At 56.4% G+C, this 57,671-nt stretch carries 55 protein-coding genes (2 of these 55 cut by a window edge); 32 read left to right on the top strand and 23 right to left on the bottom strand.

The features are described from left to right. The 18 genes from ABDK75_RS13855 to ABDK75_RS13770 form a co-directional block, all read left to right on the top strand. Positions 1–302, top strand: the 3' portion of a protein-coding gene (locus tag ABDK75_RS13855; protein ID WP_339408081.1) for a hypothetical protein. It extends 187 nt beyond the left edge of the window; 302 of the gene's 489 nt are visible here — the last part of the coding sequence; its start codon lies beyond the left edge, outside the window; the stop codon is at positions 300–302. 76 nt (positions 303–378) lie between these two features. Then, positions 379–1,758, top strand: coding sequence for a DUF4043 domain-containing protein (locus tag ABDK75_RS13850; RefSeq protein WP_211499122.1), 1,380 nt, complete (start codon positions 379–381; stop codon positions 1,756–1,758). A 55-nt stretch (positions 1,759–1,813) separates the two neighbouring features. Next, on the top strand, positions 1,814–2,215 hold the full coding sequence (locus ABDK75_RS13845) for a hypothetical protein (RefSeq protein ID WP_064274306.1): 402 nt from the start codon (positions 1,814–1,816) through the stop codon (positions 2,213–2,215). Positions 2,216–2,420: 205 nt separating this feature from the next. After that, positions 2,421–2,825: a hypothetical protein gene (locus ABDK75_RS13840; RefSeq protein WP_346006165.1), complete on the top strand. Its 405-nt coding sequence runs from the start codon at positions 2,421–2,423 to the stop codon at positions 2,823–2,825. 10 nt (positions 2,826–2,835) lie between these two features. Further along, positions 2,836–3,813 (top strand): hypothetical protein, encoded by a 978-nt coding sequence (locus ABDK75_RS13835; protein ID WP_346006164.1) that lies wholly within the window; start codon positions 2,836–2,838, stop codon positions 3,811–3,813. An 80-nt stretch (positions 3,814–3,893) separates the two neighbouring features. Next, on the top strand, positions 3,894–5,378 hold the full coding sequence (locus ABDK75_RS13830; protein ID WP_346006163.1) for a phage tail protein: 1,485 nt from the start codon (positions 3,894–3,896) through the stop codon (positions 5,376–5,378). A gap of 2 nt (positions 5,379–5,380) precedes the next feature. After that, positions 5,381–5,806 carry a hypothetical protein gene (locus ABDK75_RS13825; RefSeq protein ID WP_046900291.1) on the top strand — a complete coding sequence of 142 codons (426 nt, stop codon included), beginning with the start codon at positions 5,381–5,383 and terminating at the stop codon, positions 5,804–5,806. After that, on the top strand, positions 5,803–6,123 hold the full coding sequence (locus ABDK75_RS13820; RefSeq protein WP_211499119.1) for a hypothetical protein: 321 nt from the start codon (positions 5,803–5,805) through the stop codon (positions 6,121–6,123). The genes ABDK75_RS13825 and ABDK75_RS13820 overlap by 4 nt, the downstream gene beginning before the upstream one ends. A 166-nt stretch (positions 6,124–6,289) precedes the next feature. Beyond that, positions 6,290–7,165 carry a hypothetical protein gene (locus ABDK75_RS13815; RefSeq protein ID WP_346006162.1) on the top strand — a complete coding sequence of 292 codons (876 nt, stop codon included), beginning with the start codon at positions 6,290–6,292 and terminating at the stop codon, positions 7,163–7,165. An 18-nt stretch (positions 7,166–7,183) separates the two neighbouring features. Next, complete coding sequence (locus ABDK75_RS13810; protein ID WP_346006161.1) at positions 7,184–8,101, top strand: hypothetical protein; 918 nt, start codon at positions 7,184–7,186, stop codon at positions 8,099–8,101. A gap of 6 nt (positions 8,102–8,107) precedes the next feature. Beyond that, positions 8,108–8,317 (top strand): hypothetical protein, encoded by a 210-nt coding sequence (locus ABDK75_RS13805; RefSeq protein WP_346006160.1) that lies wholly within the window; start codon positions 8,108–8,110, stop codon positions 8,315–8,317. Continuing rightward, positions 8,314–9,375, top strand: coding sequence for a hypothetical protein (locus ABDK75_RS13800; RefSeq protein ID WP_346006159.1), 1,062 nt, complete (start codon positions 8,314–8,316; stop codon positions 9,373–9,375). Before ABDK75_RS13805 ends, ABDK75_RS13800 begins: the two co-directional genes overlap by 4 nt. Beyond that, positions 9,372–9,995, top strand: coding sequence for a baseplate assembly protein (locus ABDK75_RS13795; RefSeq protein WP_346006158.1), 624 nt, complete (start codon positions 9,372–9,374; stop codon positions 9,993–9,995). Before ABDK75_RS13800 ends, ABDK75_RS13795 begins: the two co-directional genes overlap by 4 nt. Then, the gene (locus ABDK75_RS13790) at positions 9,992–10,351 is read left to right on the top strand and encodes a phage tail protein (protein ID WP_346006157.1); all 360 of its coding nucleotides are present in this window, start codon (positions 9,992–9,994) and stop codon (positions 10,349–10,351) included. Before ABDK75_RS13795 ends, ABDK75_RS13790 begins: the two co-directional genes overlap by 4 nt. A gap of 42 nt (positions 10,352–10,393) precedes the next feature. Then, complete coding sequence (locus ABDK75_RS13785; protein WP_046900284.1) at positions 10,394–11,533, top strand: baseplate J/gp47 family protein; 1,140 nt, start codon at positions 10,394–10,396, stop codon at positions 11,531–11,533. 44 nt (positions 11,534–11,577) lie between these two features. Beyond that, positions 11,578–12,816 carry a hypothetical protein gene (locus ABDK75_RS13780; RefSeq protein ID WP_339408056.1) on the top strand — a complete coding sequence of 413 codons (1,239 nt, stop codon included), beginning with the start codon at positions 11,578–11,580 and terminating at the stop codon, positions 12,814–12,816. 3 nt (positions 12,817–12,819) lie between these two features. Continuing rightward, positions 12,820–13,506, top strand: coding sequence for a hypothetical protein (locus tag ABDK75_RS13775; RefSeq protein WP_211516526.1), 687 nt, complete (start codon positions 12,820–12,822; stop codon positions 13,504–13,506). A 35-nt stretch (positions 13,507–13,541) separates the two neighbouring features. Further along, complete coding sequence (locus ABDK75_RS13770) at positions 13,542–14,762, top strand: hypothetical protein (protein ID WP_346006156.1); 1,221 nt, start codon at positions 13,542–13,544, stop codon at positions 14,760–14,762. Positions 14,763–14,808: 46 nt separating this feature from the next. Here the strand turns inward: ABDK75_RS13770 and ABDK75_RS13765 are convergent, their stop codons facing one another. The 9 genes from ABDK75_RS13765 to ABDK75_RS13725 form a co-directional block, all read right to left on the bottom strand. Continuing rightward, a complete protein-coding gene (locus ABDK75_RS13765) occupies positions 14,809–16,125 on the bottom strand; it encodes a cytochrome c (RefSeq protein WP_346006155.1) in 1,317 nt (438 codons plus the stop codon). Continuing rightward, on the bottom strand, positions 16,122–17,900 hold the full coding sequence (locus ABDK75_RS13760; protein ID WP_086633091.1) for a GMC family oxidoreductase: 1,779 nt from the start codon (positions 17,898–17,900) through the stop codon (positions 16,122–16,124). The genes ABDK75_RS13765 and ABDK75_RS13760 overlap by 4 nt, the downstream gene beginning before the upstream one ends. Before the next feature lie 12 nt (positions 17,901–17,912). Further along, entirely contained in the window at positions 17,913–18,638 is a 726-nt protein-coding gene (locus ABDK75_RS13755; protein WP_339408046.1) for a gluconate 2-dehydrogenase subunit 3 family protein, read from the bottom strand. 122 nt (positions 18,639–18,760) lie between these two features. Beyond that, on the bottom strand, positions 18,761–19,588 hold the full coding sequence (locus tag ABDK75_RS13750; protein WP_339408044.1) for a hypothetical protein: 828 nt from the start codon (positions 19,586–19,588) through the stop codon (positions 18,761–18,763). A 19-nt stretch (positions 19,589–19,607) separates the two neighbouring features. After that, on the bottom strand, positions 19,608–20,660 hold the full coding sequence (locus tag ABDK75_RS13745) for a hypothetical protein (RefSeq protein WP_346006154.1): 1,053 nt from the start codon (positions 20,658–20,660) through the stop codon (positions 19,608–19,610). Continuing rightward, a complete protein-coding gene (locus tag ABDK75_RS13740; RefSeq protein ID WP_211497217.1) occupies positions 20,657–21,538 on the bottom strand; it encodes an Hsp33 family molecular chaperone HslO in 882 nt (293 codons plus the stop codon). Before ABDK75_RS13740 ends, ABDK75_RS13745 begins: the two co-directional genes overlap by 4 nt. Before the next feature lie 47 nt (positions 21,539–21,585). Then, positions 21,586–22,515 carry an ornithine carbamoyltransferase gene (gene argF, locus ABDK75_RS13735; protein ID WP_346006192.1) on the bottom strand — a complete coding sequence of 310 codons (930 nt, stop codon included), beginning with the start codon at positions 22,513–22,515 and terminating at the stop codon, positions 21,586–21,588. Positions 22,516–22,556: 41 nt separating this feature from the next. Continuing rightward, a complete protein-coding gene (locus ABDK75_RS13730; protein WP_346006153.1) occupies positions 22,557–23,759 on the bottom strand; it encodes an aspartate aminotransferase family protein in 1,203 nt (400 codons plus the stop codon). Between the two features lie 151 nt (positions 23,760–23,910). Further along, entirely contained in the window at positions 23,911–25,476 is a 1,566-nt protein-coding gene (locus tag ABDK75_RS13725; RefSeq protein ID WP_346006152.1) for a D-aminopeptidase, read from the bottom strand. Between the two features lie 64 nt (positions 25,477–25,540). Between ABDK75_RS13725 and ABDK75_RS13720 the strand changes: the two genes are divergently transcribed. The 8 genes from ABDK75_RS13720 to ABDK75_RS13685 all read left to right on the top strand — a co-directional run bounded on the left by ABDK75_RS13720 (position 25,541) and on the right by ABDK75_RS13685 (position 32,350). After that, complete coding sequence (locus ABDK75_RS13720; protein ID WP_086633148.1) at positions 25,541–26,149, top strand: regulatory protein RecX; 609 nt, start codon at positions 25,541–25,543, stop codon at positions 26,147–26,149. Then, a complete protein-coding gene (locus tag ABDK75_RS13715) occupies positions 26,146–26,619 on the top strand; it encodes a CHAP domain-containing protein (protein WP_211511977.1) in 474 nt (157 codons plus the stop codon). Before ABDK75_RS13720 ends, ABDK75_RS13715 begins: the two co-directional genes overlap by 4 nt. Positions 26,620–26,690: 71 nt before the next feature. Continuing rightward, a complete protein-coding gene (locus tag ABDK75_RS13710) occupies positions 26,691–26,948 on the top strand; it encodes a twin-arginine translocase TatA/TatE family subunit (RefSeq protein WP_046900273.1) in 258 nt (85 codons plus the stop codon). Further along, positions 26,948–27,574, top strand: coding sequence for a methylthioribulose 1-phosphate dehydratase (locus ABDK75_RS13705; protein ID WP_064274250.1), 627 nt, complete (start codon positions 26,948–26,950; stop codon positions 27,572–27,574). Before ABDK75_RS13710 ends, ABDK75_RS13705 begins: the two co-directional genes overlap by 1 nt. A 3-nt stretch (positions 27,575–27,577) precedes the next feature. Then, a complete protein-coding gene (locus ABDK75_RS13700; RefSeq protein ID WP_346006151.1) occupies positions 27,578–28,132 on the top strand; it encodes a cupin domain-containing protein in 555 nt (184 codons plus the stop codon). A 9-nt stretch (positions 28,133–28,141) separates the two neighbouring features. Next, on the top strand, positions 28,142–28,822 hold the full coding sequence (mtnC, locus tag ABDK75_RS13695) for an acireductone synthase (protein ID WP_346006150.1): 681 nt from the start codon (positions 28,142–28,144) through the stop codon (positions 28,820–28,822). Next, positions 28,819–29,742 (top strand): bifunctional riboflavin kinase/FAD synthetase, encoded by a 924-nt coding sequence (locus tag ABDK75_RS13690; protein ID WP_346006149.1) that lies wholly within the window; start codon positions 28,819–28,821, stop codon positions 29,740–29,742. Before mtnC ends, ABDK75_RS13690 begins: the two co-directional genes overlap by 4 nt. Before the next feature lie 220 nt (positions 29,743–29,962). Continuing rightward, positions 29,963–32,350 carry a TonB-dependent receptor domain-containing protein gene (locus tag ABDK75_RS13685; RefSeq protein ID WP_346006148.1) on the top strand — a complete coding sequence of 796 codons (2,388 nt, stop codon included), beginning with the start codon at positions 29,963–29,965 and terminating at the stop codon, positions 32,348–32,350. On the opposite strand, the gene ABDK75_RS13680 is transcribed toward ABDK75_RS13685, so the two are convergent. Both ABDK75_RS13680 and ABDK75_RS13675 read right to left on the bottom strand, forming a co-directional pair. Next, positions 32,344–33,147 carry a tetratricopeptide repeat protein gene (locus ABDK75_RS13680; RefSeq protein ID WP_346006147.1) on the bottom strand — a complete coding sequence of 268 codons (804 nt, stop codon included), beginning with the start codon at positions 33,145–33,147 and terminating at the stop codon, positions 32,344–32,346. The genes ABDK75_RS13685 and ABDK75_RS13680 overlap by 7 nt on opposite strands. A gap of 89 nt (positions 33,148–33,236) precedes the next feature. Beyond that, on the bottom strand, positions 33,237–34,202 hold the full coding sequence (locus tag ABDK75_RS13675; protein WP_346006146.1) for a TraB/GumN family protein: 966 nt from the start codon (positions 34,200–34,202) through the stop codon (positions 33,237–33,239). A 219-nt stretch (positions 34,203–34,421) separates the two neighbouring features. On the opposite strand from ABDK75_RS13675, the gene ileS reads away from it, so the two are divergent. From ileS to dld, 5 genes are all read left to right on the top strand, one after another. After that, positions 34,422–37,268: an isoleucine--tRNA ligase gene (gene ileS, locus ABDK75_RS13670; protein WP_346006145.1), complete on the top strand. Its 2,847-nt coding sequence runs from the start codon at positions 34,422–34,424 to the stop codon at positions 37,266–37,268. After that, entirely contained in the window at positions 37,268–37,777 is a 510-nt protein-coding gene (gene lspA / locus ABDK75_RS13665; RefSeq protein WP_346006144.1) for a signal peptidase II, read from the top strand. Before ileS ends, lspA begins: the two co-directional genes overlap by 1 nt. Before the next feature lie 52 nt (positions 37,778–37,829). Beyond that, positions 37,830–38,405 carry a DUF3035 domain-containing protein gene (locus tag ABDK75_RS13660; protein ID WP_064274244.1) on the top strand — a complete coding sequence of 192 codons (576 nt, stop codon included), beginning with the start codon at positions 37,830–37,832 and terminating at the stop codon, positions 38,403–38,405. A 39-nt stretch (positions 38,406–38,444) separates the two neighbouring features. Further along, positions 38,445–40,307 (top strand): DNA mismatch repair endonuclease MutL, encoded by a 1,863-nt coding sequence (gene mutL / locus ABDK75_RS13655; RefSeq protein ID WP_346006191.1) that lies wholly within the window; start codon positions 38,445–38,447, stop codon positions 40,305–40,307. A 165-nt stretch (positions 40,308–40,472) separates the two neighbouring features. Beyond that, positions 40,473–42,188: a D-lactate dehydrogenase gene (dld, locus tag ABDK75_RS13650; RefSeq protein WP_346006143.1), complete on the top strand. Its 1,716-nt coding sequence runs from the start codon at positions 40,473–40,475 to the stop codon at positions 42,186–42,188. A 19-nt stretch (positions 42,189–42,207) separates the two neighbouring features. Here the strand turns inward: dld and ABDK75_RS13645 are convergent, their stop codons facing one another. From ABDK75_RS13645 to ABDK75_RS13635, 3 genes are all read right to left on the bottom strand, one after another. Next, positions 42,208–43,104, bottom strand: a complete 897-nt coding sequence (locus tag ABDK75_RS13645) for a DMT family transporter (RefSeq protein WP_046900260.1) — start codon at positions 43,102–43,104, stop codon at positions 42,208–42,210. Positions 43,105–43,106: 2 nt separating this feature from the next. Further along, the gene (gene parE, locus ABDK75_RS13640; protein WP_346006142.1) at positions 43,107–45,122 is read right to left on the bottom strand and encodes a DNA topoisomerase IV subunit B; all 2,016 of its coding nucleotides are present in this window, start codon (positions 45,120–45,122) and stop codon (positions 43,107–43,109) included. Positions 45,123–45,203: 81 nt separating this feature from the next. Then, positions 45,204–45,764 carry a hypothetical protein gene (locus tag ABDK75_RS13635; protein WP_249203008.1) on the bottom strand — a complete coding sequence of 187 codons (561 nt, stop codon included), beginning with the start codon at positions 45,762–45,764 and terminating at the stop codon, positions 45,204–45,206. Positions 45,765–46,080: 316 nt separating this feature from the next. Between ABDK75_RS13635 and ABDK75_RS13630 the strand changes: the two genes are divergently transcribed. After that, on the top strand, positions 46,081–46,632 hold the full coding sequence (locus tag ABDK75_RS13630) for a hypothetical protein (protein ID WP_046900929.1): 552 nt from the start codon (positions 46,081–46,083) through the stop codon (positions 46,630–46,632). A 140-nt stretch (positions 46,633–46,772) separates the two neighbouring features. Here the strand turns inward: ABDK75_RS13630 and ABDK75_RS13625 are convergent, their stop codons facing one another. The 9 genes from ABDK75_RS13625 to gltX all read right to left on the bottom strand — a co-directional run. Further along, positions 46,773–47,921, bottom strand: a complete 1,149-nt coding sequence (locus ABDK75_RS13625) for an OmpA family protein (protein WP_346006141.1) — start codon at positions 47,919–47,921, stop codon at positions 46,773–46,775. A 142-nt stretch (positions 47,922–48,063) separates the two neighbouring features. After that, the gene (locus ABDK75_RS13620; RefSeq protein WP_046900928.1) at positions 48,064–48,405 is read right to left on the bottom strand and encodes a DUF1491 family protein; all 342 of its coding nucleotides are present in this window, start codon (positions 48,403–48,405) and stop codon (positions 48,064–48,066) included. A 26-nt stretch (positions 48,406–48,431) separates the two neighbouring features. Continuing rightward, on the bottom strand, positions 48,432–50,126 hold the full coding sequence (locus ABDK75_RS13615; protein ID WP_408874439.1) for a S41 family peptidase: 1,695 nt from the start codon (positions 50,124–50,126) through the stop codon (positions 48,432–48,434). Positions 50,127–50,295: 169 nt separating this feature from the next. Further along, complete coding sequence (topA, locus tag ABDK75_RS13610; RefSeq protein ID WP_346006139.1) at positions 50,296–53,001, bottom strand: type I DNA topoisomerase; 2,706 nt, start codon at positions 52,999–53,001, stop codon at positions 50,296–50,298. A gap of 20 nt (positions 53,002–53,021) precedes the next feature. Then, complete coding sequence (dprA, locus tag ABDK75_RS13605; protein ID WP_346006138.1) at positions 53,022–54,209, bottom strand: DNA-processing protein DprA; 1,188 nt, start codon at positions 54,207–54,209, stop codon at positions 53,022–53,024. A 41-nt stretch (positions 54,210–54,250) separates the two neighbouring features. Beyond that, positions 54,251–54,880, bottom strand: coding sequence for a glycerol-3-phosphate 1-O-acyltransferase PlsY (gene plsY, locus ABDK75_RS13600; protein ID WP_099213308.1), 630 nt, complete (start codon positions 54,878–54,880; stop codon positions 54,251–54,253). Continuing rightward, the gene (locus tag ABDK75_RS13595) at positions 54,877–56,151 is read right to left on the bottom strand and encodes a dihydroorotase (RefSeq protein WP_346006137.1); all 1,275 of its coding nucleotides are present in this window, start codon (positions 56,149–56,151) and stop codon (positions 54,877–54,879) included. The genes plsY and ABDK75_RS13595 overlap by 4 nt, the downstream gene beginning before the upstream one ends. Next, positions 56,148–57,089, bottom strand: coding sequence for an aspartate carbamoyltransferase catalytic subunit (locus ABDK75_RS13590; protein ID WP_046900251.1), 942 nt, complete (start codon positions 57,087–57,089; stop codon positions 56,148–56,150). Before ABDK75_RS13590 ends, ABDK75_RS13595 begins: the two co-directional genes overlap by 4 nt. Further along, positions 57,082–57,671: the 3' end of a glutamate--tRNA ligase gene (gene gltX, locus ABDK75_RS13585; RefSeq protein WP_346006136.1), read on the bottom strand. It continues 814 nt past the right edge of the window; the window shows 590 of its 1,404 coding nt (coding positions 815–1,404); the start codon falls outside the window, past its right edge; its stop codon occupies positions 57,082–57,084. The genes ABDK75_RS13590 and gltX overlap by 8 nt, the downstream gene beginning before the upstream one ends.

Below are 57,671 nucleotides of genomic sequence, written 5' to 3'. Positions count from 1 at the left end.
CTCTGCGGTCAGAGGCTGTTCGTTTGGGCGCGTATAATCCTGAAGATGTTGTTCGTCTGATTGATATGGGCGGTGTTACCCGCACTGAGGATGGCGCGGTTGTGGGAGTGATTGAGGCTTTGGAACAGGCGCGGCAGGAGCGTGCATATCTGTTCGGAGAAATTGTGCGGCCCGGATATTCGAGTGGCACAACGGTTGGGTACCCGGCACCGAAGCCTGGCGGCATTGAACCTTTTGATGCGCGCGCAGCTACTGAAGCTGATTACGAAGCGCGCAAGTGGCAGTTTCTGGCTCGGGCTTGATAGCGCGACAGTGAATTAAATATTTGACCGGCCAAGTATGCCGGAATTTTTCATAAATATTTACGGAATGACATTCATGAGCATCGAAAATTTTCCAGTTCAGCTTCAGGCCGCTATTCAGCAGGGTTTTCTGGCACGGGAGTTTGAAAACGGCCTCAAATCTCGGCTGGGATTTCGACAGGTTGCTGATCGCGAGATTTTCCCCAACGCTATTGGTGAAACTCTTACAAAGACGCGTAAGAGTCTGAAGGCTCCTGTTACGACACCGCTGAATCCAACGGGCAATACCAACTTCGATAATGGAATGAGCCCTGCTGGCTGGTCTGTTGAGCAATACACTCTTTCGATCAATCAGTATGGCGACACGATTGATCTGAATATGGTGACGAGTGGTGTCGGGATTGCATCGCAGTTTCTTGCAAATGCCAACACCAATGGTGTTCAGGCCATGCAGTCTCTGGATCGGCTGGCGCGCAATACGCTGTTTGGTGGAGCTCAGAATGGAGTAGGTGGTTATCTGGGTGGCAATACGCGCGTTAGTGTTGCACTTGATGCTGAAGGCGACACCATTCAGGTTGATGACATTCGGGGATTTCAGTCCGTTATTGTTAATGGTCAGGTTACGCTGATTGGATCCAGCAATGGCATGACTGTGACTGTTGGTTCGGATGTGTACACGCTTGTGCGCGTGGTAGCTGACGCGACCAATGTTTCTACGGCGCCGGGCGGAATTTCCGGGCAGATGACATTCTCCGCCAGCGTGTCTGTTGCGGATGGTGCCGTTGGGCAGCCGGTGGTTGCGGCAACGGCACCGAAGGTGATCCGTCCGAATGGCCGTCTGACGACGGCAGCTCTACAGACGGCGAGTGCAAGCGGTCTCGCGGATACGCTGGGTATCCAGCAGGTTCTGGCTGGTGTTGCGACGCTTCGCCGTAACAACGTTCCTATGATCAATGGGGCATATCATTGTTATCTGGATGATATTCAGCTTCTATCGCTGTTCCGTGACGATGATTTCAAGCATCTTTATCGGGGAGCATATGGTTCGGAAGAATATCGTTCCGGACAGGTGATTGAGCTGCTGGGCGTTCGGTTTATTCCGACGACAGAAGCCCCTCAGCAGCTTTCTCTTGGTGCCGGTCCTATTCATCGTGCTCTGCTGTTGGGCCAGGGAGCTCTGATCGAGGGTGACTGTGCGCTGACCGGCCATTCGGACATTCCAGACGCTGATCGCGCACTGATTGAGATGGTGGATGGGGTTGCAATGGTGACGCGTGAGCCACTGGATCGACTGCGTCAGATTATCGCTCAGTCCTGGTACTGGATTGGGGGTTTCGCGCTACCGACGGATGTGACGGCAGATACAAACGTTATTCCCACGGCGACGAACAGCTATCTCAAGCGTGGCGTTATCATTGAGAGCCTGGGCACGGATGCACTTGGCATGACCTTCTAAGCTGATTTCGAACCCCCATGATTCCATGGGGGTTCTTCTGGTGGAGGAGGATTATATGTCTGGGACTGCAAGCCTTTCCTCGGGCCCATTGACGGACGGGGAAAAGGTCGATGTTCGGCGATTTTGCGGGTATCCGGCAATTGGATCGCGGGAGACAGGGCAGGAATCCTGGCGCTTCTTTCAGGTTGAGGGAGCGTTGGAATGGCGGATTAACAGCTTGTCTGGCGCAGAACTGCAGCAGGTGCGTTTGTACCTTTCACAGCTTTACCCGTTGGAAACGGCTCTTTTGGGGGCGTCTGAAAATCTGGATACGGCACAGGCGGCGAGTTGGTATCACAACGGTCATGAAGTGCGTGATCGTGTGATGCTTCTGACGTTATGGCGTCGGCGTTTATGCGCGTTTCTTGGGGTGACAGGCGGTTTGGAATTGCAGGATGGCCGATTGGTCATCATCTGAAGGGGGCATGATGCGGGCGGAACAGATCGCGTCCAGACTTTGTCGAGGGTATGCAAAAGCGGCAGGGATTTTAGGTCACTCCGGAGAGCAATACCGGCCGGATAATCCGTTGTCTCCCATGCAAAATATTTATGCACACCCGATGCTCGCTTTTGATTCGAGTGCTGACTTTACATTCTCCCGATCCCCCAATTGGGGTGGGGTTATGGAATATGTGCTTACGGATTGCCGTGAAGATACTGTGGTCGGAGATATTCTGACTTGCGGGGGGAATACGTTTTTTGTTGCGGCCGTGGATGACCTTCGACCTCCGCTATGTATGGCATGTAATCGGACTGTGGAGGTCAGTGGCGTTTCTGGAACGCAAGGGAACATCGTTGAGGAATGTCCTGCTGCGATTGTTTTGCGGTCTAAAGGAGAGGGATCTGGGAGTGGTATTCCAGGGTCAGCCAAGCCCGGGCAGTTCGTCATGTATTTACCGCGGCTGCCGGGCATCGTGTTGCAACCCTATATGACGGTCACGACGGACCTGGATACGACGTACACGATTAACGCTGCCGAGATGTCGGACTGGGGTTTGCGTTGCACCATGTCTCTGCAACAGGTCTGAGGAGAGAAAAATGGCGGATGCTTCTCAGGTCGGATTGGCTCTGGCTTATGTGTGTGCGGGAATTTTATATCCAGAGGGGCTCGAAAAGTCGTCTGTAACGGGGCGGCAGACGATTGTTCGTCGCGGGTGGCTTTTGCCGAGTGATATATTTGCAGCTCAAAATATTCGGAATAATACGGATTTCCTGACGGTCACACTGGCACCTCAGAAAGGTATTGTTGTGCCTGAGCCTTTGGGGCGCCCCTGGCAGGTTCAGGCGCGTGTTCTGCCCACGGTGTCGGTGAAGCAGAGTGCGCAAGCTGTTTGCATTGCTTTTCCGTCTGATGGGGCGCCTTCAGGTGTTGTCGGTGTTTGGTACGAGGCGGGGAAAACTCAGATTTCAGCCGCCTATGCCGTGACTGAGCAGGACACTCCTGAAACTGTGGCTTTGGCTTTAGCCGGACAACTCCCAAAAGGTCTTGCAGACGGAAATTCTGTTCAGGTTCCGGGGCATAACTTAGTCGGAAGCGTTGTTGGGTATGGCCAGTCCGTAAGGGTGAACCGCCGACAGAATCAGCGATATAGGGTTTCGCTCTGGACGGCTGATTCTGGTGTTCGTGATACGCTTGGACAGTTTCTGGATACGGAACTGGCTGAGAAGAGCTGGATTTCCACGTTGGATGGTCGGCAGGCGCAGCTTAGGTTCGTAAGTGTTGAGGACGTTGATACGATGCAAAATCAGGCATTGTATCGACGGGATTATTTGTACGATCTGGTTTTTGACACCCTTCAGGTTCAGTGGTCGTCTGACATGATGTTTGGGGCCGGTGCTGTTTCTGCTGGTGATCAAACTAGCAGTTTCGGCGTAATCGAGCCTGCTTTTGATAATGGTGTGGTTCTGCATGCTCTTGAGGCCATGCAGGCTGTACAAACTTCTCAGGCAGCTCAGAATTCATATCCAGGGATGATGGTCAACCAGTTTGGTACTGTCGTCTGTCAGCCCAATTAAAATAAAATCAATTCAATAAAAAAAGTAATTTGTTCCTTATTCGGAATAATATACTTTTCTCTGGAAGGAAATATCGCCGGATGTCTCTGGTTTATCAGGCGGGTACGCTGAATACGACTGCGCTTACGGTTCCTAACCTTTATGTACAGATTGCGCAGCCACAGTCGCTGGGACTGACGGGTGCCTCGTCATCGAAACTGGGTATCGTTGGAACGGCAGGATGGGGCCCGGTAGGGCTTCCGGTGCCAGTGGGTGGCATGAGTGATTATCTCTCTGCGTTTGGGAGTAAGCAGAACAAAGCGACGGATGCAGGGCTGGCTGTGAATATTGCGGCTCTGCAAGGGGCGTCATCGTTTGTTGTCGTGCGTGTAACAGATGGAACGGATGCAAACGCAACGGCCTCTTTGGGGGGCGTTATACTCAGTGCTGTTCATACCGGAACTGCTGGTAATGCTATCGTTGTGACCCTGACCGCAACGGGGGCGGGTTATGGGCTGGCAGTTTCGCATCCGGTTCTTGGAGCGGCAAGTTATTCAGGTGCGACATGGAACATCCTGGAAGCCGCTGTCGCGCAGGATCTGTCAGCTCTGGTGACGATCCATTTGCCAGATGCAGTTCCTGATCCAGTTTCTGGAAGCGTTACGTTGTCTGGCGGACTGGATGGTGGGGCGCCCGATACGGCAGCTTTTCTTGGGAAAGACGATATTGTTCGGACGGGTATGTATGCTCTGAGGGGTCAGGGATGTGCCGTTGCCACCCTTCATGGTGTAACAGATAGCGCGTCCTATTCTTCGCAGGCGGCGTTTGGCCTCGGTGAAGGGGTCTATATGGTGGCGGCAAGCCCCGCATATGACAGTGTAAGCAATGCAGTGTCCGTCAAAGCTGCCAGTGGTCTGGACTCTTCAGCCGTAAAGTTGATGTTTGGTGACTGGATCTGGTGGAACGATGACGTCAATGGCATGATGCTTGTCAGCCCTCAGGCATTTGCTGCAGGCATTCTTTCTGCACTTTCACCTGAACAGTCGAGCCTAAACAAAGCACTTTCGGGTATTGTCGGAAGCCAAAAGGCTGGATTAGGGGGAAGCAGCGCAACCTATTCCACGGCCGAACTGTCTACACTGTTTACGGCTGGGATCGATGTTATCTGCAATCCGGCGCCGGGCGGGACTTACTGGGCAGTACGGTGTGGGCACAATACGTCAAGTAAAGCGACGGTAAATGGAGATAATTATACCCGCCTGACCAATTATATTGCGTCATCGCTTGCTGGTGGCATGGGAGCGTATGTCGGAAAGGTGGTGAATGATACGCTCTTTTCCGACATTCGTTCGACCCTGCTGGGCTTCCTGTCATCTCTGTTGTCTCAGGGCATTCTAGGCGTTCAGAATGCTGAACTGCCCTACCGCGTGGTGTGTGACAGTTCGAATAATCCTCAGTCGCGGACTGCGTTGGGATATGTGCAGGCTGACGTGGCTGTGCGGTACCAGGGCATCAATGAAAAATTTGTGGTGAATTTGCAGGGCGGCACCTCCGTGACGGTGACGACTGCGGGCGGGAGCGTCTGAGCATGGCAAATCCTTACAGTATTGGTCGTGACTGCCGGATTACAGTTCTCTGGAATGGCCAGCGGGTTGATCTGCGTGATGTCACGTCTTTCGGGGCATCACAGGAGACGCATGCTCTGCGAGCGAGTCCGCTTAATGGAATGCCGGTCGAGTTCAATGTTCCGAATGGCTGGCGTGGTTCGTTTCAGATCGCGCGTGCGAGCGCGGCGCTGGACAATCTGGTCGCTGCTATTGAAGCTGCTTACTGGAATGCTGGAACGGTTGGGAGCGGTACAATTTACCAGTACGTGACAGAGCCTGATGGTACGACAAGTACGTGGGAATACACGAACGTGTCCATCAAGTTGAAAAATGATGCCTGGCAGTCGGATCAGATGGTTCATCAAACGGTGCAGTTCTTTGCATCGACGAGGGCAAAGATTTCATGAATATCCTTCCGAAAGAAGTTCGTCTTGCTGATGGACGGTGTCTTTCTCTGAAAGAGATCGATCCTGCGGATATGCTGGATCTGATTGAGGCGGCAGGCTCTGCTGTGACTGGTGCTTCGGCTGCTGCATGGTTGGGCTATGCGGAAATGATCTGTTCAGTTACGGCTATCGACGGTGTTCCAGTGCAGATGCCGGGTACGAAAGAAGAAATTCGTGATCTGGCGCGCCGTATCGGTAAAGGTGGAATTGCAGTGCTTTATCCATGTTTTCATCAGGATACTGATGAAGAGATGGTGGTCGCTACAGCAAAAAACTGAGTAGGCACTCTGCGTTTCAGGAGATGCTTTACCTTCTGGATCATGGGGTGCCATGGAATTTGTTGAAGTCGTGGTCTCGCGCAAGGCGGATGGCTGCGTGTGTTGTGACGGCAGAGCGTGCAGGTCATGTCTTTGACTGGGACCAAAGACAGTACCGAGAATAGGCATGCATACGGATAAATTGTGGAAAGGCGTTCTTTCGTCAGGAATGTTATTTTCCCGGAATGTGTTGCGACGATCTTTGCTAGAGGGAAGGACGGCTGTCATTCCCACAGTGAGTTTTGTTAAGAGCCGCGAGAAAGGAAATTTGGATTTCCCGAGATTATCGATGGCTTCTTTAATACCTCGCGTGACGTCAGCCGGGAGCTTTTCCTTCTCGAAAAGTGGTCCAGAGACACATGTCGAAGGCACATTGGAAAATGCTCCAAAGCTTGTAAGAAATAAAAGAAGCATTTTTAAAATGGAGCCCAAGCAAGAAAGTCTCGTGCATATTGTGCAGGCTAAATTGAAGAAGTCTGGCCACGCTGTATCGCAAAAAATTCGCGATGATAAGCAGTTGGGCGGCACGAAAAATTTTTTTATTAAGCCGGGAAGATTAAGCGCAGCCTCACCGGCGAAGACTTTTTTTTCTGCAAGAAGCCCAGGGCAGTACTGCCGCGTGGCGCCTCATGTTTTTTTCCATAATACGCCAGATTTAGCGGGTTCTCGCCCTGAAATTCGGAAGTCAGCAATCAATACCAAGTCTGTCTCTGTTCTAAAGTCTGGTGTGCGAGACCTGGAAGGTTGTTCAGCAGTTTCATCACAGTTCCTTCCAACATCGTTGGGAAAATTGGGGCGGATACGGCAGCCTGAATGTGAAGAAAATACCTTATCCCCCACATTTCACTCCTCCCGGTCAGGAATGCCCCCTTTGGGTGAAGAGCAGCGCAAAGACATAAGCGGTTTTGGAAAAATGAGTCGTCTTGCTGCGCGACGTGCAACGGGAGGCGTCGATGAAATTCAATTTCCCCAATATCCAGGTTGTAGCATTGGAATTGGATGAGGTTAGAGGAGAGCTGCAATGAGTGTAACGCTCTCTGCCATTGAAAACGTGATCGGTTCCATCGGTCGTTTAGGGACGTCTGCGCCGGTTACCCTTGGCTCACTTGTACTGAGCGGTATTGAAGTTCCTGACCGACTTGAGGTTGGTGGCCATCAAATGATGGTCGTGCATAAGCTTCCCGGAGGCGAGCGTGTTGTTGATACGCTTGGAAACGACCCTGGCCGACTGGAATTGCGAGGGCGTTTTTTAGGGCCGAACGCACAGGTCCGAGCGCAAGCCGTGGAGCGGATGCGCATTTCGGGCCAGCCTGTCGCGTTTTCTGCGGCAGGTATGGCAAGTGATGTTTGGATTGCTCGCTTTGTTTATTCATATGAAGCGAAGGGGGCTGTCTGCTCCTATGAACTGACGTTGGAACGGCCAGCAGAAGCTACTGATTTTGGGACAGACCAAAATTCACTCACAGGCATTCTAGGAAATGATACTGAGAGTGGGCTCAAGACTGTTTCAGATATGGTAGCGCGTATTTCGGAAGGCGTTTTTACAGGCACTGGGCAAGTTAATTCCATCGTAGGCCAGCTTATGCCATTGGCCACTTTAGTAGGGGCGGGGGGAGCTGTGGCCAAGGTTGTTGATGCTCTGGGTATGGCAAATACCTTGAGCCAGAGTGGTTCTAATCTTGCGGCTACTCCGTCCGGTATGGCCGCGATATCCCATCAGCTTACGACCGCGGGAAATGAGTTGATGTCCATCATGGAGAGCACGGGAAGCAATCTGGAGAGTGTCGCGATTGCGGATACATCGTCTCTGGCCGCAGTTGCTGGGAGTGCCGGTTTGCTTAGTGCAGCATCAGATACTGGCGGTCTGGTTAATCATTCTCTGGCGTATGTCCGTGGTTCTCAAGGTGCTTCCGGGCAATTGCCGATAGTGCACGCGTGAGGAATTATGAAAAATATTGTTGTAACGGCAGCTGATATTTCGCTGTTTCATGTTGCGGCGCGTGAACTGGGAGATGCTTGCCAGTGGTGGAGAATTGCTCAGACCAATGGCCTATCAGATCCAGATTTAAGCAAAGTTGAAACAGTCCAACCTCTGAAAATTCCGATGAAAGACCTTACGCTTTCATCAGGGCTTCCCAATGAGGAGGGAGAATGACAGCACGCCAGATCGAAGTTCGAATTTTATGGGATGGAATAGAAAATCCGGATCTTGCGCTTAAAAGTTTCGAACTGGATTCCAATAGATATGAGTCTTGCGATACGGCAGTTTTGACTTTCGTAATAAAGAGGAAAAGGGCCAGAAAGGCATCGTTTTGGTTTGAACAAGATATACCTTCAAGCCCGTGGATTTCTGTTGAAATCAGGGACAATAAAATTTCTTCAGGATGGACCGTTCTATTTCAAGGGCGTGCAGATCATGTCCGGAATGTTGACGAGCATTCTCTTGTCGAAATGGAGTGTCGGGACGCTCTGGCAGCACTTATAGACCTGCGCGTTCAGGATTCCTGGCTTAACCATACGGGATCTGATCTGCTGCAGGATATTGCCAGAAGCGCGGCACTTGCGACCCGGATTTCTCTTCCTGACGATGGCTCTGACCATATGATGGGTCAGTTTTGGCAAGTAGAGCATAAGAGAGGTGCCCTTCTGTCGCAGCATCGCTTTCAGACCGCGGCAGATCTGGCCTTTGCCGTTGCGAGGGATGCGTTATGTGATCTTTATGCGGATGGGAAAACGCTTGTCTGTCAGCCGTCTTACGTAAATGACGACACCGCTGAAATTATTGATATTCGAAATGCCGTATTCGAGACAGATGTTTCTCGAGATCTTCAATTGCTCACGGGTATTGTGGTGCATATGGCATCTTGGGATTCTCGACAGAGAAGCAGTACGCATATTTATTATGATGGAAAAACATTTTCCCAGGATGCACCATCAGGCGTGACTGTACTCCACAGCTTTCGTGTGCCGGGCCGTCGTTTGGAAGATCTGCGTCGGCTGGCTCGTGGTAAGTATGAGCGTATTTCTGCACATGCAATGTCAGTCCGTATTTCAATGCCTGGTATTATAAGGCTGCGCCCGCGGCAATTTATAAAGATTTCACTGGGGACAACGGATCAGACGCTGGGTGTGGATCAGGTTGTTTCCCGATTTTCTGTGAATGATGGATTTATTCAGCATGTGGTTTTGCGTAGCCGGAGAAGTGGGGCATGAGTGATACGCGAATGCTAGCTGCCGCCCTTGCAAACCGGAGCGCGCATGCTGTCCTTGGAATTGTGTCCGCAGTTGATCCTTCGAACCATGCCATCAAGGTTCGTATTCAGCCTGACAATGTGGAAACCGGTTGGATACCTGACGTGGGGGGCGTACAGGCCGGAAATCTGCGTGTTTCTTGTCCATCTGAACCAGGGACCCACGTTGCCTTGTTACCCCTTGAAGGGGATGGTGAGCATCTGATTGCTATCGGGGCTGTTTTTGACACGGTTGTGACTGCGCCCGTCTCTCCCTCTGATGGGCAGGCTATTCAGCCAGGGACCATGCTGATCAGGGCAGGATGCGGCGCACCTCCAACAGAAACAAACGGCAAGGTTGGTGATGTAAATCCTCAGGCTGGTTGGTGTCAGATTGGCTCTAAAGGGGTTATCCTAGGGGCAGGCAATGCGCGCCTACATATTGCAGAGAGCGGTATTTCACTGACGATAGGCGACGTAACGGCTGTGTTTTCTGCAAATGGTCTGAAGGTCTCTGGTGGCGATATTCAAACAGATCAGCACTCGTTGACGCAACACGTACATCTGATGGGTAGCCAGACGACAGGGGGACCTGTTGGATGAGTTCCATCAGTCATTTGTGTGGCGGTGATCTGCTGCTGGAGAACGGTGGCTTACAGGTTATTTCCGGGGCTGACGAAACACGTCAGAGGCTTTTAAGGCGCTTGTTAACCAATCCTGGTGATTACATCTGGCAGCCGGAATACGGGGTAGGTTTGCAAAGCATGGTTGGGGAAGTTGTTGTTCCAGCCGTCATGCAAGCTGCCATTCGGGTGCAGGTTCTCAAGGACCCTGGAGTTGATTCCAGTCATTCTGTTGATGTGACTGTGAGTGCTGCCGATAACGGGCTTTGCCTTTGCCATATCTCCTATGTCGATGCTGACACGGGGCAGCAGAAAACACTGGATTTTTCCGCCTAAACAAGAAGCGCAGAGCTATGTTCTGCGCTTCCGGAGGACGTAATGTCTCTTTCTCTTCGCTCGTTTGCTACGACGGTTTCCACCGCCGTGGCGACGGCGCAGTCTTCCTGTGCGCAGCTTTTGGATGGCTCTGTTGGATCGCCCGTGCGGGCACTGATGGAAGGTGTCGGTGGCATAGGATTATGGCTGCAATATCTTGTTTTACAAACCTTGCTCCGCACACGTCTGGCAACATCCTCTGCTGAGGATTGCGACAGTTTTGTCGAAGATTTCGGGATGATGCGTTTACCTGGAACAGCATCGACCGGGATGGTGACGATGATGTCATTTTCGCCATCCCAGCAATCGGCAGTGATTGTGCCAGGAGCCATTGTCCGCACTGTTTCCGGCCTGTCATTCGCAGTGATCAAAGATAGCAATCTGCCTGTCTGGTCCGACGTTGCAGGCGGGTATGTTCGGCAGACGGACATGCAGAGCATATCGGTTCCAGTTCAATGTCAGGTTGCGGGATCAAATGGTAACGTATCTGTTGGTGCGCTCTGTCTGATGGGTACAGCTATTTCCGGCATTGACACTGTTACAAATCCAGCGGCTTTTCTTAACGGTGCCGACCAGGAGACGGATGCGCAGCTGCGTGCGCGTTTTCCTCTGTGGCTTGCTGCAAAAGCATCTGGGTGCAGAGCAGCCGTTGGGAATGCTGTTGCGGGTGTTCAGACAGGATTATCGAGTTCGCTTCGAGATGGTGTTGCTGCTGATGGAACTGCGCAGACCGGGTATTTTACGGTCGTCGTGAATGACGGAAGTGGCTCGCCATCGGATGCGCTGCTGACACAGGTTTATGAGGCTGTTGACGCTGTTCGGGCCTTGGGAGTCGGCTTTGCCGTCAGACCTCCCCAGACGCTTGCGGTGAATGTGTCCATGACAGTCGTCGTGCCAATGTCGGTTGTGGTTCAGCAGGCTGCAACAGCGATTGAGAATGCCCTTAGCTTGGACATTGCAGGCGCAGTAGTTGGTGCAGGTTATGCCTATAGCCGTCTGTCATATCTAGCGTATGTCGGGGCCGGTGTGACGGTTACCTCCGTTCTGGATGTCCGCCTGAATGGCGGGCAAGCCGATATTGCTGCGAATGGCGAGCAGGCACTGACAGTCGGCACAATTCAGATCAACGTTCTTCAGAACTGACCAAACAGGCCCCCTGCTAACTGTATCGGGGCAGAAGGAAGGCTATGCCTGTTTTCAATACATACCCGCGGCTTGATACGTTGACGGGCGATGAAGTTCTGGTGCTGGCAGATTCCAGCGGTCATCAAACCGTTACTGCAACGGCTTCCCAGATTGCAGGTGCTCCAGCAGTTTCCCAGCCGAGTGGGGCATTCTATCAGGATAAAGGAGCAAAAATCAGCCGTTTTGCTGATCGTGTTCTGATCGGGGATGCTGCCGCTAATCCGGGACTGAGCGATCGGGATGCAGCATCTAAAAACGATTGGCTGTCCCAGACAATGGGAGCCACCTCGATTGGGCCCTGGGCCTTGCAGGACGCGCAATGTGCCTCGGTAGCCCAGTTTGGCAATAGTGCTTTTGTAGCAGCGTCCCGGACATCTGATGCAAAAACGGCACCAGATACTTTGGGGTTTCAACCAAGTACGATCGGCATTGCGTCATGGGGTGTCGCTGATGACATTTCTGCACCTACGACCACGACAGCCTACGCTTATTATGGAGAAGCGTGGCGCCTGGCTGGTGTGAATTATCAACCGACTTTCGTCATGGAACTTGAAGCGGTCAATTTTGGTGGCTTGGCGATTGGTCAGTCTACGCCTTATGCCCCCAATGTCGGCGGTGGTGTTTATGGCATTCAGCTCGGTGCGGGTGGTGGTCAGACTTCGGGTACTTCCGATGCTGCTGCGGGGGTCGTTTTTGTTTCAAACCCTGACGCCTGGCAGGTCGGTATTGTTTTCGGCGCGACGGCTTTAAGCGGCACAAACGGGACAGATAATGGATATGCCTCCGCCCTGTCTCTTGCGCGTAATCATGCTCTGGAGTGGCATACGCCGGAAGTTGTTAGTGGGGTCTCTGGTGGTAATGTTGGAGCATTTGTCCGCTCTACCGTGACAGAGCGCTCCAAGGGCGTACGACAGGATTTTGTCGATAATGGAATTCTGTTCAGCAATATTGAAGGACAGACACTCTTTTCAGTCGCAAGTGCTGTGGCACCCAACAACACGTTGCAGGTCCAGCCCGGGGCAGGCACTCAGGCCGCTGGTCTGTATGTGCAAAGTGGCGAAAATGGATCGTCAAACCTTGGTTTGTTTCCGGAGGAGGGAGGACAGTTGCAAATCTCTTCCCCGGTAACGAATGTGGCAGGCACACTTCCCGCCACAGTGGGGGGCGGCTTTTTGCATATCAGTGTCAATGGAACGGATTATCGTATCCCGATGATGACTCCAGAGCAGGCTGGAGGTTGAAGCATGGCCAGATTGTACGACCGTCAGAAAGTGGTCCTTCAGGCGACTGATGGGAAAATTCTTTTGGATACGGGGGTGGTTCCCGGATCAGTCGATGATTTTGCGTCGAGGTTGAGAAGCCTTCTGCCTGTCGGCTGGTTCCCAGCAGCGCCTCAGGATCTGGAGGAGGAAACTGCACCAGTTCTTGTCGCTGTTCTGAGGGGGTTTTCAGCCGTTCTGGCTGGAATATGGACATTACTTGATGAATGTCAGCAGCAGACACGCCTCATAACGATGAGCGGCCCATTCCTGGATATGTTGGCGGCTGATTATTTTGGACCGGCTGGTTTAACGCGTCGCACTTCGGAGCTGGACAGGGACTATCGCACCCGTATCGTGTCCTCTCTGGTGGCGCAAAAGAATACGCGTGAGTCTGTTTTCAACGCGCTCCTGTCAATCACAGGTGTCGCGCCCACTATTCTCGAACCTCTGAATGCAGCGGATTGCCATGCATTGGCATCACTTGCCGCTCCTGCCGGTGGTGGAGGTTATGGATATGGGAGCGCAGGGTTGCGATACGGCAGCCGGCATGGTGGCCAGTTCTTCGTGGAGACAGCGCTGGGGCACGCAGCTGATGCCCACGTAATTTACCAAACAATTGAAAAAACGGCAGCCAGCGGCATAACCGGCTGGGTCAAGGTGAGCAAATAATGGATCGGGCAATTGTATACGCAGGATCAATTCCAATGGATACGGATCTGCTGCGAATAGGGCGATATGGCAAGGCGGCGCTCGGTCATCTGTCTGATATGCTTTATGGCCGGGATGTGACAGCTGCTTCGGGTCTGATTTGTACGCCTTCTCCCTACGGTCTGTCTGTTACTATCGGGGCCGGGTCCATCACAGCATCAGGGACTATGGATGCTGCATTTCTGGGGGGCGCCGGTGGGGGATATGGAGCGGATGCAACCCCTACAACTTGCCAGTATTCAAGTGATGAGGATGTAACGGTTTCTGTTCCTGGAACTGGCGCGACATATACGGTTTTTGCTCTTTGCACCGAACAGGATGTCGATCAGACTGTCCTCCCGTTTTTCAATGCCTCAAACCCCTCCCAGACGCAGGCGGGCATGAATAACGACGGAAATGCCTTGCCAACGCGGAGACAGGCAGGTCTCTCTTTTGTTGTTTCGACAGATACACCAGCTGTGCCGCCCGGTGGCGCAATTGTTGGGCTATATACTCTGAATGTGCCTCAGGGAGTCACGTCTCTTTCTGGCGTACAGCCGCAGGCAGGGAAGGTTTTTTGGCCAACAATTCCTGAATTGGCAACGCAGATTTTGCTGCGTGCCGCTATGCAGCCTCTACAGCTTGTCACAACCAATGCATCAGTTTCCATTCCAGTGTGGGCGTCCCGTGTGGAATTGCGTGTTGTGGGCGGCGGCGGCGGCGGCGCATCGTCTAATTCCATGACACTGAACGGATCATTTTCAGGCGGCGGCGGCGGCAGTGGGGGAGATGCCTCAGGGATTTATGACGTCAGCCTCGCAACTGGTAGCGCACTGAATGTGACAGTCGGCGCAGGTGGCGGATCGGAGCAAACGGGCGGCACCTCCCTTGTCAGTTACAATGGGCAAACATTGCTACAGGCTGGTGGAGGGCAGGGTGGCTATTTTTATAGCGCCATGGGCTCTGCAGGTGGTGAAGGTGGCGTAGCGTCAGGCGGCACCGTCTGGAATCAGACTGGGACTTCGGGAGGAGACGGTCAAACGAATTCCAGTACCTTTGCAGGTTATGGCGGTAGCGGCCCATGGGGCGGCGGCGGTCGGTGCGGAAACGAAGGAGGGCGCAATGGCACCCATTTTGGTGCCGGCGGCGGGGGCTCTTATTCTACACCTGCAGATGGAACGCACTCGCCGGGCGGCGCTGGTTATTCCGGGTGTGTTATGTACCGTTTTCTGCCGTAAGGCAGGTGAGGGGACCTCAAATGGGGGTTCCCCTCGTTACGTAGACTCAGTTCAATGAAATTTCGCCGTCCACCATATTGCGCGGCGGCATGTCTTTTTTCAGATTCACAACGTCCTCTCGGCTGACAGTAGGTGCGTTGTTGCCCCATGCATCACGGATGAATGTTGTGACATCTGCAATCTGCTGATCGCTAAGGCGATGCATGAAATCCGGCATCGTAAAGGCAGAAGGGGCTGTCTCGGTCTTGGGTAATGTTGCCCCACTCTGAATGATATGAACGAGTGACGCCGGATTTTCACCCATGACAACAGGGTTGCCCGCAAGCGGTGGAAAGACGGCAGGATATCCCTTGCCGTCTGTTCTGTGGCAGGCTGCACAATTATCGATATAGACTTTGGCCCCTCGCGCGGAAACATCCGCTCTACGCAGAGCATTGGTGGATGCGGGGTCATAGACCCAGTTTTTCTGCGTTTTGTCGTAAGGCTGGAGAGTGCGCAGATATTTGGCCATCGCAAGAAGATCTGCGGCAGAAAGATGCTGCGTGCCATGAACAATGGCAGACGTCATGGCACCAAAACTCTCTCCCTGCATGTTTCGTCCGGTTTTGAGGAATGCGACGATGTCCTCTTCGCTCCATCGACCTAAGCCAGTTCGGTTTTCCTGACGAAGCGAGGTTGGGACCCATCCATCGACGGCTACTCCGCCTGACAGAAAGGCCTCGCTATCGGCCGCTGTAAGAGCTTTTTCCTGCATTGCAAGGCCACGTGGCGAGTGACAGGCTCCACAATGTGCTGGACCTTCCACCAGATAAGCTCCGCGGGCTATCTGTGGATCTGTAAATGTCTGAAGCGTCTTGGCTTGAGCCTTGACTGGGGCAGGAGAGAACATCCAGCGCCAGAATGTCAGCGGCCAACGCATGGAAAGCGGCCAGCGAATACCATTGTCCGGTGTTGCGACGGATGATGCTTCAACACCGTCGTGGAAATAAGTGTAGAGCGCGTGAACGTCATGATCTGTCAGACGGGCATAGGATGGATAGGGCATTGCGGGATAAAGCGTTGCACCATCTCGGCGGATGCCTTCTCGCAGGGCTTTTCCAAATTCGGCTTCTGAATATTTGCCGATCCCGTGCTCCATATCGGGGGTAATGTTCGTGGAATGAACTGTACCGATCGGAAGAGAAAACGATATTCCTCCAGAATATTCCGGTTTCCCATGAATTGAATGGCAGGCTGCGCAATCAGACGCGGCGGCAAGATAACGGCCTTCTTCGATCAGGGTAGATTTCTCATCATTGGCTGAGGCATCATAACTGAAGAACAGGACGCTGCTGGTGAAGGCCAGAAAAGGAAAAAATTTCATGCCTTCACCAATGGACCAGGAGATTTCAGATAGGTTGTACGGATGTGGTAGGCCGCCCAATATGCCAGGGCCGCAACTGTGCCTGTAGGGTTATATCCCATCCCTTGCGGAAAAGCATTGGAGCCGATCACAAACACGTTCGAAACATCCCAGCTTTGAAGATAGCGGTTGAGCGCGCTTGTTTTGGGATCGGTTCCCATAACTGCGCCACCGCCGAGATGAGTGGTTTGATAGTGGCGCGTGTCAAAGGGTTGGCCAGCGTTGAGATGAACGAGATTGGTCTTCGTGGCGCCCATGGCTTTTGCCAGTGGTTCGATCTTGCTGACAACGTACTGGTTCATGCGGATATCGTTATCTTTCCACGTGAAGGTCATGCGAAGCAAGGGCAGGCCGTAAGCATCTTTCCATGTCGGGTCCAGGTCTAGATAAACATCTCGATAGGCCATGTTGCTGCCATGTGCATCCACCCCGATAGAGTGCTTATAACTGTCGATGAGAGCGCCTTTATACGCTGAGCCCCATCGTGGTGTGCCCCCGCCGCCTGTCCCGATGGCGGCGGCAATGGGTTTCGTTCCGGCCTGATTGACCCACACCGGAGACCCCCCGATGAAGCCAAGCGGGCCATGATCAAAATTCATGCTGTTGAAGTCATCAAATGCGACACCAACACCGCCTGCACCAATGAACTGGTTGGTATATTTGGACGGTGGAAGCCAGATGCGCGACGAAGTAATTGTCTGGTAAACAAAGTTCCGCCCAACGGTACCTGTGTTCTGAACAGGATCATACGGCTTTCCGATGCCCGAGAGGAGCATCAGATGGACGTTATGAAACTGAAACGCACTCAGAATGACGAGGTCAGCGGAGAGGGAAACTTCTTTCTGCGTTTTCGTCTCCAGATACGTGACACCGGTTGCTTTGCTCTTGGTGCTGTCCAAGTCGACACGAAGAACGTGTGCATCGGAAATAAGAGTGAACCGAGGGTCCTGCCGGAGAGCAGGCAGAACATTCACGTTCGGAGACGCTTTTGAGTAGAGGTAGCAGTCATATCCGCTGCAATACCCGCAAAAATTGCAGGGCCCCATCTGGCAGCCATACGGGTTCGTATATTGGCGGGATGCATTGGCTGCGGGCAGGGAATAGGGATGATAGCCCACCTGGGATGCCGCATCCCGAAAGGTAGAGGCTGTGAAAGTGTCTTTCATGGCCGGGAGCGGGAAATTATCCGACCGGTCTCCATCAAAGATATTACCGTTTCCGACAATTTTGCCGTTGACCCGATAGGCTTCCCCAGATGTTCCGAAAACCTTTTCGGCCTTGTCGAAAAAAGGTTCCAACTCCGCATAGGTCACGCCGTAGTCCTGAAGGTTCATGTCCTCAGGAATGAACTTCTCGCCGTAACGCTCCACTACTGAACTACGAAGCCTGAGATCTTCTGGCGAGGCCCGAAAATGGACGCCTGACCAGTGAAGCCCCGCTCCCCCAACGCCTTCGCCTGGCAGGAATGCTGCTAACTGACGATAGGGCAGTGCAGTTTGATCAATGGTATTGCGGACCGTGACTGTCGTCTGGGAGAGGTTCTGGAAGAGGCGTTTGCGAATTGCCCCCCGCAGTTCATCAATGGACTCCGGGTAAGCGCCTTCTACGGGCGTCGTACGCTCGGAGCCGCGTTCCAGCATGATGACCGACAGTCCGGCTTCGGTCAGTTCTTTCGCCATGATCGCACCAGCCCAGCCAGCTCCGACCACGATGGCATCTACGTGTTTTTTTGTCATGATTTAAGCCCCTCAGGCCGTTTCACCTGAGATGGAAACCGGACCAAACGGATAGGCTGCGCCGTCCTGATTGACCCAGTCCATGAAATCGGCCCGAGCACCCGGGAAGCCCAGCATCAGCCACCCGCCCAGCCCTCTGTTGCCCCCATAAAGAGGATCAGAAAATACACCCTCAAGGGTGTTGGTTCGGAGTTGCTCGAAGAAAACGCGGCCAGGAATATCTCCCAACGAGACAGAGCCGCCCTCCAGTGCCGTCAGAATAGCGTCCTGCTCTGCCACAGGAAGATCCGGAAAGGATTTTCCATGTTGCTGACGGGTATAGGCGTCCAGTCCCTGAAGGCCTTTGCGATACAAATCGCGCGGCACAAACGGCAGCTGATAACCGAGATTAGCCGGACCTTGCACGAAAGGGGCTGACATGTACCAGTTGTCTCCCTGCGCGTAAGGCGTCTCCATCTGACGATCTATGAATTCTGCAACACCCAAGGCGCGCGCACCTGGTCCATGCTGATCCTGTGGAAAAAGCCGTTCCGTAGCGGATTCCAGAAGGCGGTACTCGTCAGGTGTGAAGAAGGAAGGGCGATATGGCTGCTTGGATTCTTCAGCCAGGGCTTCAGCCCAGTGGGCATGGCCCCCAACCATCCAGAAGGATGTGGACCCAAGCAGGCCTTTGACAAAACTGCGGCGAAGAGGGCGGGTCACGGTCGGTTCCGTCGAAGGCACACTGTTCTCCAGCATAAGGGTAGGGTCATATTCGGAAAACAAACATATCCGGAATAAAAGATATCAGACCCCCCATAGGACGGGTGGAGGTCGTAATGCCAGAGAACTTTCGATCATCATTTAGCGATGAGCGCTATTTACCCTGCTGAAGCGCTGGCCTTTCCATTGGATGGAAGTTGCAGAACGCCTGCAGGAGGAGACTTCTGCTTCGGTGCCGCTGTTACAGGGGCTGTGCTGTCATCCCCTGCGCCCGTCGGGAAAATTGCATCTGGAATGCTGGGCTGAACGGGGGTGGCAACGCTTGGCGTATTTGTGACTGCGGCTGGAACATCCTGTGTGACAGGCTTGGCGGGAGCAGCTGATGCGGTACTGCTTGGTCCATCAAGAGCCTGTTGCTTCACGCCGCCATCAACCAGAGGATTCCCCACCGCATCTGTCATCCAGCTCATGAGTTTTTTACGGACCTGAAACTCAAGCTCAACATTCATGTCCTGCATCATCTGATTGGTCAGGGCATAGAGAGAAGCGCGGGATGTAGCGCTTTTGGTGCCGGTGTCGAGCTTTCGGCTGATCCGTGCATGGATATATCCCGTATGCAGATTTCCCGCATCGGCAATATTCAGCTGCACATCCAAGGCGCCTGAGATCGCATTCTCGCCCTCTGAAGAAATGTAGGCCTGTTTAATGATGAATGCCGCCTGACCCTGCTGTCCACTGGCAACCAGTCGTTGGTTAGCCATTTGTTTCAGGGCCTGATCGGGGGGCGTAGGAGCTTTCGAACTCAGGGAACCTGGGGATGGAACAGCTTCATCCTGAATGTTGATTGTCGCCACATTCAGGTGCAACTGTGACAAATAGCTGTAGTCTGCGGGAGGAAATGTCTGCGCTGGCTCATCATCTGCACAGCCCGCAAGACCGAGTGATAATCCCAGAGCAACAGCTCCGAACCAGTACCGTACACCCATCACGCTATTCCCCATGATCTTATTGGTCGTCGCGGCCCAATAGGCTCTTGAAACGCCCGAACAGCCCCTTCTTGTGCGGTGACTGTAATACCGGAGGCGGCTCCAACGGAAGCTCCGGCAAAAAAGACCGACGTTGAACAGGCTCTGATTCCCGAATTTCCGTCACTTCCGGACTGTTATCAGAAGGCTTTTCTGGCTCAGGATCAGTCGGTTTCACAGCCGCCGCAGCCGGAGCCGCCTGAGGAACGCGGGGCGTCCGTAGCGAAGACGCCTGACCGACACCAAAATCTTCCGGAAGGAAAGGACGTGCAGCTCTGATGACATCGGCATGTCCGGAATGTCGTGCAAACCATTCTAAAATCCAGCCAGGAATCAGCGGTCCTGACGGGTCCTCACTAATTAGGAGTGGGCCTCTTGGATAGTAAAATGATGGACGGTTCCCCGGTGTTGCTTCGTTCCACACAAGGTAGAAAACTGAATTTTCCAGTGCATCGTGGAAGCGATAAGCAGTTGCTATGCCCAGCTTCATTTCAATCTGCGCCCGTACAGGCATTGCAGAAAAAGGAGAGGACACGACCAGAACGTCCGTTCCTCTGCGAGCTGAAAGAAGTGCTTTCATCCGCCCTTCAGCCACGGGCTTCCCATCAGGGCAGGTTAGGGCTTCGCCGCTGTCCGCATGTCCGGCAGCAATGAAAATTGCATGGGGCGCATGTCGTCCTAGCCAGAGGCCCGACAGCTCCCGAAAAGCTATTGAAGGAAGGTCAGTTCTAAAAGAGGTGGCATCGTCCCGGATGTCACCACCGAGAACGCCTTCTGCCAATGGCCAGAATACCGGGTCCATGCCCGTCAGAAGGCGATCTTGCACATCCGGGCGAAGCGCCATGACATGGCTGCCCTTGTAGGCTCCATCCTCAATCCACCAGCAGGCTTGTCGCCCGCTGTCCTCATCCTGAAAGAGAATAACTTCGAACTGGCCAACAACCGGGTGGCGCTCCAAAGCTATCCAACCTGGATAAAGCTGTTCGACGGGAAGGCCGTCGATCCTGATTCCGTCGAGCAGTGGAAGCGTCATGCAGGTTTTTCTCCAAGCTCATCACGGGTGAAACGGAAGCCGACGTTGCAGAACTCACAGTTCATCGTGATGGCGCCGTTTTCCACCATGTGATCCAGATCGTCCTCGCCGAAGCGCTCCAGAACTGAGGCCAGTCGTGCCCGGGAGCAGCGGCAGCCGTAAGCCAGAGCGCGTGGTGTAGCAATCTGAACGTCTAACGTCCCGAACAGACGATGGATCAGATCGCCACTTTCGAGCGTTTCGTCAAAAATTTCCTGGTCCCGCAATGTTTCGGCAAACGTGCAGGCCGTTTCCCAGGCATCCTCTGCCTGAGCGGCATTCTCGATGCCGCCTTCATCTGCAATCCGTTCCAGGACGAGGGCACTGGCACTCCAGCCGTCAACCGTCTTGAGGCAGAACAGCCGGATCCAGCAGTCATGCTGTTCGCTGGTCTGAAAATAGTGGACGGCCATCTCAGAAAGGGTTTCACCCGTCAGCTCCACGATACCCTGATGGCGGTCCATATCCGCCCCCTGGTCGATCGTGAAGGCGAGGTAGCCGTTACCAAGCAACTCTTTGGGGGATGTCGGTAGCGCTGCAGGGTCAGCATCTTCCGCAAGTCGGGCCGTAAAACGCAGGTCGCCTGTGTCTGTGGCATCAGCTAGCAGCATGGAGACTGGGCCGTCTCCCTTGATCTGAAGGGAGAAAGATCCCTTGAATTTCAAGGCAGACGCCATGCCCGCAACCAGTGCAAGAGCCTGCCCACCCATGGTCAGGACAGCATCCGGGAGATCATGCCGTGACAGGATGGCGTCTGCCAGTGCTCCCAGTCGAATTAGGCGTCCGCGGACGGGGGATTGTGCCAGATGAAATGGCACAATCCCCCCTGAAACAACCATGTTCGGGACGTTGGGGCGTCCCCTGTCAAGGAATGGCGGTGTATCGATCACCCGTTCTCTCTTCCAAGAGCCCAGAGAAGCAGGCCCTTTTGCGTATGAAGGCGGTTTTCCGCCTCGTCAAAAACAACAGACGCCGGGCTTTCGAACACCTCGGCAGTCACTTCTTCCCCGATATGGGCAGGCAGGCAGTGAAGGAACAGGGCATCGGGTGCAGCTTTTGCCATAAGGGCCGCATCCACCTGATAAGGACGGAAAGCAGCAAGACGCTGATCGCGATCCTTGTCCCCCATGCTGACCCACGTGTCTGTCAGAACAGCATCTGCGCCCACGACAGCCTCGGCAGGGTTCTGGAAGACCTCGATGGAGGCACCGTTTTGGCGTGCCCAGGCAACAGCACGCTCACTGGGCGCGAAACCCTCTGGCGTTGCCAGACGAACATTGAATTTGAGCAGAGCTGCGGCTTCCATCAGGGAAGTGGCTACGTTGTTGCCGTCCCCAATCCACGCGAGCGTCTTTCCCGCAATCGGGCCACGATGCTCTTCAAATGTCAGCACGTCTGCCAGAATCTGAATAGGATGGGAGACCGGCGTCAAACCGTTAATGACCGGAACCGTGCTCCACTTTGCCAGTTCGCGCAGGTTCTCGTCCGTGCCCGTTCGCAGAACAATTACGTCCAGAAAGCGCGACAGAACGCGTGCCGTGTCTGCAATGGTTTCCCCACGGCCAAGCTGCATGTCGCCCGGCGACAGGACAGACACCTGGCCACCCAACTGCCCCATACCCACTTCGAATGAAACACGTGTACGGGTGGAAGGCTGTGCCAGCATCAGTCCGAGCGTACGCCCTTCAAGAGGACGGTCCGGATGTAGCGGATTTTTACGATTATTCTGGAGTGCCTTGATTCGGGCCGACAGATCAATGATCTGTCGGATTACGTCGCCGCTGAAATCGCGAATATCAAGAAAATGCCGTGGCATCTGCTGGTCCGTTCCTGCTGTCCGGGGGGCAATTGCCAGACTCACGACACGTTCTCCTGTTCTTTCTTATGGGCTGCTACATATGCTTCGGCAGCTTCGATCAATTTCTTGCAGGCTTCCTGGCAGTCTTCTTCCGTCACGATCAACGGAGGCACCAGACGCAGCACATTATCGCCCGCACCGACGGTCAGAAGCCCGGCGGTTGTTACAAGCGGCATCACCTCTCCAACAGGTGGGACGCAGTGCAGGCCACGCATCAGACCCATGCCCCGGACATCGTCAAAAACGCCTGGTGAACGCTTCACGACATCTCGCAGCATGCCGTCGAAGGCCTCTCCAACCGCGCAGACATGCTCCAGAAAGCCGGGGCTGAGAACTTCTTCCAGAACTGTCGTTCCCGCCGCACAAGCCAAGGGATTGCCGCCAAACGTCGTTCCGTGAGAACCGGGTGTCAGATGTTTGGCCAGCTCTTCGGTTGCGAGAACAGCCCCAAGCGGGAAGCCGCCACCAATGCCCTTGGCAATGGAAATGACGTCCGGCTTGATGCCATACCACTCATGCGCAAACAGCTTTCCTGTCCGACCAACACCGGTCTGGACTTCGTCGAAGCCAAGATAGATGCCGTGCTCGTCACAGACTGCGCGCAAGGCCTTCATGAAGACTTCAGACGCGGGCTTGATGCCGCTTTCTCCCTGGATGGGCTCCACGATAATCCCGGCAGTTTCCGGCGTAATAGCTGCGCGCAGCGTGTTGGTATTGTTGAACGGCGCATGGTCGAACCCTTCAACAACAGGCCCAAACCCCTTTTGGTATGCAGGATTTCCGGTCGCAGAAATCATGGCCAATGTCCGACCGTGAAACGCGCCGTCAAAGCAAAGAATGCGCGTACGCTCGGGATGGCCGTTCTCGAACTGCGCCCGACGGATCATCTTCACCATGCCCTCGTTCGCTTCAGCGCCCGAGTTGCAGAACAGCACAGAGTCCGCGAATGAGTTCTTCACCAGAAGATCCGCAAGCTTTTCAGCCTGTGGAATACGGTAAAGATTCGAGACATGCATGACCTTCGCGGCCTGATCCGCAATGGTCTTCACCAGCTTCGGGTGGCCGTGGCCCAGCGAAGAGACGGCAATGCCAGCCCCGAAATCCAGATATCGTCGCCCGTCCGATGCCGTCAGCCAGACGCCTTCGCCCTGCTCGAAAGCAAGGTCGGCACGTTTGTAATTGGGCATGAGGGAGGAGATCATGATGATCGTCGATCCTGGATCAGGGTGAATGAAAGCTGCAGAATCGGAAAACCCTGCCCCGGTCGCCCGGGGCAGGGCCAAAGATTCCGCAGACACATACTGTGCGGCAGAAATACGATCCGTCAAACCCCTTGCGGGGAAAGAACGGTTGTCAGGCGCGCCTGTAAACCAGATCCCGCGCCAGCCAGCACCCGACCTTCACCGTGTTGACGCCTGAAGAATCCCGCTCGAACAGCAGCGTCCAGTCGCCCGGTGCCGTATGATCGAGCGCCCGAGGGCACGGCAAAACCCAGACGTCCCGTGCCAGCCTTTGGAGCGGTTCCATCCGGCCATTGCCCAGAAAGCCTGAGAAACCGCCATAGACCACGCCACCTGCCAGTTCGATGGTGACTTCCGCTTCATCCAGCTCCTCACAGCGATAAACGCCTTCAAGTGCTTCGATGTCTTCACCGGCAGTTTCGTCACAGGCGGTGAGAATGCCTACGCGGTTTTCACCCGGCCGCTCCATCCGGATTTCGTCTCCCTGACGAACAATCTGGACGCCCGGTGTTTCAGCCCGCGAGGCGGAAACACCTTCCAGCATTTCCGGTACCATCAGATATCGAAGCTTGGCTCCGCCGGGAGCGGGCTCGATTCGCGCGGATAGCCCGGTCTCCCGCTCAATGAAGGTGCCGTACAATTCATGAGGCGGCTGTGTCGTCCGATCCGGCTCATAGGGAACACCCAGTGCTGCTGCCAAGATCTGGCCCGCTGCAACCTGTGCAGGCGACATATGATTGAACATCACAACGACAGACAGACGCTCAGATGCGACGTGCAGTCTGTGGGACCGCCAGCCCCTAAGTGCGCCGCCATGCATCGTCACATCACGCCCGAAAAGTGATGTCCGTTGCAGTCCAAATCCGTAAGGCGCGGCTTCACCATCACGGAAGGTAACCGGCGTTGTCAGACGGTTGTAAAGCCCGTCAGGATCATCGCGCGTCGCATCAATGAAACGCTCCCAGGCAATCATGTCATCCAGCGATGCGCCCAGACCTGCGTCCCCGGTCCACCAGATGTTATTGACAGCCGGGCGGAAGCCGCTCTCTACAGTTCCTTCATATCCAACGGTCCCGTCCGGCATGGCGCGTGTTTCGGCAGCCAGAATGGCCCGTTCCATGCCCACGGGATTGAAAATGGACGTCTGAAGCAGTTCAGCGAAATTCCGCCCTGTTCTGTCTTCCAGAATGTCAGACAGCAGGCGGAAGTTTTGGTTCACATAGGAGTAAGACGTACCGGGCTGGAACTGGAGCGTACGCGTGCCATCAATAACGCGACGTCCTTCCCGATCCCCGAAAAATCCTTCGACTGGTGCGCCATGCAACATCGCCACGGCCCAGTAGTCACGCAGGCCTGACTGGTTGTGTGCAAGATGAAGCGCGCCTGGCGCCGGCTCATCCAGTTGCGGCAACCGGTCGTCCACATCTCCATCCAGTTCCGACGGGTCCTGGAAAAGATCCAGCAATACGCCACAGGTGAACTGCTTCGTGATGGAGCACATGCGGAACAGGGAAGACGGGGTGAACGGCAGGCGCCGCTCCGCATTGGCGTAGCCCCATGTGTGACGGACAAGAACCTCGCCATCTTTCACGACAGCCACAGCCCCACCGGGGCCAGGAAAACGGACAGGAAGGGCGGAGACAGCCGCCTCGAGGCGGGCTGAAAGAGAGTCGCTCATAGCTCGAATGATGACCCTATCCGATCTTGCCGTAAATGCCCTCTTCGCAGCATACTCATCCACTATGGAGGACATACCAACAGCACCTGATTTCAAGGCACTGCGCGAAATGGCCCTGGCCCACGTGGCTCGCTTTGCCACAACCGAGCATAGTCTGCGCCAGACGCTGGAACGTCGTCTTCGGCGCTGGGGCACGCGTGCAGTGCATGCCGGGCTGCCTGAAGAAGATGCCGAAGCCACAATCAGAACTCTTCGGCCAGCCGTGGAAGACGTCATTGTCGCCATGACAGAACTCGGAGCCGTCAATGATGCCGGATTCGCCCGTTCCCGCGCTCTGAACCTGACCCGGACCGGACGGTCTCGCCGAGCTGTCGCCGCACATCTGGCCACGAAGGGCGTTGATCAGACAACCACACAGGAAGCGCTCAACGAATCGCTGGGTGAAAGATCAGACGAAACGGCGCGGGAGGCAGAACTGGCGGCTGCGCTCGTTCTGGCGCGCAAACGTCGCGTTGGTCCCTTCTGCCGCCCGGACCGTCCGCAAGAGGACTTGGTTCGCGTTATGGGAATCTTTGCGCGCAATGGTTTTTCCAGGGATGTCGTGCAAACAGCTTTGGAAATGGACACTGAAGAAGCAGAAGACCGCATCATCGCGTTCCGGAGCCGCCCATGAAAAAAAAACTGGCACTCTGCCTGCTGCTGTCGCTCACAGCCTGTGGTGGTAGCCGCGAATACAGTCGTGCCAGTTTCAATGGGCCACTCCAGTGCGCGCCTTATGCCCGCTCTCGAACAGGTCTTCAGTTGCGGGGAGATGCTGCCTCATGGTGGCGCCAGTCTGCGGGGCATTATGCCAGAAGCCATGCCCCCATCGCAGGCTCTGTTCTGGTCTTCCGGGCAACGTCCCGCGTACCGAGTGGACATGTTTCCATCGTGCGCAGACAGATTTCTTCAAACACGATCCTCGTAGATCATGCTAACTGGGAACCGGGACGCATTGACCGCAATGTTCCCATCACGGATGTTTCACCCCGTCATGACTGGACACTCGTCCGGGTCTGGTGGGCACCCATTCACGGCCTGGGGCGCCGAGCCTATCCAACCTATGGCTTCGTTTCGGCCTCCGGTCCGGATGATGCGTCCTGAGCGAACGCTTGCACAAACGCCCAAGCCTTGCCACATGAAGGTGTAGCCTTGGCTTTTCGGAGTAATACATTATGGGCAGCATGAGCCCCGTTCACTGGCTGATCCTGGCGGTCGTCCTGCTCGTCGTGTTTGGCGGCGGTGGAAAGATCAGCGGCCTGATGGGAGACTTCGCGAAGGGCATCAAGTCCTTCAAGAAGAACATGGGCGAAGACGAGAACATGACGCCGCCTGAAGCCAATCAGGCGCCGGGTCATATCTCGGCCCCCAATCAGTCGCCCGGCTACAGCCAGACGACCACCAACAGCGACACGCACCGCACGCAGGTCTGATGTTGAATACGACGTCTGATACGGCATGGACCGAGGCCGCCGGGCAAATCGTCCGGGCAGGCCAGCGGATGGATCAGCGTGGCTGGGTTCCAGCGACAGCTGGCAACCTGTCCGTACGTCTGGCAGATGGCCGCATCGCCATCACGCGGTCAGGAGGCCACAAAGGCTTCCTGACAGAGCAGGACGTGATCCAGATCACCCCTGAAGGCGTACCGCTGGACCCAACGAAGCGTGCCAGTGCAGAAACCCTGTTGCATACCCAGCTCTATGCGCATGATCCGTCGATCGGTGCTGTACTGCACGGTCACTCTGTTGCCGCCACCATCCTGTCCATGGATGAACCAACAGACGCGATCACCCTCGCGGGCTATGAAGTGCTGAAGGTTTTCGAAGGCCAGTCAACGCACGACACCAGCCTGGACTTACCCCTGTTTCACAACGATCAGGATATCGCCCGTCTCTCGACAGTTGTTGCTCCGAAACTGTCGGACATGCGTCTGGGTTACCTGATCCGCGGTCATGGCGTTTATGTCTGGGGTAAAGACATGTTCACAGCATTGGCGCGGCTTGAAGGGCTTGAATTCCTGCTTGCCTGCCATCTCGCCCGTCTCCAGAAGGCACGCTGAACCATGAGCAGACTGACTGTTTATCGGGACGACAGACCCGAAACGATCCTTCTCGACGTCACCGCCCCCGGGGAAATCGCCGAAATCCTGCGTCCGCATAATATCCGTTTTGAACGCTGGACGCCGCCTGTCACGCCTGCAAAAGACGCGACGACGGACGAAATTCTGGACGCATATCGCCCCTACCTCGACACTCTGATGGGTGAAACGGGCGCGGGAAGTGCAGACGTGGTGCGCATCAATGCGTCCACGCCCAATCTGCCGGAGTTGCGCAAGAAGTTCCTCTCGGAACATACGCACAGCGAAGATGAAGTCCGGTTCTTCGTGCATGGTCAGGGCGCTTTCGTCCTGCACATTCACGGCCGGATCTATTCGGTTCTCTGCACGGCCGGAGACCTGATTTCTGTGCCGGAAGGCATTCCTCACTGGTTTGATGCTGGTCCGTCCCCGGATGTGGTCGCTCTGCGCGTTTTCACCGACACAACTGGCTGGATCGCGCAATATACAGGCGATGACATCGCCGAGCGTTTCCCCGCAGACGTCTCCATTTCCTCCTGAAAGTCCGACATGATCCGTCTCGTCCTGCTTGATATCGAAGGCACGACCCTGCCGATCTCTTTCGTTCGGGACGTCATGTTCCCTTATGCGGCCAAGGCCCTTCCAGCTTTGATCGAAGACCACACAAACCCGCAGGTTGTTGCCGCACGAGCAGATATTGCCATCTCCCATCCTGGAGAAGATCCGTTGAAGGTCTGTCAGGACTGGATGGCCAGGGACGAGAAAGCGGCTCCCCTCAAAACACTTCAGGGCATCACCTGGCGTCAGGGGTTTGAAGATGGCACGCTCCGTGCAGATCTTTACAAGGATGTTCCCCCAGCCCTGAAGGCTTGGTCTGAGGGCGGCTTGCGTCTCGCGGTGTACTCCTCCGGCTCCATTCCATCCCAGAAGCTTCTGTATGGCTACACAGAGCAGGGTGACCTGACGTCCCTGTTCGACGGCTTTTTCGACCTTTCCACAGGTGGGAAGAAAGACGCAGCGTCATACACAAAAATTGCGGCAGTCTGCGGCCTGAATCCGGAAGATATTCTCTTCCTTTCTGACATCGGAGCAGAACTGGATGCTGCGTTGGAAGCTGGCCTTAAGGTCTGTCAGCTCGTGCGGCCACAGGATCAGACAGTGCCGCATAAAGACGTACCGCACGCGACAGATCTGAATGACGTTACCCAGAAGTTCAGTCTCCCCGCATGACCCTGCACACTGATTGGCGGGATATCCCGAAGGACGCCCTTGGTACAGTTGCCGCTCTAGGGAATTTTGACGGCGTTCATCGCGGGCATGTGCACCTTCTGAATAGCCTCCGTGCCGCACGTCCAGACCATCCGCTGTCCGTCGTGACGTTCGATCCGCATCCCAGAGAGCTGTTTCGCCCTCAGGACCCGCCGTGTCGGCTCATGCTCCCGGATGTTCGCGCCAAGGCTCTCGAAGAGCATGGTGTGTCGCACGTTTTCCAGATTCCTTTCGACGAAGAGTTTTCACGGTTAAGCGCTGAATCCTTCGTTCAGGATGTTCTTCTGCGGTCTCTTGGTGTTCGTCATGTCGCCTGTGGCGCAGATTTTGCCTTCGGTCACCGCAGAACCGGAAACACTGACGATCTGGAAGCACTTCTGATGCCAAAGGGTGTCGGGCTGACGATCGTGCCGCAGTTAGTGGATGAGGGAGGCCCTATCTCATCCAGCCGCATTCGCCGTCTCCTTCAGGAAGGATATCCTGAACGGGCAGCTCTGGAACTGGGCCGACCATGGTCGATCGTCGGGCCTGTCATCCACGGAGATCAGCGGGGGCGCCTTCTGGGCTTTCCCACAGCGAACATTCCCCTCCGTCAGCATCTCGAACCCGCACGCGGAGTTTATGCCGTTCAGGTGACGCTACCAGATGGGCGTGTCATCCCCGGAGTGGCAAATATTGGCCGACGCCCGACGATCAACGACGGGCAGGAAAGCCGTCTTGAGGTCCATCTCTTTGATTTTTCGGAAGACCTTTACGGGAAGACCCTGAGTGTCGCTCTGATTGCTCTGCTGCGAGATGAAAAGCGCTTCTCAGGGCTCGAGGAGCTCAAGGCCCAGATTGCTCAGGACGCCGAACAGGCGCGCGGTCTTCTAGGGATTTAAAACCCGCCGTCATTTTTGAGGGGCCTTCCAGCAGGCTGTTCCGTGCGGAACAGCCTGCTTTTTTATGCCCACATCCGCAGAGCGGCCTCTGTGTTAATTATATCACTTAATGTCTAATTTATGACGAAAGATGTAAAATTCCCGCTTTCCTATATTGAGAATCATTCTCATTGTCGCTTTAAGAGCAATCGCTTTTATCCTTTTGCAGGATCGTGATGCGATGCACCCGAAACATTCCATCCGGCCCCTTGGGCCACTTTCTCTTGCCGCTGGTCTGACATTGGTGGGCACGGCCGCCCATGCCCAATCCACCTCGCACCATCACAAAACGCGCCATTCACAAGGGCGGCGCAACGCAACATCTGTTCCCAAGGAAACACCGAAAACTACGGCTCTAACGCCTCATTCTGATGTTCAGCAGGCCAGTAGTGTGGAGGCTAGCGCCGCAGAGGCCGAGCATCTGCATGTCGTCGGTTCGCCGATGAACATTCTGCAGACGCCTATGGGGATCAGCCGCCTCCCGGATGATGTTCTGCACACGCCGCAGACCATCAACGTTGTGCCGAAAGTTCTGATGGAGCAGCAGAACGTCAAATCCCTTGATGAGGCTTTGCGCAATGTTCCGGGTGTCACCGCGTCTGTTGGAGAGGGCGAGGGGGGAATGGCGGGAGATCAGTTTCTGATCCGCGGCTTCTCGGCCAGTAACGACATTTACGAAAATGGCCTGCGTGACTTCGGCGTCTATACCCGGGACAGCTTTGATTACGACCACATCACGGTCATCAAAGGACCATCGTCGGAAGTCTTCGGGAACGGGACGACGGGCGGAGCGATCAACATTACCACGAAGGTTGCCCACCTCGGGGACAGCTACAGCGGCAGTTTCTCAGGCGGCTCCGCTGACTACTATCGCGGCACCCTCGATTTCAACAAGCAGATCGGTGAATCAACGGCCATCCGCATCACGGGTATGGGGAACGAGAACAACACGGTTGGTCGGAATGACGTCTATTCGCACCGCTGGGGTATCGCGCCATCCATCGCCTTTGGCCTGGGCAAGCGTACAACGCTCACCCTCGAATATCTGCATCAGACCAGCAACAACGTTCCGGATTATGGTGTGCCTGTCATTACCAAGCCGGGAACAAAGGTTGCTGTCCCCATCACGGAATACGGGCTCAACCGCAACAACTGGTATGGCACGACCTATGATCAGGACGCCTCCAGTGTGGATATGCTGACGGCCCGACTGAAGTTCGACCTGAACAAGAACATCACGTTCTATAACGACCTTCGCGGCGGCAAATACAGCCGTTATTTCTCAGCCTCCCAGCCCGGCTGTGACACAACCTGCGCGACGGATTTCTTCACCAATCCGTCTGCTGCGGTTGTTGACAGACGTGGCCATCTGGGTGGTCCAGAGCCTTATCAGCAGAATGACTGGTCGGTGCAGGACGTGTTCTCCGGCGTTGCGAAATTTTCGACCGGCAGCATCCGTCACCAGATTATTGCAGGTGTGGATATCGAACACGTTTATGACCGCCGCACAAACTACGCGTACAACTTCAACGGCCAGAACGGTACAAAGGCCGATACCACAAGCCTTCTCAATCCTTCTGCAACGCAGCCGGGTCTGCTGCTGGGGTCTGCTGGTCAATACAGCTACGACCTGGTCAATGTGTCCGGGGTCGGCCAGCCGCGTTACAAGACAGGCGATGCGACTGATGTTGGGGCGTTTTTCTCCGAACAGTTCTGGCTGACGTCATGGTTCTCGGTCCGCGGTGGCTTTCGCTGGGATCACTGGGACAGTCACTACGCGGCGAACGGTGGGGAGGCCGGGGCAGGCGTCTCTTATGGGCAGACACAGGATACGTTCAATCCCAGTGTCAGCCTCATGTACACGCCAAACAGCAATCTGATGGTCTATTTCAACTGGGCCCAGTCCACGACGCCGCTTGGCCTGTATGTGACCAGTGGAACCGAGCCTCTGAAATCCTCAACGGAAGGATTCAGCCCGGAACGCAGCAGCCTGTACGAACTCGGTGCCAAATATAACGCCTTCCACGGTCGCATGGGCTTCACGGCGTCTGTTTTCAGGCTGGAGAAGGGCAACGCCATGCAGACCGATGCGTCTACCGGTGATGTCACGTCATCCAGCGACAGGCAGCGCAATCAGGGCGTCGAACTCAGTGTGTCCGGTGAGATCCTGAAGAACTGGACCATGATCGGCACCTACGCTTACTACGACGCAACCACAGTCAGCTCCCTGACGGCGGCGGATGTTGGCAAGCGTATTCAGTATGCGCCGAAAAATTCGGCAACCATCTGGTCCACCTACACCATCGCTCCCAATCGTCCCTGGAACCTGACGTTTGGTGGTGGACTGACATGGCGCGACGGGGTTTGGCTCAATGCTGCCAATACGGCGCGTGTTCCTGCCACCATGGAGTGGGATGCCGTGATTTCCCATAATTTCGGCAAGCACTGGCGGATCGCCATGAATGGCTACAACCTCGATAACCGCCTGAACTACAGCAATCTGTTCTCTGACCGCGCAACACCTGCGGTTGGTCGCTCGTTCCTGGCCAACATTTCGGCCAATTATTGAGCCTCTGTCAGGCCGGATTGTTCCGGCCTGATTTTTGCGTCCTCGGTGGAGGGCGGTACGCCCATTTCTTTCAGACGGTCCTGAACCCGTGTTTCCAGAGCTGGGTCTCTTTTGTTTCCCAGAAGAGCCAGCTTCTTGTTCATCGCCAGAAGAATGTCAGACGTGGCATCCACAACAGCTTTGCGCCACCAGCCCAGCGCTTCGTCAATCTGGCCAGCATCCACCAGAGCCGTCGCATAGTTGTGCTGCCCCCGGTAATCTCCGCCTTCTGCTGACTTCCGATACCAGTCCAAGGCTGCCGCGCGGTCTTGGGGCACAACCCAGCCTTCCTCCAGAAAGCGCGCATACAGGTTCATGGATTTTGCATGGCCGTTGTGTGCCGCTGTTCGAAACAGATTGAGCGCCTTTGGCAGATCCTGGGGCTGCCCTATGCCTCGCATGGTCAAAATACCCAGATTATAGCGGCCCCATTCGTCTCCAGCGTCAGCTGCTGTTGCATAACACCGGGCGGCTTCCTGAAGGTCTTGTTCGCATCCCCAGCCGAATTGGAAGCACCGGCCCCGCATATTGTGCCCCGGCCCGAACCCAGCCTTTGCGGCAATGGTAAACCATTCCAGTGCCCCGACAGGGTCCTTGGGAACATAAATGCTCTCCAGCAGGATCTGCCCCCACTGGACGATTTCCAGATGGTGCCCTTTCAGGGCTTTCTCACGGATGATCTCGATATGAGACGGCAGCGGAGGAGCTGCCTCACGTTCGGGTGGGCGGGAAAAGATTTTCCTGAAAACGCGCTTCATGCCGGGGTCACCATCCGCCCTGTCCGAACGCAGAAAATACTGCCGCGGGACTGTAGCTGCCCACGTCGTTCAGGCAAAGCGCCCGCTGTTTAAAGCGACGTTTTTGCCGAAGGCGCGGGCACGATCTGCTGAATGTCAAAACCGTCCTTTTTCAGGAGCGCAGGAAGCCCTTGTGGGCCCGCCATGTGTAAAGACCCAACTGCCACGAACAGGGACTTTCCAGAATCATGAAGGCTCAGGATTTTTTGGGCCATCGCTGCATTTCGCTCATCAATCATGTGGAGCGTCTGGCGTTTCTCCTCTGGTGTCCGCTCGCATTTGCACCACTGTTTGTACTGGTTCAGTCGCGTCAGGTCGCTGCGCCCCCACATCGCAATCAACTGATCTTCATCCTTCCGCGCTTCCCCCGAGGAAATCTGCTTGATGGTTTCATCAATGAAGGCGTTTTCTTCGGGCAGCTTGGGGGAGATCAGGAGGTTACGCTGTGTCTGAACATCTTCGAGAGCGATAACTTCCTTTTTCAAGCTGCCCGCCATTCCTTGAAGGACAAAGTCGACGGCATAATCGGGATAATATCCATCTGCACGCGCAGCTGACGCGCTCAGCCCGGCCGCTTCAAGGCCGATGGCTGTGGTGGCAAAGCCTGCCGTGGGAATACAGAGTTCATCTGCCAGGGCATCGAGTTTTTTCTTCCGCCCGGAAGCAATCAGCTTTTCACGGTTGGCTGGTTCTTCGGGTTTGCGAAGGGCTGCCAGTGTCTGGGGATCCTGCAGATTTAGTTCAAGCGCAACAGCCTGGCTTTGCAGGATGGCGGACCGTATGAGCGGCCCAGGCATCAACCATTCTTCGCGAGAGGCATGAACAGTGCCGTACAGCCAAGACGTATGACCATCTTTCGTGGCTTTCCACAGAAAACCGCGGTCCTGGGATGTCATCAGAAGATGAGGCAGATCAGATTTGGACGGAACAGTTGCCGACGTCGGACAACGAGGGGCCTGTGCTACCGCGAGAGAAGGAGCAATCGCCAGGATCGCAGCCAGCCAGAATGTCTTCATGAAAATGCCCCCGTACAGATCTTCTGCCAAAACAGATCATGCTTCTGCCCCTGAAACAATCCATGACCAGACCTGTCATTCAATTGTCTTGAAGGCCTGAATAACAGCGTTTTTGGCAGAACATGACGCGGTTTACCCTCAGAAGACTTGACCACATCCCCGCCCAATCTCCATATGGTCCCCCTTATTTTGTGTGAATGACCAAAGTTGGCCCGTCCCATGTCCGACAAGTCCGATACGACCTTCAAAGAACAGCAGGACCGCTACCGCGATACTGTGTTCCTGCCGCGCACCGGCTTCCCCATGCGGGGTGGCCTGCCGAAGCGTGAGCCCGAGACGCTTGCCCGCTGGGCGGCCATGGATCTGGATAGGAAAATTCGTGAGGAAGGGAAGGGACGCCCGGTCTTCACGCTGCACGACGGCCCTCCGTATGCCAACGGGCACATTCACATTGGTCATGCGCTAAACAAGGTGATGAAAGACGTCATCAACCGTGCGCATCGCATGTCCGGTTTCGAAGTCCGCTATCAGCCGGGCTGGGACTGTCATGGTCTGCCGATCGAATGGCGGATCGAGGAACAGTATCGCAAGGCTGGCAAGGACAAGGATCAGGTTCCCCTGCTCCAGTTCCGTGCAGAGTGTCGCCAATATGCCGCCGAGTGGGTGAGCAAGCAGGCGGAAGACTTCAAACGCATCGGTGTTCAGGCCGAGTGGGCCAATCGTTACGTCACGATGGACTATAGCTCTGAAGCCAAAATCGTTGGAGAAATCGGCAAGTTCCTGCTGAATGGCGGTTTGTATCGGGGCCTCCGCCCTGTTATGTGGAGCCCCGTCGAGAAGACCGCTCTGGCCGAAGCCGAGATCGAATACCACGACGTTGATTCCACCACGATCTTCGTCGCCTTCCCAATCATCAAAGACCCGACGCCGGGTGACGCTCTCGATGGCGTCTCAGCCGTTATCTGGACCACAACGCCGTGGACCATTCCAGCCAACCGCGCGCTCGCTTATGGTCCGGACATCACCTACGTGGTTCTGCGTGCTGATGAGATCACGGAAGCCAGCGTTGTCCCGCAGGGCGCGCGCCTGCTGATCGCGGAAGACCGTGTTGAGGCCTTCTGCGCTGAAACCGGTATCAGTGCGCATCACATTCTTTACACGCTGCCCGGCAGCGCGCTGGAAGGTGCTATTGCCGCTCATCCGCTACGTGGTCGTGGTTACGAATATGACGTGCCGATGCTTCCGGGCGATTTCGTCACGACAGATGCTGGTACGGGCCTTGTTCACATGGCGCCGTCTCATGGTCAGGATGACTTTATCGTCTGCCGCCAGTTCGGCATTGAAGTGCCGGAACTGGTGCAGGATGACGGTCGCTACGCTTCATGGGTTCCGCATCTCGAAGGTATCCATGTTTTCAAAGCGGCTGACCCGGTCTGCGATCTGCTGACGGAAGCCCGCCAGGCCGGTGAACATGATGACGCACCTGCGACTGGCCTTATGGCCCGCAGCAAGATCCGTCATTCGTATCCGCATTCCTGGCGCTCGAAAGCGCCGATCATCTTCCGCGCCACCCCCCAGTGGTTTATTGCGATGGATGGGGAAACGAAGCTGCGTGAGAAGGCTCTCAAGGCGCTTGATCCTGTCACCTTCGTGCCTGAGGCTGCCCGTCGCCGCCTGACGTCCATGGTCGAGCAGCGTCCTGACTGGTGCATCTCCCGTCAGCGCGCCTGGGGCGTGCCGATTGCCGTCTTCGTTGAGAAGCGAAGCGGTGAAGTTCTGCGTGATGCAGACGTCATGGACCGGATCGTCAAGGCTTTCCACGAAAAGGGTGCGGACGTCTGGTACGACACAGACCCGGCTGTTTTCCTTGGTCCCAACCGTGACCCGGCGGACTACGAACAGGTCTTCGATATTGTGGACGTGTGGTTTGAATCCGGCTCCACGCATCAGTTCGTTCTGGGGCAGGAAGGCCTGAACTTCCCGGCAGACGTCTATCTGGAAGGCTCTGATCAGCATCGCGGCTGGTTCCAGTCGTCCCTGCTGGAAAGCGTTGGCACACGCGGCGTCGCCCCCTACAAAGCTCTTGTGACGAACGGCTTCGTGCTGGACGAGCAGGGTCGCAAGATGTCCAAGTCGCTCGGGAACGTCATTGCCCCGGCAGACGTCACGGACTCACTGGGTGCCGACATTCTGCGCCTGTGGGTGCTAAACTCCGACACGAATGAAGATCTGCGCATCGGCAACGAGATCCTGAAGCAGCAGGGCGAACTTTACCGTCGCCTGCGCAACACTCTGCGCTGGCTGCTGGGCGCGCTGGACGGCTTCACGGAAGAAGAGGCTGTCCCCTACGCTGAAATGCCGCCGCTGGAGCAGTATATCCTGCACCGCCTCTCGGAACTGCGCGGCCTGATCAGCACGGCCGTCGAGACGCACCAGTGGGTGGGTGTCTATCCGGCCCTGCATGGTTTCTGCACGACGGATCTGTCCGCCTTCTATTTCGACATCCGTAAGGACGCGATCTACTGCGACGCTCCTTCTGATCTGACGCGCCGCGCCTCCCGCACGGTTCTGGATGCCCTGCACCGTGCGCTCTGCACCTGGCTGGCACCCGTTCTGGTCTTCACCGCAGAAGAAGCCTGGAGCGCCCGTTTCGGTGAAGAGAGCAGCATCCATCTGGAGCAGTTCTTTGAGCCTGATGCCGAGTGGAACAACCCGGAACTAGGCGCCAACTGGGACGAGATCCGCGCCTACCGCCGCCTTGTCACGACCGAACTGGAAACAGCCCGCCGTGATGGCGTCATCGGCGCCTCTCTGGAAGCCAGTGTGACGCTTCCGATCTCACAGGAAGAGGCAGCGTCTCTTACCGGAATTGACTGGGCAGAGCTGCTCATCACGTCCCACGCGGAGATTGAGCTTCTTCCGGGCGAAACAGTTCACGGTGGCCCAGAAGTCGAGCGTGCGCCGGGCCACAAATGTGCCCGTTGCTGGAAGGTGCTTCCGGATGTGGGTGAAAATGCCGAGCATCCGGCCCTGTGCCGTCGCTGCGTCAGTGTGGTGAGTGCCTGATGTCCCTCTGGCAGGAAGGTATGAGCCGTATGGGGCGGCTGGTTCTCGGGCTCGCCCTGCTGGTTCTGGTCCTCGTTCTGGATCAGGCCAGCAAGGACTGGATTCTCTACGGTTATAATCTGCCGGAGAAAGGGTCCGTTCAGATCCTCCCATTCCTGAACTTCACCATGGTCTGGAACCATGCCGTGACGTTTGGAATGTTTGGTGGTCTGGGTAGCAAAGGGCCTCTGGTCTTCTGCACGGTCTCGCTGCTGGCTGTCTGCCTGCTGGTCTGGACCATGACAAAGACGCGCCGAACCCTGGTTGCCGGCGCCTGCGGGGCCATCGCAGGCGGCGCCATCGGTAACGTCATTGACCGCCTGCGGTACGGCGCTGTTGTAGATTTTCTCCATGCTCATGCCTTCGGCTGGTCATGGTATGTCTTCAACATTGCCGATGCCGGTATTGTGTGCGGAGTGGCCGTCTGGCTGATCGACTCTCTTCTTGCTGAACGTAACAGCCAGCCGTAGTGAGCAAGGGGAGCTTGCCCCCACGCTGCGTGGACTGTAGGACTATCCCATCATGATCGCGTCCCAGGGTCCCTCAATGCGCCGTAACCGTCTTCCAGTTGCCCGTCTCAGCGTACAGATGGGTGCAATTGCTTCATTCGGCCTGATGCTGTCTGGTTGCTCAGGCAGCGATCTGGAGCGGGCCTTCGGCATGGAACGCTACATGCCAGACGAATACACCGTCACGACGCGTGCTCCGCTGTCCATGCCGCCTACAGAGAAGATGCAGCTTCCTGGTGCTGCCGATGCGCACCGTCCGGACGAGAGCCCGCGGATGCAGGCTCTTGAAACGCTGTCTCCGGATGCAGCCCTTCACCCGTTCAACGGCGAAAACAGCAGCGGCCAGTCCGCGCTGGTTGGCCAGGTGGACAAGGCTTCGGGTGCTCCCAACAATGCCGAGCTCGGTGCTGCCGATGCGGGCTTTGTTGACAACCTGATGTTCTGGAAGGGCGGCCAGGCTGGCTCCGTAGTCGACGGGGACGCTGAAAATCGCCGTATTCGTGAGAACTCTGCTCTGGGGCGTAACCCTGCAACAGGCGCGACCCCGACCGTCAAGAAAAAGAGCGGTCACTTTCTGGGCGTGCTGTAAACAGCACTCTCCCTGCCTTCAGGATTGTGAGTCACCATCCTGTCTGAGAAAACTTCCCTTGCACGCCCGGTCATCCGTCGGCTTTCAGGTCATGTTGTTGATCTGATTGCGGCGGGTGAGGTGATTGAGCGCCCGGCTGCGGCTCTGAAAGAGCTTGTCGAGAACGCGATTGATGCTGGCGCCACACGCCTTGTGGTCGCCCTTCGCGCTGGCGGCACAGATCGTATTGATGTCACGGACAATGGTTGCGGCATGACGCCGGAAGAACTGGACATGGCTGTCCAGCGCCATTGCACATCCAAATTGCAGGACGAACGTCTCGTTCAGATCCGCACGCTTGGTTTCCGTGGGGAAGCCCTGCCATCCATTGGGGCAAGCGCACGCCTTTCCATTACATCCCGAACAGCCGAATCTGACACGGCCTGGTGCATTCGTGTCGATGGAGGCGTCATTACGCCGCCGCACCCCTCCTCCGGTCCGGTGGGCACACGGATTGTGGTTACGGATCTGTTCTTCGCCACTCCTGCGCGACGCAAATTTCTTAAAAGCCCGCGTGTGGAAAACAGCCATGCCGAATCGGTCATGCGGCGGCTGGCTCTGAGCGCGCCGCATTGCGCCATGCGCTTCACACTGGACGACAAGGTCCTGTTTGACCTGCCCGAACAGAGCCCCATCGCCCGGACGGCAACGGTTCTGGAGACAACACCCGACACGCTGATCCCGCTTGATGAACAGCGCGGCCATATACGCCTGTCCGGCTTTGCATGTGGCCCTGCCAAAACAAAGGCTACCGGTTCGGGCCAGTTCATCATGGTCAATCACCGCCCGGTTACAGATCCCATGCTGCGGACAGCCATTCGTGTGGCGTATCGTCCCGTCATTGAACGTGGACGTTTTCCGGTGATGGCTCTTCATCTCAACGTGCCTCTGGAGCGACTGGATGTGAACGTACATCCTGCCAAGACGGAACTGCGCTTTGCCGATGAAGCTGAAGTCCGGGCACTCGTCATTGGCGGTTTGGGTCGGGCACTCGGCCATGGGTCCAGTGGCGGAGGCGGAATCCACGCCAGCTTCGGGTCACGTCCAGCGCGTCCCTCAATTTCCTACCCGTCGCGGCCAGACGTTCCTGTTGAACTGCCTTCTTTCAAGGAGTTCCGCACAGAGCCAGCAGCATCGTTGCCCTTAAGTGTGCCAAAGGCAGCGCCATTCGCTCCCGATCGATCGGGTTTTGCTGAGCAGGAGGCCGGTTTTGCGCCGGCTGCGCGTGCGCCCCAACCTGTCCCAGAGCATCTTGACGCCTCTTTTCCGCTTGGCGCTTCGGTGGCTCAGGTCTTTGACACATATATTATTGCCGTTGCCCCTGATGGGGATCTGGTTCTCGTGGATCAGCATGCGGCTCATGAGCGTCTGACCCATGAGCGTCTGAGAGAGCAATATGCCAGCGGGACTCTACGCTCTCAGGCTCTTCTTCTGCCTGAAGTCGTGGACCTTCCCCGACGGGACGCTGAGGCTCTGCTGGCACGGTCTGAAGATCTGTCCAGGCTGGGGATAGACCTCGAATCCTTTGGTGCAGGGAGCGTGCTGCTCCGATCAGTCCCCGCCCTTCTCGGCATAAAGGACGTTCAGGGCCTTCTGCGGGATGTGGCGGACGAACTCGCCAATGATCCGGATCTTGATGCTGGCAATACGGATAGTTTTTCCAATCGTCTGGATGCCATTCTGGCCCGGATGGCCTGTCATGGAAGCATTCGCGCGGGCCGACGCCTGAAACCGGAAGAAATGGATGCCCTTTTGCGGGAAATGGAGCGTACTCCGCGCGCCAATACCTGTTCGCACGGCCGTCCAACCTGGTTAAAACTGACGCGTAGCGAGATCGAGCGTCTTTTCGGGCGTATTAAATAGTCGCCCAATTGTGATCCCATTGCTTGATCTGAGGCATGGACGGCGCGCTCTTGCGGGTGTGTCTGTAAGCCTGTCGCTGAACAGGCGTAAATTTTGGAACCATGGAGTCCGCTGGCTGCGCTTTGACGGTAGCAACGCCAGAAACGTTGAAGGAAGAATACAGACATGCCGGCCAGCTCCAGCGGGAACACAGTTTTCCTTGATACCCTTCGTTCGGTCGTCGGCCGCCGTCATGTTCTGACCAAGCCCAACGCGACTTATCGCTTCCGTAAAGGATACCGGTTTGGGCTCGGCGATGTGCTGGCCGTTCTACAGCCAGGAAACCTTGTTGAACTGTGGAAAGCTGCCAAGCTCTGTGCTGAAAGTGGCAAGATCATCATCATGCAGGCCGCTAACACCGGCCTGACCGGTGGCTCTACACCGGACGGCAACGATTATGACCGCGAGATCGTCATCATCAGCACGAACCGGTTGGATGGCATCCACCTGATCGGTGAGGGGCGGCAGGTTGTTTGTCTTCCTGGCTCGACCCTGCATGATCTGGAAGAAAAGCTCGCCAAGATTGGCCGCGAGCCCCACTCGGTTATTGGCTCATCCTGTATTGGTGCCTCCGTTCTGGGGGGTGTGAGTAACAATTCCGGCGGCGCTCTGGTGCAGCGCGGGCCTGCTTTCACGGAAATGGCCCTGTTCGGTCAGATGGGGGCAGATGGGAAACTGCATCTCGTCAACCATCTGGGGATCCGCCTTGCAGGTGATCCGGAGCAGATTCTTTCTGCCGTCCAGGCGGGGCAACTTCCGGATAGCGCTATCGACTGGAACGCAGGGCGCGGCCATGACGCGGGTTATGCCCAGCATGTGCGGGACGTGGATGCTGAAACGCCTGCCCGCTTTAATGCGGACCCCAACCGCTGGCATGAAGCCGCTGGATGCGCGGGGAAGCTGATTGTGTTCGCCGTTCGCCTCGACACCTTCAAGGCCAATAAGAATCCAGCAGTATTCTACATCGGGACCAACAGCACGCAGGATCTGGAAGACCTGCGTCGTCATATCCTCACAAGCTTCGATGAGTTGCCAATCGCCGGAGAATATATCCATCGCGATGCGTTCAATATTGCCGAGGTGTATGGCAAGGACACGACGGCCATCATTCGCTACATGGGCACACGGTTCCTGCCCACGTTCTTCGGTCTGAAATCCCGGTTCGATATTGCCGTACAGCGCATCCCCGGCATTTCAGGCCACCTGAGTGACCTGTTGCTTCAGGCGTTCAGCAAGATCATTCCCAAGCAGCTCCCGGCACGCATGTGTGATTTCCGGGATCGTTTCGAGCATCATCTCATGCTCAAGGTATCGGCGGAGCTCGCAGCGCCCGTCAAAGCGTATCTTGAAGACTGGCACTCAAAAACGTCTGGCGATTTCTTTGCCTGCACCCCGGAAGAAGGCAAGCTGGCCTTCCTTCATCGCTTTGCCGCAGCCGGAGCGGCCATCCGTTACCGTGCCGTTCATTCAAAGACGGCAGAAGACATTGTTGCTCTCGATGTGGCGCTACGTCGCAATGACCGGGAGTGGTTTGAAACCCTGCCGAAAGAGATTGAAGATAAGCTGATCGTCAAACTCTACTACGGCCACTTCTTCTGCCACGTGATGCATCAGGATTACGTGGTGAAAAAGGGCTACAACGCTATGGCCGTGGAGCACTCCATGCTGCCAGGTTTGGAAGCCCGGGGCGCCCGTTATCCTGCCGAGCATAACGTTGGTCATCTTTACGATGCGCCGGAAGAGATGATCGAACACTATCGCAGTCTGGACCCATGCAATTGCTTCAATCCGGGTATTGGCAAAGCCACCAAACGCCGGAACTGGGTTGCTGAAAGCGTCTGATTATCCTTTGCCCGGATGGTTAGTGCAGAGTGGCTTTCCGGGCTGTGAGAACGTTGCCGAGAGACGCAACAACGATGCACAGAACGCCTGCCCATCGTGTGATCGACAGCGCTTCGCCCAGAAAGATCCAGCCTGAAACGGCGCCGAGCATGGGTTCCATGCTCAGCAGAATTCCAAGGTCTTTCGGCCGAAGTCGACGCATGGCCATCATGTCAAGAATATAAGGCACGGCCGAGGAAAGAACGGCCACGCTGAGAGCCGCTCCACCCTGCCACGGATGCGTGATGACGGTGGGAATTGTGGGAATCAGGCAGGGGAGAAGAAAAATCCCCGCCGTGGCCATACCCAGCGTTGTCGCTTGTCCCGCATCCAGTATCTTCCCCATGCGTGTGCCTGTGAGGATGTACACGATCCACCCGCAGCCACTCAGGAGTGCTGCACAGACTCCGAATATATCCAGAGCATGGGCAGATCCGGCGACGGCTGCTGTCTCGGGACGCAGCAGCAGATACAGCCCGGAAATCACAAAGAGGACCCAGCACAGGTCTAGCCAGCGACGTGATCCAGCAAGTGCGAGCGTCAGCGGGCCTGTGAATTCAAGTGCAACCACGATTCCCAGTGGCAGGCGAACCAGCGCCACATAAAAGCAGAAGTTCATGACCGCGACAGACGCGCCATAAGGCAGCAGCAGCTTCAGGGCTGCTGGTGTCAGAGTCATGCGAGTCGGGCGCCAGATGGCCAGCAGAATGAGTGCGGCCATGCAGACACGCAGCCCCACCATCCCGGTTGGACCAAAGAGCGGGAAAAGCCCCTTAGCCAGAGTGGCGCCGATCTGGAAGGAGGATATCCCCCCGATCAGTAGCCCTACCGCCTTAAGTTGTCCGTATTTTTCAACAGGCTGCACACCAGTGGTCACGTTCAGACGTCAAGATCTTCGACGGAACGGGCGTGCTCCTGAATGAAGCGGAATCGGAGTTCCGGCTTGCGCCCCATGAGGCTTTCCACGCGTTCGCTTGTCAGCGCGCGATCCTCAGGAAGAGCAACAACCCGCAGAAGCGTCCGGCGTGCAGGGTCCATCGTCGTCTGCTTGAGGTCCTTCACAGGCATCTCGCCCAGACCCTTGAATCGGGACACTTCGACCTTCGCATTGGACTTGAAGTCCGCCTTGATGCGCTTGTCACGGTCCTGATCGTTCATGGCATAGACCGTCTTTGCCCCATGCGTCAGGCGATACAGCGGCGGCTGAGCAAGATGCAAATGCCCATGACGGATCAGTTCGGGCATTTCGCGATAGAAGAACGTCATCAGAAGGGAGGCGATATGCGCACCGTCGACGTCAGCGTCTGTCATGATGATGACGCGGCCGTAGCGAAGTCGGCTGATGTCGAAAGACGCCCCCAGACCGCAGCCAAGAGCTTCCGTCAGGTCACGAAGTTCCTGATTCCCGCGTAGTTTGTCGGCGGTGGCGGAGGCGACGTTAAGGATCTTGCCGCGCAGTGGTAGAACAGCCTGCGTTTCCCGGTCACGCGCCTGGCGCGCAGAGCCACCGGCCGATTCGCCCTCGACCAGAAACAGTTCGGTCTCGGAGGCGTTCTCGCGGGTGCAGTCTGTCAGCTTGCCGGGAAGACGCAGTTTGCGCGTCGCACTTTTCCGCGCTGTTTCCTTGACTTCACGACGGCGCAAACGCTCTTCAGCGCGCTCCACCATGAATGCCAGAAGATTATCGGCCTGCTGCGGGTTTCCGCCGAGCCAATGGTCGATTCGGTCACGCAGGGCGCCTTCTACAAGACGCGAGGCTTCCTGATTGGTCAGTTTGTCCTTGGTCTGGCCCTGAAACTGCGGGTCACGAATAAAGACAGAAAGCTTGGCCGCAACGGCGCCAAGAACATCTTCAGCCGTAATCGCTGCTGCGCGTTTGACCTTGCGCTGGTCCCCCCAGGAACGGAAACCCTTGACCAGAGCAGCCCGGAAGCCCGCTTCATGCGTGCCGCCCTGCGGCGTGGGAATCGTGTTGCAGTAGGAGGTGAGTGTGGATGTGCCAGCTTCCAGAAACGCGACAGCCCACTCTACCTTGCCACCTGTCCGGCCATCGGCTGCCAGAGGAAGCTCGGCTTCTCCGGCCCAAAGTGGCGTCAACAGATCAGGGTTGGTACCGAGTTCTGCCGTCAGGGCATCTTCCAGACCGTTTGGAAACTGGATCGTGGCTTCAACTGGTGTTTCGTCGCCAGCCTTGATCAGTTCCGGATCACATTTCCACTGAATGATGACGCCACGGAACAGAGCGGCCTTGGAGCAGCAGAGTCGGTATAGGCGGGATGCGGAAAAATGAAGATTCCCGAAGATTTCCGGATCCGGCGAAAATCGGACCGTGGTGCCTCGGCGATTGGGAGCCTTGCCGACTTCGGCTAACGGGCCAAGCGGCACACCACGAGAGAAATCCTGCCGATACAGTACCCGGTCCCGGGCGACTTCCACTTCAAGCTTGTCGGAGAGCGCGTTGACGACCGAACTGCCGACGCCATGCAGGCCGCCAGACGTATCATACGCCTTTCCAGAGAATTTTCCGCCTGCATGAAGCGTCGTGAAGATCACTTCCAGCGCGGATTTATCCGGGAATTTGGGATGAGGGTCCGTTGGAATGCCGCGACCGTTATCGCGCACCATGAGTGTCCGCGGGCCTTCCAGTCGCATTTCGATGCTACTGGCATGGCCGGCTACGGCTTCATCCATGGCGTTATCGAGAATTTCGGAGGCAAGGTGATGATAGGCGTTATCATCCGTGCCACCGATATACATTCCCGGGCGACGACGAACAGGCTCCAGTCCTTCAAGGACCTCGATATCCTGTGCGCCATAATCCGTGTTGACGGCGCCTTTGCGGCCGCCAGTCGCCTTGGTATTTCCTGCTTTGCCTGACTCGAACAGATCGCTCATGTCTGCGTTGTCGCCGTCCCAGTCCGGAACGTCAAGAGAACGCTTCCGGATGGAACAGAACGACTGACTTTTGGCAGCAGATCAGGCGCGGTGCGTGCGACGCGTCGTGGTGCTTTTGGTTGTGCCATGGCGCGGGCGACGGTCAACCGTGGCAGGTGCTGCACAGCTCTCATAGGACGCAGGCTGGGCGACATCTTTGGCTTCGGCGTAGTGAGCCAGATCAGATCCTGTTTCTAGTGCATCGATCTCATCGAACATGGCTGTGCGCTGTTCACAGAAGACCGTGCCGGACTTCAGGCCGCCAAGGGACTGCACATCAGCCAGCTGCGTGATGTAATCATCGTGAGCTGCCTGAGCGCGGCGGCCGTAGGTGGTGCGGAAATAGCCATCGAGGCGCTTTTCCGCGTCCAGAAGGGACGGGCGGAACTTGGCAACGAACGCGTTGTAGCGATCCTGCGACTTGCAGGAGAGAGCCGTTACCATCAGTTCGGACTTCAGGCCCGCGACGTCAAAAGCTTCATGAGCCGGGGAGTTGCCGCACTCAGCTGCGAAAGCTGGCGTGGCATGAGCGGCGAACAGTGTTGTGCACGCCAGGCCAGCACCAGCCAGACGGACGAAGGAACGACGGAAAAACGAAGGCATCGACAAACTCCACAAGGCCGGGACTGATGGCCGGAAACAGACAGACAGCATAATCCGGGCTTGCGGCCCGCGGAAAGATGAATCCGCATGTGAGAAACGTGCGGCAAGCTCTTTACCTGCAACATAATTTCGTGGCGGAAAATGGGCGTTCGCGTTCTCAATTGTAATTTATCGCGCCGACCGCAGAAAAAGCCCTGAAAGTGCGCTTAAGGGAGACGGACAGGCTTTCACCCCGCCTCGTCCTGTTCTACATGCGAACGTCTATCTTGTCGCGGGAAGCGCGGCATTAAGTCTGTCACGAGCGTTGGAGTTGACCGTGCGCCTGCGAGGTTCCGTCATTACCCTGGGATCGGCCTTTGCCTTTTCCCTGCTTCTTTCCGGCTGCGCACAGCAGGCGATCGTTCAACGCTCTGTGACGCCGAACCCCTTCGGCTACCAGAAGGTTTCTGCAGTCTGCCACGTCTCGCCGGTTACAACCGCCGCTGATGGCACGATGAACGTGGACATGACCGTTCGCAGTGACGATGGCCTCTGCGCGATCTCCGTGCAGAAATCCTTCGGCAGCAGCTATTCCTCCTTCGGTGTGAATCCTGCGCCGTCACACGGCAAGGCTTTCCTCTACAACTACGATGGCCACACCTACGTGAACTATACCCCTGCAACGGCCTATGCTGGCGCAGACACGTTCACGGCGGAGCTGATCCCAGGTGGTGGCAAGAAGCGCGAACACCTCGTCGTACACATCACTGTGGACGCGACCGGCGTTGTTGTTGCTAAGCCTGCTGTTACGGCACCGACGCCGAAGGCTGCTACAACCACCACGAAAAAGAAGACAGCTACGCGTCAGACGACACGTCGCAAGCACTGAAGCTCTGAAGCTTTGTGACGAAAAAGGCGGGGTTTATCCCCGCTTTTTTTGTATCGTTTTTACCAGATCAGACATGAAAAAAGCCGGCACCCAGTCAAGGGCGCCGGCTTTCAAGGTCGTTTAAAATGTAAGGCTAAACCTTACTTGAAATCGATTTCAACGCGGCGGTTCTGAGGCTCACGAGCATTCGGGCCTGTCGGGACGAGGGGGTGAGCCTCGCCAAAGCCCTGCGTGGAAATGAGGCCAGCTGCCACACCGTCACGGATCAGCTCAGCCTTCACACTTTCGGCGCGACGGTTGGAGAGGCCGAGATTGTAAGCCTGACCGCGTGCCCCTGGCTGGGCAGCGGACGTGTCCGTATATCCGCTGACTTCAATATGCGTGACCTGGGTCGAAGTGGAGTTCTTGGCAGCTTCAGCCACCACAGACTTTGCACGTTCGCTCAGAGCAGCCGAATCCCAGTCAAAGAAGACCAGATACGTGCGTGTCGGGGCTGGCGCGGGCGCAGCAATCACTGCTGGAGCCGGTGGTGCAGGCGGCGGAGCCGGGTTGAACTCGTAACGCAGGCCTAGGAGCAGCGAGTGATTGAAGTTCGTGCGGGTATCGCGGTTGCCCGTGGAAGAGCCATAAGCCTGCTTCTGATCCCAGCCGCCGTAAACGCCTGTCGCCGTAGCGTGATGACCGTTAGGCCCAAGCAGGGAGTAGAAACGGTATTCTGTCGTGGCAGAGAGACCAACCACCCAGGGAACAGGGAAGGACAGACCGAAGATGCCCTGATAGGCGAAGTTTCCTGCCGTACCGGTGACGTGCTGGTCGAATGCACCGTTGGGCGCATGAACATAGGTGTTCATGGACTGCCAGCCGTAGCCTACGCCTGCGCCGAAATACGGATAAACCCAAGACTGGCCGATATCCATGTCGAACAGGGCATTTGCCATCACGCCGTAGCTCTGCTGGCGACCACCAACAGACGACGGGAATAGGCTGCTCTTGAACTGCTGGAGACGATTGTTGCGGTAATTTCCCTCAACTTCGACCCGGAACCCGTTTCCGAGGCCCCAGCCAACGCTGCCGAGTCCCGTGACGCCTGCCTGATAATGGTCACGGCCGCTCGGGAAGACAGGAGAAAGACGGACTGTCTGATCCTGGTTGAAGCTCGCGCCGCCAGACCCGGAAACGTACAGTCCCCTGACCGGCTGCGCCTCTGCGGCCCCCATGACCAGCATCGAAACGCCTGCAGTGAGCCCGGCCCGGGCAAGCCAGGTCCTGAAAACGGATCGCTGCATCATGTCATTTCTCTCCAACCAACCCAATTTGAAAGTCTTCTTGCCGAAACTACAGGCGATGGCAACGCGCCGAACCCTTTAATGGGTGATGCGAAAGTTTCACAATGGGCATGTTCGTCGCCCAGTGTGTCCTCCCTCCCACAGTTCAGTGCATCACGTCCAGATCTGCGCGACGCGAACCGAGTGTTCGTTCCAGCGGCGTGGCCACATTCCGAACTTCCAGTTCAATGACCCAGAGGTCCGGATCATAACGACGCTGGCGTTCCAGATAGTCTTCCAGACCGGCTGCGCCTTCAACGTCTGCCCGAATCCAGTCCGAACCATTTTCACGGAGGAGGGCAACATTGTCGTCGCGGTCTCTGAGAACGATCAGGACGGCTCCGGCATCCTCATCACCTTTTTTCAGGACCATGGCGGACGTGCCGTCGGAAGAAATCCGTCGCATCACGGCGCGCACCCAGAGACCTGTTTTTAAACGTGCACCCATGAAAGTTCCGTCCATATCCTGAAAAGTTAGTGCAGAGGTGCGGTATTTTCGTCAGGGACAGCTTCAAGTGCTGCCTTGTAGGCCGAAGCAGAAGACAGCATGAATCTTGCCGTGTCCATGTCTGCGTCTGTCCCAATCGCTGCCGGGCAATGCCGTCGAATGTCCAGAATTCGGGCAACAGGAACAGGGTAGCGTGCTGCCCGAGCCATCTGAACGGCTCCTGCCTGCGGGGCATTCCCGTTTTTCAGAGCGTCAAGCTGGGCATGCAGGTCATCGCTCCCCCGGGAGGTGCAAACCTGAGGCATGACGCCCAGACCTTGAATGGGCCAGCCCAGCGGGGCCTGATTTCGGCTCCATGTCACGAACAGTTCGCCGCCATTGGGCATCTGGCCAATCACCTGCACCAGACCCTTGCCCAAGGTCTCGCTGCCAATGACGACGGCGCGGCGATGATCGGCCAAGGCTGCGGCAAGAATTTCCGCTGCACTTGCTGTGCGACCATCCACGAGAATGACAATTGGTGCTCCACTTGTCATGTCGCCGCCTTGAACGGCCCAGATGTGATTGGCCTGAGGATCGCGGCCATGCGTCGTGACTGCTACGCCATGATCGAGGAACAAGGCGGCAGCCGTAACAGCCTGTTGAAGAACGCCGCCACGGTCCCCGCGCAGATCAATAATGATCCCGGCAGGGCGCTTTGCTTTGCCTGCTGCCTGCGTGGCACCAGAGCCATCAGGTGTGTCATCTTCCACCACCTGATCGAGATACTGGCTGATTTCCTCAGCCGTCTGGGTCGAAAAGGAAGTGATCCTCAGAAGTGTGTAGGCATCCATCGTAGATGCAAAAACAGTCTCGGGCGGGACCTGCGCTCTCATCAGCTTCAAGGTCGCCGGACGTTTTCCCTTGGAGGCGAGGGCCAGAGATACGGCTGTGCGCTCATCGCCGTCCAGCCAGCTCTGGACGGTATCAGGAGACTGTCCGTGCGTAGATTTTCCATTCACCGAGACCAGACGCTGTCCCATGTCCACCCCAGCTTCCCAGGCCGGTCCATTGGCATTGACAGCCGTCACAACGATCGAATGACCTTTTTGTCCTAGCGTCAGGCCTACAGTGCCGCTTTGGCCGGTACGGCGTGTTCGGTCCGCAACCGCCGGGGTCGGTCCCAGATACCGTGAATACGGGTCCATGTGGTTGAACAGTTCATCAAAGAACCCTTGAAGCAGGGCATCATCACCCGCCTCCCGGATCGTGGATGAGTGGGACCAGGCAGCGTCCATGGCGGCAGTTACAAGATCGGCCCATCCGGTTCGGCTGGTATCAGCGGGGAGGGGATGCTTGAAGAAAGCCTTCTGCCCCCGCGTGATTGTCACGGTTTCAGGAATATGCTGACCGTCACGATCCTCAGCAGGGTTCGTTGTCACAATAATCGTGGGATCGATCGCCGTTAGCCCGTCCAGTCCCCAGATACAGAATTCCCTTGCGGAATGGGCATCAAGGGTGCGCGGCGCCAGAAACCCAAGGGCGGCGACAAGAACGTCTCTGGTCATTCCACCAGCAAAGGCCGGAGCGGCTTCAGGGGCTGTAGGTGTGCTGCTTGATGGCGTGGCCTGCGTCTGGGCAAGAGCAGGCTGGATACCCCCTCCTAGTGCCAGTGTGAGAAGGCTTAGGATAAGAACCGGGCGGCACGCCGTCTCGCGAATATGCGACAGAAACAGGATCATGGGACGTGCGGCATGGCGCAAAGAGGGGTCCTTGAGGAGAGGCGGAAAGAAGGAAGTGGTTACCCCATCCATCTTTTGACCACGCCACAAACTTCAGCCCCGGTAAAGACACACCAATGACATTGTTGGAAGGAGTGCAACCAGGTCACACCCCCTCCAGAGTAACGCTTCAGGCTTCCGAGGAAGAGTCTGCTGCCGTTTTCCGCTTTTTCGTTGCGGATCCGGCTGTTTTCCGCGCCGTCGAAGTTTTTGTTGTGGCGCGGGTCGTCTTTTTCTTTGGAGCTTCTTCGCCAGAAGTTGCATCCACATCCGAAGTTTTTTTGCTTTTTGCCGTTTTGGCTGGAGCCTTCTTCGTAGTGGTCTTCTTGGCGCCCCCCTTCAGAGGTTTGCCCTTCTCAGCCAAGAGTGCCACCGCAGCGTCGAGCGTAATGTCATTCATGTCCTGATCTTTGGGCAGATTGGCAATCAACTGGCCATGCTGCGCATACGGACCAAAACGACCCTTGCGGATCATGACCGGCTCACCGTCCTTGGGATGTGCTCCGAGGTTACGGATGGAGGCGAGCTTCTTCGCCAAGCTGTCGACTGCCCGGTTCAGCCCAACCGTCAGGACGTCATCGTCTTTGTCCAGCGTGCCGTAGATCGCACCCATCTTCACATAGGGCCCAAACCGTCCAAGGCCGGCTTCGATCTTTTCCCCTGTTTCCGGATGCATGCCAACCAGCCGGGGCAGGGACAGAAGTCCCAGAGCCTGCTCCATGGTCATGGTGTTGCCGTCCAGCCCCTTGGGGATGGTTGTACGTTTGGGCTTGGCCTTCTTGTCTTCCGGGTTGGGTTCCCCCTGCTGGACATACAGTCCATAGGGCCCACGACGAATGGTGATGTCCTCACTGGTGTCCGGATGCTGGCCCAGAACCTTGATACCGTCCTTGAGGCCCTCATCCGCACCGTCATCAGCGACCAGACGTCGCGTGAACTGGCAGGTTGGATAGTTGGAGCAGCCGATGAAGGCGCCAAACTTGCCAAGACGCAGCCCCAGACGGCCTGTGCCGCAGGATGTGCAGACCCGTGGATCAGTACCGTCTTCCTTGGGCGGGAAGAAGTGATCGCCCAGATCTTCATCCAGAGCGTCAATAACGTCTGAGATTTTCAGATCTTTTGTCTGATCCACGGCTGCCGAGAAGTCATGCCAAAAGGCTGCCATGACATCGTGCCAGTCAGCCCGGCCACCGGAAATGTCATCCAACTGTTCTTCAAGAGACGCTGTGAAGCCGGTATCGACATAACGCTCGAAAAAGGACGTCAAGAACGCTGTGACCAGTCGTCCGCGGTCTTCCGGCAGGAAGCGCTTGGCTTCCAGTCGAACGTAGTTACGGTCCCGCAGAACGCCCAGAACAGAGGCATAGGTGGAAGGACGACCAATGCCGATCTCTTCCATTTTCTTGACCAGAGACGCTTCGGAGTAGCGCGGCGGCGGTTGGGTGAAGTGCTGCTCAGCGTCAACAGCCGTCGTCGCGACGCGGTCCCCTTCCTTCATGGCAGGAAGCAGCTTGCCGTCGTCGTCTTCCGCCTTCGAATCGTCCTTGCCTTCGATGTAAAGCTTCAGGAAGCCATCGAAGGCAATCGTCGAACCCGTTGCCCGAAGCAGTGTTTGTCCGCTGGCATCCGCCAGGGTGACTGCAACCTGATCAAGCTCGGCAGATTGCATCTGTGACGCCACCGCGCGCTTCCAGACCAGTTCATACAGCCGCCGCTGTTCAGGAGACAGCGCATGAGCGACCTGTTGAGGTGTGCGGAATACATCCGTGGGGCGCACGGCTTCATGCGCTTCCTGCGCATTCTTGGCTTTGGTCGAATAGGCGCGCGGATAATCCGGCACGTACTCGTCCCCAAACGCCTTGCCGATATGCCCGCGAATCGCGCCGATTGCCTCTTTGGCCATCGTGACGCCATCGGTTCGCATGTAGGTGATCAGACCGATCGTCTCACCACCAAGATCCACGCCCTCATAAAGCTGCTGGGCCGTGCGCATCGTTGTCTGCGCGCTCATGCCAAGCTTGCGGGAGGCTTCCTGCTGAAGCGTAGAGGTCGTGAATGGCGGTGGTGGGTTACGTTTCGTCCGTTTGCGCTCGACAGAGCGAACGGTGAACTGACCGGCCTGTACGATGTCACGAGCCTCAAAGGCCAGTTGTTCGTTATTGAGATCGAACTGGTCGAGTTTGTCGCCACGCAGATGGGTGAGGCGCGCCTGAAAAGCTGCTTTCGCCGGAGTATTGAACCCGCCAGTAACGGTCCAATATTCCTTCGGCTTGAAAACCTCGATCTCGGCTTCACGCTCGCAAATGAGGCGGAGCGCCACGGACTGCACGCGGCCGGCACTCTTGCTGCCGGGCAGCTTACGCCAAAGCACTGGCGACAGCGTAAAGCCCACCAGATAGTCCAGCGCACGACGGGCCAGATAAGCGTCAATCAGAGGCTGATCCAACTCACGCGGGCCAGCCATCGCAGCAGTGACGGCAGATTTCGTAATTTCGTTGAAGGTGACGCGATGAACGTCGATTCCCTTCAGGAGCTTTTTTTCTTCAAGGACACTGCGCACATGCCACGAGATTGCTTCACCTTCGCGATCCGGGTCAGTGGCCAGATAGAGGTTCTTTGCTCCCTTTAGAGCCTTGGCAATGGCCGCAATCTGTTTGGCGCCCCGGTCGTCAGTCTGCCAGCTCATGGCAAAGTTCTCGTCCGGGCGTACGCTCCCGTCCTTGGGCGGCAGATCCCGCACATGGCCGAAGGAAGCAAGAACGGTAAACCCGCTTCCCAGATACTTGTTGATCGTCTTGGCCTTTGATGGGCTCTCGACTACCACAACGTCTGTCATTGCCACTCCGGTCTTCCGCGTCACTTCCTGTTCGGCTGTAACGCCACGCGCCCGCCGGGCACGAACTCCACGACACCCCCAAGCTCAAGCTCAGTCAGTGTCGACAGTACTGCCGAAACGGAGAACTGGCAGCGGCGCATCACCTCGTCAACTGTTACCGGTGTCATGGAGAGAAGCGGAAGCACCTCAGACAGTACAAGATCGGGGTCTTCCCAGTGATCCTCCGTACTCACATTCCATGCTGTGTAAGGTTCTGAAAAGCCTTGCAAAATACCAGGTTGGTGCGCCTGCTTTACCCATGGAGGTGAAAGGGGAGCCGGGAGCTCGGAAGGGAGGCAAGAAAGAATATCCTGCACATTTTCCGTGAGCGTCGCTCCGCGCCTTAAAAGCTCATTGCCGCCGCGAGACCGCGGATCGAGTGGCGAGCCGGGAACGGCATAGACTTCTCTGTCGTATGAGATCGCCAGATTGGCCGTAATCAGCGTTCCGGAATGCAGTGCGGCTTCCACAACAACGCATCCGAGAGAGATCCCGGCAATCAGCCGATTGCGGCGAGGAAAGTGCCGTGCCTGGGGAACGGTACCCAATGGCGCCTCTGTTACCAGGCACCCGCGTTCGGCAATACTGGCCTGTAACTTCGCATTTTCTGGCGGGTACACGTGATCCAGCCCTCCAGCGACAGCCGCCGCCGTCAGGCCGGGATAAAGGGCTGCCTCATGAGCCGCCGAATCGATCCCACGAGCCAGACCTGAAACAACACAGATCTTCGAGTCTGCAAGCTCAGTAGAGAGGCTTTCGGCCATGCGAATGCCCGCAGCAGAAGCATTGCGTGCTCCCACAATGCCGACAGAGCGCAGAGAGAGTTTAGCTGGATCTCCCTGAACAAAAAGCACAGGGGGAGCGTCTTTGATGAAGGACAGCATCAGGGGATAATTGGCGTCCCCCCGGATCAAAACATTTCCGCCCATTTTCCGGAGGGTTTCAACTTCATCGGCCATCTGGTTAGCCGATGGAATAACCGGAAGATCCAAACGGCCAGCCTGACGCATCCGTTCAGGAAGTGCGGAAAGAGCCGCAGTCGGGCCGCCATATTGGCAGAGTAGTCTGGAAAAATTGATCGGACCCACGCCCGGCGTACGAGCAAGACGCATCGCGTCGAGTCGCTCTTGATCAGACAACCGGAACGGTGGAGCAGAAAACGTCGTCATGTTTTCGCTCCTATCCGAATTTCATTAACGGTTGCTTAAAATCAGGATGATTTTGTCTTGGCGTTCACCCGAGGTTCGTTGCCGGTCAGCAGACGGACTATATTGCTATAGTGTCGCACCCAAATCAGGAGGGCGATGAGAAAAGTCGCGACAGGAATGGGAGAACTGGCACCCCGGCCCAACACGACAACCATCAAAATCGGTGCAACAAGAAATGCTGAAAGCGCTCCAGCCGACGAAATCCGGCTTATCCGAGCTACGGCGAGCCAGACCACGCAGCACGCCACACCAACAGGCCAACACAAAACCCAGATTGTCCCGAGTCCCGTGGCAACGCCCTTGCCGCCCCTGAATCCCAGCCAAACGGGGAAACAGTGACCGACCACCACCGAGACTGCCGCTACGGCCATGGCGAGTGACGGCGGGCCACCACCGAACCGAAGCGCCAGAAAGACTGCCAGCGCCCCTTTGAGAGCATCCAGAAGAAGGGTGGCGGCGGCCAAGCCCTTGCGACCGGTACGAAGGACATTGGTGGCGCCGATATTGCCGGAACCAATCTGGCGAATGTCTCCGCCGCCGCCGAGAGCCGTTAAAATCAGCCCGAACGGGATGCTCCCGATAACATACGCGATTGTGGCGACAAGCAGCAGGTTGGGATGTGACAGCGTCATGCCAAGCCCTTAGCCGTGAAGACCTCGCGGCCTCGTCGGAAGGTCCGCAGGACCCGTCCTGTCAGCTTCTGACCATCAAACGGCGTATTTTGGGCCCGGCCCGGCAGTTCGCCAGCCGTCACTTCCCAAACAGCATCAGGGTCGAACAGGCAGAGATCGGCATCCTGACCAATTGCCAGTGTTCCCGCCGAAATGCCCAGAAGAGCGGCGGGAGCACAGGTGACAAGACGCAGGGCATCCATCAGAGGCAGCCCTGCGCCCAGTGTCACACCCAGAAGCGTGACAAGACCTGTCCCACCTGCACGCGCCTGCGCGAACGGAAGACGTTTGTCGTCCGCATCTGCCGGGGCGTGATCAGATGCCACGGCATCAATCGTACCATCAGCAAGGGCCGCACAAACCGCTGCTCTGTCTGATTCCGCACGGAGCGGTGGGGAGAATTTCGCGTAGGTACGGAAGTCCCCAATGTCTTCTTCCGTCATGGCGAAATAAGGGGGCGCTGTGTCACATGTTACTTTGATACCATGTGTTTTGGCTGTCCGGATCAGATCTAGCCCTTCGGCGGTAGAGACGTGCGCGAAATGCAGTCTCGCTCCAGTCATCTCCGCCAAACGAAGATCGCGGGCAATCATGATCGCCTCAGCAGCGGCAGGAACCTGCGGCAGACCTAGTCGGACTGCCAGCGCACTGGCGGTCGCGCAGGCGCCTTTGGCGAGTGAAGGCTCTTCTGGATGCTGCACAACCAGCGCGTCAAGGAAGCGGGAATAGGACAGCAGATTGCGCATCTGCTTGGCGTCTGTGATGGCACGCGTGCCATCGGTGAACGCCACGGCGCCTGCATCCTGCAACAGACCCAGCTCCGCCATGTCTCCGCCCTCGCAGCCACGCGTCAGCGCGCCATAAGGGTGAATGGAGACCATACCCGTCTCTTCGCCGCGCACCTTCAGAAGATGCACCAGAGCCGGATTGTCGATTGCCGGAGACGTGTTGGGCAGAACGGCCATGGTGGTAATTCCACCCGCTACGGCAGCCCGTGCACCTGACTTGACGCTTTCACGATATTCGAAGCCTGGTTCACCCAAGGCAACACGCATATCCACAAGCCCAGGGCACAGAACTGCACCCTGACCATCAATCACGCGCGCGCCTTCTGGCGTCTCGGGGGTGTCGATAGCGGCGATGCAGCCGTCTTCAACCGTCAGGCGTCCGATGCCATCTCGGCCATATGCTGGATCGACCAGACGGACATTTTCAAAAACAGTAATCGTCATGAGGGCATCCGTGCGCGTGACAGGCGATCAAGAACGGCCATACGCACCGCCACACCCATTTCCACCTGTTCTGCAATCACGCTCTGGTCTGAATCCGCAACATCGGACGCAATCTCGACGCCACGGTTCATGGGGCCGGGATGCATGACCAACGCGCCTGGGTTAGCCAGTGCCAGACGACGGCTATCCAGACCGAAAAAACGGAAATATTCGCGCGAACTGGGTACAAGACCGGCGCCCATGCGCTCTTTCTGAAGCCGCAGAGACATGACGACGTCTGCGCCCTTCAGGGCCTCGTCCATGTCCGAATACAGCGTGACGTTCCCAAGCTCTGCCATGGCGGACGGTAAAAGCGTTGGCGGTCCAACCAGGCGGATCGTATTTCCCATTGCGGTCAGGAGATGGATATTGGATCGCGCGACCCGGCTGTGACCCACATCTCCGCAGATCGCAATGGTCAGACCTTCCAGCCGCCCGAAATGACGACGAATGGTCAGAGCATCCAATAAAGCCTGAGTTGGATGTTCATGCGTGCCATCGCCAGCATTCACCACGCTGGCTTCGACCTTCTGTGACAGCAGGGCCGGTGCACCGGACTGGCCATGACGCACGACCAGAAGATCGCAGCGCATGGCATTCAGCGTGGATGCCGTATCCAGCAGTGTTTCACCCTTGTTTACCGAACTGGTCGCGACCGTCATGTTTATGACGTCTGCGCCAAGGCGTTTGCCTGCCAGTTCGAAACTGGTGCGGGTTCGGGTGCTGTCCTCGAAGAACAGATTGATGACTGTCCGGCCCCGCAACGCATCACGTGGTGCGGAACGGGAACGGCTCAGGAGTGCATAGCTCTCCGCCAGATCGAGGAACGGAGCAATTTGCCCCGCTGTTAGCCCCTCGATTCCCAGCAGATGCCGGGGGACGGATGGCCGCTCAGGCACTGAGCACACTCGCAATACGGGCCAGAACCTCGTCACGGCCGAGAGCGGCCAGCGTCAGGTCGATGCCCGGAGATGTGGTGGATCCGGTCATGGCAGCACGTAGCGGTTGGGCAACGGAGCCGAGCTTCAGATCGTTTTTCTCTGCATAGGCGCGAAGGGCACCATCGATAGCTTCAGCCGTGAAGTCTGGCAGAGCTGCCAGATCATGCCCGACGCCTTCAAGAACCTTGCGACCGTTCTCGTCCAGCAACTTCTCAGCCTTGGGCGTAAAGGTCAGCGGAAGTGTGAAGCCTGCGAAGGCTGCGTTATCCGTTAGCTCGACCAGCGTCTTGGCGCGTTCCTTGAGGCCGGACATCATGGCCAAAACACGGGCACGCGTGCGGTCATCAGCAACAACGCCTTCACGGCCTTGCAGACGCTCCAGAACATCGTTTGTGAGACGCTCATCGTCAGCCTGACGCATCCAGACGCCGTTGAGATGTGCCAGCTTCACATAATCCATACGGGACGGGGAACGACCGACGCCATCCAGATCGAACAGCTTGATCTGCTCTTCACGGGACAGAACCTCAGCATCACCAT

The organism is Gluconobacter sp. OJA (assembly GCF_039638325.1).
GTDB classification, from domain to species: Bacteria; Pseudomonadota; Alphaproteobacteria; order Acetobacterales; family Acetobacteraceae; genus Gluconobacter; species Gluconobacter cerinus.
Note: the sequence above shows the minus strand (reverse complement) of the source record. Positions and strands in the feature narration are given on the sequence as shown.

Coding starts and splice junctions, on each gene's coding strand:
- ABDK75_RS13850 (WP_211499122.1), top strand. CDS start 379: ATGAGCATCGAAAATTTTCCAGTTCAGCTTCAGGCCGCTATTCAGCAG.
- ABDK75_RS13845 (WP_064274306.1), top strand. CDS start 1,814: ATGTCTGGGACTGCAAGCCTTTCCTCGGGCCCATTGACGGACGGGGAA.
- ABDK75_RS13840 (WP_346006165.1), top strand. CDS start 2,421: ATGGAATATGTGCTTACGGATTGCCGTGAAGATACTGTGGTCGGAGAT.
- ABDK75_RS13835 (WP_346006164.1), top strand. CDS start 2,836: ATGGCGGATGCTTCTCAGGTCGGATTGGCTCTGGCTTATGTGTGTGCG.
- ABDK75_RS13830 (WP_346006163.1), top strand. CDS start 3,894: ATGTCTCTGGTTTATCAGGCGGGTACGCTGAATACGACTGCGCTTACG.
- ABDK75_RS13825 (WP_046900291.1), top strand. CDS start 5,381: ATGGCAAATCCTTACAGTATTGGTCGTGACTGCCGGATTACAGTTCTC.
- ABDK75_RS13820 (WP_211499119.1), top strand. CDS start 5,803: ATGAATATCCTTCCGAAAGAAGTTCGTCTTGCTGATGGACGGTGTCTT.
- ABDK75_RS13815 (WP_346006162.1), top strand. CDS start 6,290: ATGCATACGGATAAATTGTGGAAAGGCGTTCTTTCGTCAGGAATGTTA.
- ABDK75_RS13810 (WP_346006161.1), top strand. CDS start 7,184: ATGAGTGTAACGCTCTCTGCCATTGAAAACGTGATCGGTTCCATCGGT.
- ABDK75_RS13805 (WP_346006160.1), top strand. CDS start 8,108: ATGAAAAATATTGTTGTAACGGCAGCTGATATTTCGCTGTTTCATGTT.
- ABDK75_RS13800 (WP_346006159.1), top strand. CDS start 8,314: ATGACAGCACGCCAGATCGAAGTTCGAATTTTATGGGATGGAATAGAA.
- ABDK75_RS13795 (WP_346006158.1), top strand. CDS start 9,372: ATGAGTGATACGCGAATGCTAGCTGCCGCCCTTGCAAACCGGAGCGCG.
- ABDK75_RS13790 (WP_346006157.1), top strand. CDS start 9,992: ATGAGTTCCATCAGTCATTTGTGTGGCGGTGATCTGCTGCTGGAGAAC.
- ABDK75_RS13785 (WP_046900284.1), top strand. CDS start 10,394: ATGTCTCTTTCTCTTCGCTCGTTTGCTACGACGGTTTCCACCGCCGTG.
- ABDK75_RS13780 (WP_339408056.1), top strand. CDS start 11,578: ATGCCTGTTTTCAATACATACCCGCGGCTTGATACGTTGACGGGCGAT.
- ABDK75_RS13775 (WP_211516526.1), top strand. CDS start 12,820: ATGGCCAGATTGTACGACCGTCAGAAAGTGGTCCTTCAGGCGACTGAT.
- ABDK75_RS13770 (WP_346006156.1), top strand. CDS start 13,542: ATGGATACGGATCTGCTGCGAATAGGGCGATATGGCAAGGCGGCGCTC.
- ABDK75_RS13765 (WP_346006155.1), bottom strand. CDS start 16,125: ATGAAATTTTTTCCTTTTCTGGCCTTCACCAGCAGCGTCCTGTTCTTC.
- ABDK75_RS13760 (WP_086633091.1), bottom strand. CDS start 17,900: ATGACAAAAAAACACGTAGATGCCATCGTGGTCGGAGCTGGCTGGGCT.
- ABDK75_RS13755 (WP_339408046.1), bottom strand. CDS start 18,638: ATGCTGGAGAACAGTGTGCCTTCGACGGAACCGACCGTGACCCGCCCT.
- ABDK75_RS13750 (WP_339408044.1), bottom strand. CDS start 19,588: ATGGGTGTACGGTACTGGTTCGGAGCTGTTGCTCTGGGATTATCACTC.
- ABDK75_RS13745 (WP_346006154.1), bottom strand. CDS start 20,660: ATGACGCTTCCACTGCTCGACGGAATCAGGATCGACGGCCTTCCCGTC.
- ABDK75_RS13740 (WP_211497217.1), bottom strand. CDS start 21,538: ATGGTTGTTTCAGGGGGGATTGTGCCATTTCATCTGGCACAATCCCCC.
- argF (WP_346006192.1), bottom strand. CDS start 22,515: ATGCCACGGCATTTTCTTGATATTCGCGATTTCAGCGGCGACGTAATC.
- ABDK75_RS13730 (WP_346006153.1), bottom strand. CDS start 23,759: ATGATCTCCTCCCTCATGCCCAATTACAAACGTGCCGACCTTGCTTTC.
- ABDK75_RS13725 (WP_346006152.1), bottom strand. CDS start 25,476: ATGAGCGACTCTCTTTCAGCCCGCCTCGAGGCGGCTGTCTCCGCCCTT.
- ABDK75_RS13720 (WP_086633148.1), top strand. CDS start 25,541: ATGGAGGACATACCAACAGCACCTGATTTCAAGGCACTGCGCGAAATG.
- ABDK75_RS13715 (WP_211511977.1), top strand. CDS start 26,146: ATGAAAAAAAAACTGGCACTCTGCCTGCTGCTGTCGCTCACAGCCTGT.
- ABDK75_RS13710 (WP_046900273.1), top strand. CDS start 26,691: ATGGGCAGCATGAGCCCCGTTCACTGGCTGATCCTGGCGGTCGTCCTG.
- ABDK75_RS13705 (WP_064274250.1), top strand. CDS start 26,948: ATGTTGAATACGACGTCTGATACGGCATGGACCGAGGCCGCCGGGCAA.
- ABDK75_RS13700 (WP_346006151.1), top strand. CDS start 27,578: ATGAGCAGACTGACTGTTTATCGGGACGACAGACCCGAAACGATCCTT.
- mtnC (WP_346006150.1), top strand. CDS start 28,142: ATGATCCGTCTCGTCCTGCTTGATATCGAAGGCACGACCCTGCCGATC.
- ABDK75_RS13690 (WP_346006149.1), top strand. CDS start 28,819: ATGACCCTGCACACTGATTGGCGGGATATCCCGAAGGACGCCCTTGGT.
- ABDK75_RS13685 (WP_346006148.1), top strand. CDS start 29,963: ATGCACCCGAAACATTCCATCCGGCCCCTTGGGCCACTTTCTCTTGCC.
- ABDK75_RS13680 (WP_346006147.1), bottom strand. CDS start 33,147: ATGAAGCGCGTTTTCAGGAAAATCTTTTCCCGCCCACCCGAACGTGAG.
- ABDK75_RS13675 (WP_346006146.1), bottom strand. CDS start 34,202: ATGAAGACATTCTGGCTGGCTGCGATCCTGGCGATTGCTCCTTCTCTC.
- ileS (WP_346006145.1), top strand. CDS start 34,422: ATGTCCGACAAGTCCGATACGACCTTCAAAGAACAGCAGGACCGCTAC.
- lspA (WP_346006144.1), top strand. CDS start 37,268: ATGTCCCTCTGGCAGGAAGGTATGAGCCGTATGGGGCGGCTGGTTCTC.
- ABDK75_RS13660 (WP_064274244.1), top strand. CDS start 37,830: ATGATCGCGTCCCAGGGTCCCTCAATGCGCCGTAACCGTCTTCCAGTT.
- dld (WP_346006143.1), top strand. CDS start 40,473: ATGCCGGCCAGCTCCAGCGGGAACACAGTTTTCCTTGATACCCTTCGT.
- parE (WP_346006142.1), bottom strand. CDS start 45,122: ATGAGCGATCTGTTCGAGTCAGGCAAAGCAGGAAATACCAAGGCGACT.
- ABDK75_RS13635 (WP_249203008.1), bottom strand. CDS start 45,764: ATGCCTTCGTTTTTCCGTCGTTCCTTCGTCCGTCTGGCTGGTGCTGGC.
- ABDK75_RS13625 (WP_346006141.1), bottom strand. CDS start 47,921: ATGATGCAGCGATCCGTTTTCAGGACCTGGCTTGCCCGGGCCGGGCTC.
- ABDK75_RS13620 (WP_046900928.1), bottom strand. CDS start 48,405: ATGGGTGCACGTTTAAAAACAGGTCTCTGGGTGCGCGCCGTGATGCGA.
- ABDK75_RS13615 (WP_408874439.1), bottom strand. CDS start 50,126: ATGATCCTGTTTCTGTCGCATATTCGCGAGACGGCGTGCCGCCCGGTT.
- topA (WP_346006139.1), bottom strand. CDS start 53,001: ATGACAGACGTTGTGGTAGTCGAGAGCCCATCAAAGGCCAAGACGATC.
- dprA (WP_346006138.1), bottom strand. CDS start 54,209: ATGACGACGTTTTCTGCTCCACCGTTCCGGTTGTCTGATCAAGAGCGA.
- plsY (WP_099213308.1), bottom strand. CDS start 54,880: ATGACGCTGTCACATCCCAACCTGCTGCTTGTCGCCACAATCGCGTAT.
- ABDK75_RS13595 (WP_346006137.1), bottom strand. CDS start 56,151: ATGACGATTACTGTTTTTGAAAATGTCCGTCTGGTCGATCCAGCATAT.